Annotated in this window: 44 protein-coding genes and 1 pseudogene (1 of these 45 running past the window's edge); 31 read left to right on the forward strand and 14 right to left on the reverse strand. The window is 31.9% G+C overall.

The window, feature by feature from the left end:
* The 3 genes and pseudogenes from Q0807_RS13660 to Q0807_RS13670 all read left to right on the forward strand — a co-directional run.
* Positions 1 to 1,005: pseudogene (locus Q0807_RS13660) on the forward strand (hypothetical protein); the annotation flags it as partial.
* A 69-nt stretch (positions 1,006 to 1,074) separates the two neighbouring features.
* Positions 1,075 to 9,285, forward strand: coding sequence for a T9SS type B sorting domain-containing protein (locus tag Q0807_RS13665; RefSeq protein WP_299110639.1), 8,211 nt, complete (start codon positions 1,075 to 1,077; stop codon positions 9,283 to 9,285).
* A 27-nt stretch (positions 9,286 to 9,312) separates the two neighbouring features.
* The gene (locus tag Q0807_RS13670; RefSeq protein WP_299110641.1) at positions 9,313 to 10,296 is read left to right on the forward strand and encodes a type IX secretion system membrane protein PorP/SprF; all 984 of its coding nucleotides are present in this window, start codon (positions 9,313 to 9,315) and stop codon (positions 10,294 to 10,296) included.
* Positions 10,297 to 10,302: 6 nt separating this feature from the next.
* Here Q0807_RS13670 and Q0807_RS13675 read toward each other — a convergent pair whose 3' ends face one another.
* Entirely contained in the window at positions 10,303 to 11,175 is an 873-nt protein-coding gene (locus Q0807_RS13675; protein ID WP_299110642.1) for a winged helix-turn-helix domain-containing protein, read from the reverse strand.
* A gap of 173 nt (positions 11,176 to 11,348) precedes the next feature.
* Between Q0807_RS13675 and Q0807_RS13680 the strand changes: the two genes are divergently transcribed.
* The 3 genes from Q0807_RS13680 to Q0807_RS13690 are packed head-to-tail and all read left to right on the forward strand — an operon-like array spanning position 11,349 to position 14,880.
* Positions 11,349 to 12,158, forward strand: a complete 810-nt coding sequence (locus Q0807_RS13680) for a DUF1853 family protein (protein WP_299110644.1) — start codon at positions 11,349 to 11,351, stop codon at positions 12,156 to 12,158.
* A 49-nt stretch (positions 12,159 to 12,207) separates the two neighbouring features.
* Positions 12,208 to 14,313, forward strand: a complete 2,106-nt coding sequence (locus Q0807_RS13685) for a DUF3857 domain-containing transglutaminase family protein (RefSeq protein ID WP_299110647.1) — start codon at positions 12,208 to 12,210, stop codon at positions 14,311 to 14,313.
* A 27-nt stretch (positions 14,314 to 14,340) separates the two neighbouring features.
* The gene (locus Q0807_RS13690) at positions 14,341 to 14,880 is read left to right on the forward strand and encodes a pseudouridine synthase (protein WP_367180265.1); all 540 of its coding nucleotides are present in this window, start codon (positions 14,341 to 14,343) and stop codon (positions 14,878 to 14,880) included.
* On the opposite strand, the gene Q0807_RS13695 is transcribed toward Q0807_RS13690, so the two are convergent.
* Both Q0807_RS13695 and Q0807_RS13700 read right to left on the reverse strand, forming a co-directional pair.
* Positions 14,870 to 15,586: a hypothetical protein gene (locus Q0807_RS13695; protein ID WP_299110649.1), complete on the reverse strand. Its 717-nt coding sequence runs from the start codon at positions 15,584 to 15,586 to the stop codon at positions 14,870 to 14,872. The two genes, Q0807_RS13690 and Q0807_RS13695, sit on opposite strands and share 11 nt — an antisense overlap.
* A 134-nt stretch (positions 15,587 to 15,720) precedes the next feature.
* Entirely contained in the window at positions 15,721 to 17,235 is a 1,515-nt protein-coding gene (locus Q0807_RS13700; protein ID WP_299110652.1) for a DEAD/DEAH box helicase, read from the reverse strand.
* Between the two features lie 137 nt (positions 17,236 to 17,372).
* Here Q0807_RS13700 and Q0807_RS13705 point away from each other — a divergent pair, with 137 nt between their 5' ends.
* On the forward strand, positions 17,373 to 17,939 hold the full coding sequence (locus tag Q0807_RS13705; protein WP_299110654.1) for a biopolymer transporter ExbD: 567 nt from the start codon (positions 17,373 to 17,375) through the stop codon (positions 17,937 to 17,939).
* Here the strand turns inward: Q0807_RS13705 and Q0807_RS13710 are convergent.
* The 3 genes from Q0807_RS13710 to Q0807_RS13720 all read right to left on the reverse strand — a co-directional run bounded on the left by Q0807_RS13710 (position 17,936) and on the right by Q0807_RS13720 (position 23,327).
* On the reverse strand, positions 17,936 to 18,352 hold the full coding sequence (locus Q0807_RS13710; protein WP_299110656.1) for a 3D domain-containing protein: 417 nt from the start codon (positions 18,350 to 18,352) through the stop codon (positions 17,936 to 17,938). The genes Q0807_RS13705 and Q0807_RS13710 overlap by 4 nt on opposite strands.
* A gap of 420 nt (positions 18,353 to 18,772) precedes the next feature.
* Positions 18,773 to 21,088, reverse strand: a complete 2,316-nt coding sequence (locus Q0807_RS13715) for a T9SS type A sorting domain-containing protein (protein WP_299110658.1) — start codon at positions 21,086 to 21,088, stop codon at positions 18,773 to 18,775.
* Between the two features lie 238 nt (positions 21,089 to 21,326).
* On the reverse strand, positions 21,327 to 23,327 hold the full coding sequence (locus Q0807_RS13720; RefSeq protein ID WP_299110660.1) for a dehydrogenase E1 component subunit alpha/beta: 2,001 nt from the start codon (positions 23,325 to 23,327) through the stop codon (positions 21,327 to 21,329).
* A gap of 146 nt (positions 23,328 to 23,473) precedes the next feature.
* Here Q0807_RS13720 and Q0807_RS13725 point away from each other — a divergent pair, with 146 nt between their 5' ends.
* Genes Q0807_RS13725 through Q0807_RS13745 form a run of 5 tightly spaced genes read left to right on the forward strand, consistent with a single transcriptional unit; the run spans position 23,474 to position 27,529 of the window.
* Positions 23,474 to 24,424, forward strand: a complete 951-nt coding sequence (locus Q0807_RS13725; protein WP_299110662.1) for a 2-oxoglutarate and iron-dependent oxygenase domain-containing protein — start codon at positions 23,474 to 23,476, stop codon at positions 24,422 to 24,424.
* 39 nt (positions 24,425 to 24,463) lie between these two features.
* Positions 24,464 to 24,793, forward strand: coding sequence for a translation initiation factor (locus tag Q0807_RS13730; protein WP_299110664.1), 330 nt, complete (start codon positions 24,464 to 24,466; stop codon positions 24,791 to 24,793).
* A gap of 5 nt (positions 24,794 to 24,798) precedes the next feature.
* Positions 24,799 to 25,731, forward strand: a complete 933-nt coding sequence (locus Q0807_RS13735; RefSeq protein WP_299110666.1) for a DUF1835 domain-containing protein — start codon at positions 24,799 to 24,801, stop codon at positions 25,729 to 25,731.
* Positions 25,731 to 26,603, forward strand: coding sequence for a nucleoside phosphorylase (locus Q0807_RS13740; protein ID WP_299110668.1), 873 nt, complete (start codon positions 25,731 to 25,733; stop codon positions 26,601 to 26,603). Before Q0807_RS13735 ends, Q0807_RS13740 begins: the two co-directional genes overlap by 1 nt.
* A gap of 50 nt (positions 26,604 to 26,653) precedes the next feature.
* The gene (locus tag Q0807_RS13745; protein WP_299110670.1) at positions 26,654 to 27,529 is read left to right on the forward strand and encodes a substrate-binding domain-containing protein; all 876 of its coding nucleotides are present in this window, start codon (positions 26,654 to 26,656) and stop codon (positions 27,527 to 27,529) included.
* Between the two features lie 274 nt (positions 27,530 to 27,803).
* Here the strand turns inward: Q0807_RS13745 and Q0807_RS13750 are convergent, their stop codons facing one another.
* Positions 27,804 to 28,478, reverse strand: coding sequence for a uracil-DNA glycosylase (locus tag Q0807_RS13750; protein ID WP_299110672.1), 675 nt, complete (start codon positions 28,476 to 28,478; stop codon positions 27,804 to 27,806).
* A gap of 135 nt (positions 28,479 to 28,613) precedes the next feature.
* Here Q0807_RS13750 and Q0807_RS13755 point away from each other — a divergent pair, with 135 nt between their 5' ends.
* From Q0807_RS13755 to Q0807_RS13765, 3 genes are all read left to right on the forward strand, one after another.
* The gene (locus Q0807_RS13755) at positions 28,614 to 30,791 is read left to right on the forward strand and encodes a DNA mismatch repair protein MutS (protein ID WP_299110674.1); all 2,178 of its coding nucleotides are present in this window, start codon (positions 28,614 to 28,616) and stop codon (positions 30,789 to 30,791) included.
* A gap of 23 nt (positions 30,792 to 30,814) precedes the next feature.
* The gene (locus Q0807_RS13760) at positions 30,815 to 31,234 is read left to right on the forward strand and encodes a thiol-disulfide oxidoreductase DCC family protein (protein WP_299110676.1); all 420 of its coding nucleotides are present in this window, start codon (positions 30,815 to 30,817) and stop codon (positions 31,232 to 31,234) included.
* 399 nt (positions 31,235 to 31,633) lie between these two features.
* Entirely contained in the window at positions 31,634 to 33,568 is a 1,935-nt protein-coding gene (locus Q0807_RS13765) for a DUF4139 domain-containing protein (RefSeq protein ID WP_299110678.1), read from the forward strand.
* Between the two features lie 149 nt (positions 33,569 to 33,717).
* Here the strand turns inward: Q0807_RS13765 and Q0807_RS13770 are convergent, their stop codons facing one another.
* The 4 genes from Q0807_RS13770 to aroC form a co-directional block, all read right to left on the reverse strand.
* Positions 33,718 to 34,050 carry a hypothetical protein gene (locus tag Q0807_RS13770; protein WP_299110680.1) on the reverse strand — a complete coding sequence of 111 codons (333 nt, stop codon included), beginning with the start codon at positions 34,048 to 34,050 and terminating at the stop codon, positions 33,718 to 33,720.
* Between the two features lie 26 nt (positions 34,051 to 34,076).
* On the reverse strand, positions 34,077 to 34,892 hold the full coding sequence (locus Q0807_RS13775) for a sulfurtransferase (RefSeq protein WP_299110682.1): 816 nt from the start codon (positions 34,890 to 34,892) through the stop codon (positions 34,077 to 34,079).
* A 51-nt stretch (positions 34,893 to 34,943) separates the two neighbouring features.
* On the reverse strand, positions 34,944 to 36,389 hold the full coding sequence (locus Q0807_RS13780; RefSeq protein ID WP_299110684.1) for a dicarboxylate/amino acid:cation symporter: 1,446 nt from the start codon (positions 36,387 to 36,389) through the stop codon (positions 34,944 to 34,946).
* Positions 36,390 to 36,606: 217 nt separating this feature from the next.
* Positions 36,607 to 37,671 carry a chorismate synthase gene (gene aroC / locus Q0807_RS13785; RefSeq protein WP_299110686.1) on the reverse strand — a complete coding sequence of 355 codons (1,065 nt, stop codon included), beginning with the start codon at positions 37,669 to 37,671 and terminating at the stop codon, positions 36,607 to 36,609.
* Between the two features lie 208 nt (positions 37,672 to 37,879).
* Here aroC and Q0807_RS13790 point away from each other — a divergent pair, with 208 nt between their 5' ends.
* Positions 37,880 to 38,746 carry a UDP-2,3-diacylglucosamine diphosphatase gene (locus Q0807_RS13790; RefSeq protein WP_299110688.1) on the forward strand — a complete coding sequence of 289 codons (867 nt, stop codon included), beginning with the start codon at positions 37,880 to 37,882 and terminating at the stop codon, positions 38,744 to 38,746.
* Here Q0807_RS13790 and Q0807_RS13795 read toward each other — a convergent pair.
* Complete coding sequence (locus tag Q0807_RS13795; RefSeq protein WP_299110689.1) at positions 38,738 to 41,665, reverse strand: FAD-binding and (Fe-S)-binding domain-containing protein; 2,928 nt, start codon at positions 41,663 to 41,665, stop codon at positions 38,738 to 38,740. The two genes, Q0807_RS13790 and Q0807_RS13795, sit on opposite strands and share 9 nt — an antisense overlap.
* 140 nt (positions 41,666 to 41,805) lie before the next feature.
* On the opposite strand from Q0807_RS13795, the gene Q0807_RS13800 reads away from it, so the two are divergent.
* Entirely contained in the window at positions 41,806 to 42,261 is a 456-nt protein-coding gene (locus tag Q0807_RS13800; RefSeq protein WP_299110691.1) for a hypothetical protein, read from the forward strand.
* A 47-nt stretch (positions 42,262 to 42,308) separates the two neighbouring features.
* Here Q0807_RS13800 and Q0807_RS13805 read toward each other — a convergent pair whose 3' ends face one another.
* Both Q0807_RS13805 and Q0807_RS13810 read right to left on the reverse strand, forming a co-directional pair.
* The gene (locus Q0807_RS13805) at positions 42,309 to 43,079 is read right to left on the reverse strand and encodes a TIGR03915 family putative DNA repair protein (protein ID WP_299110692.1); all 771 of its coding nucleotides are present in this window, start codon (positions 43,077 to 43,079) and stop codon (positions 42,309 to 42,311) included.
* Complete coding sequence (locus Q0807_RS13810; RefSeq protein ID WP_299110694.1) at positions 43,080 to 44,342, reverse strand: putative DNA modification/repair radical SAM protein; 1,263 nt, start codon at positions 44,340 to 44,342, stop codon at positions 43,080 to 43,082.
* A 304-nt stretch (positions 44,343 to 44,646) separates the two neighbouring features.
* Here Q0807_RS13810 and gcvT point away from each other — a divergent pair, with 304 nt between their 5' ends.
* From gcvT to Q0807_RS13880, 14 genes are all read left to right on the forward strand, one after another.
* On the forward strand, positions 44,647 to 45,729 hold the full coding sequence (gcvT, locus tag Q0807_RS13815) for a glycine cleavage system aminomethyltransferase GcvT (RefSeq protein ID WP_299110696.1): 1,083 nt from the start codon (positions 44,647 to 44,649) through the stop codon (positions 45,727 to 45,729).
* 24 nt (positions 45,730 to 45,753) lie between these two features.
* A complete protein-coding gene (locus Q0807_RS13820) occupies positions 45,754 to 46,596 on the forward strand; it encodes a sugar nucleotide-binding protein (RefSeq protein WP_299110699.1) in 843 nt (280 codons plus the stop codon).
* Positions 46,597 to 46,648: 52 nt separating this feature from the next.
* A complete protein-coding gene (locus Q0807_RS13825; protein ID WP_299110702.1) occupies positions 46,649 to 46,936 on the forward strand; it encodes a 4a-hydroxytetrahydrobiopterin dehydratase in 288 nt (95 codons plus the stop codon).
* Positions 46,937 to 47,086: 150 nt separating this feature from the next.
* Complete coding sequence (locus tag Q0807_RS13830) at positions 47,087 to 47,833, forward strand: YebC/PmpR family DNA-binding transcriptional regulator (RefSeq protein WP_299110704.1); 747 nt, start codon at positions 47,087 to 47,089, stop codon at positions 47,831 to 47,833.
* Between the two features lie 171 nt (positions 47,834 to 48,004).
* Positions 48,005 to 48,604, forward strand: coding sequence for a GNAT family protein (locus tag Q0807_RS13835; RefSeq protein ID WP_299110707.1), 600 nt, complete (start codon positions 48,005 to 48,007; stop codon positions 48,602 to 48,604).
* Positions 48,605 to 48,967: 363 nt separating this feature from the next.
* Positions 48,968 to 49,732 (forward strand): SDR family NAD(P)-dependent oxidoreductase, encoded by a 765-nt coding sequence (locus tag Q0807_RS13840; protein ID WP_299111175.1) that lies wholly within the window; start codon positions 48,968 to 48,970, stop codon positions 49,730 to 49,732.
* A 47-nt stretch (positions 49,733 to 49,779) separates the two neighbouring features.
* The gene (locus tag Q0807_RS13845; RefSeq protein WP_299110709.1) at positions 49,780 to 52,098 is read left to right on the forward strand and encodes a chondroitinase-B domain-containing protein; all 2,319 of its coding nucleotides are present in this window, start codon (positions 49,780 to 49,782) and stop codon (positions 52,096 to 52,098) included.
* Between the two features lie 44 nt (positions 52,099 to 52,142).
* Positions 52,143 to 53,396: an Nramp family divalent metal transporter gene (locus Q0807_RS13850; protein ID WP_299110711.1), complete on the forward strand. Its 1,254-nt coding sequence runs from the start codon at positions 52,143 to 52,145 to the stop codon at positions 53,394 to 53,396.
* Between the two features lie 37 nt (positions 53,397 to 53,433).
* A complete protein-coding gene (locus tag Q0807_RS13855) occupies positions 53,434 to 54,381 on the forward strand; it encodes a TIM barrel protein (RefSeq protein WP_299110713.1) in 948 nt (315 codons plus the stop codon).
* A gap of 133 nt (positions 54,382 to 54,514) precedes the next feature.
* Positions 54,515 to 54,847: a helix-turn-helix transcriptional regulator gene (locus Q0807_RS13860; protein WP_299110715.1), complete on the forward strand. Its 333-nt coding sequence runs from the start codon at positions 54,515 to 54,517 to the stop codon at positions 54,845 to 54,847.
* Positions 54,848 to 54,880: 33 nt separating this feature from the next.
* Positions 54,881 to 55,351, forward strand: coding sequence for a DUF6428 family protein (locus Q0807_RS13865; protein ID WP_299110717.1), 471 nt, complete (start codon positions 54,881 to 54,883; stop codon positions 55,349 to 55,351).
* A gap of 16 nt (positions 55,352 to 55,367) precedes the next feature.
* Positions 55,368 to 56,000, forward strand: coding sequence for a low molecular weight phosphatase family protein (locus Q0807_RS13870; protein WP_299110719.1), 633 nt, complete (start codon positions 55,368 to 55,370; stop codon positions 55,998 to 56,000).
* A gap of 6 nt (positions 56,001 to 56,006) precedes the next feature.
* Positions 56,007 to 57,056, forward strand: a complete 1,050-nt coding sequence (gene arsB / locus Q0807_RS13875; RefSeq protein ID WP_299110722.1) for an ACR3 family arsenite efflux transporter — start codon at positions 56,007 to 56,009, stop codon at positions 57,054 to 57,056.
* Positions 57,057 to 57,671, forward strand: partial view of a metallophosphoesterase gene (locus Q0807_RS13880; protein WP_299110724.1) — the 5' portion only. The gene runs 114 nt beyond the window's last position; 615 of the gene's 729 nt are visible here — the first part of the coding sequence; it begins with the start codon at positions 57,057 to 57,059; the stop codon falls past the right edge of the window.

Below are 57,671 nucleotides of genomic sequence, written 5' to 3' on the forward strand. Positions count from 1 at the left end.
GAACAAAAAGCTAAAGAGGAAGCTGATGCACAAGCCAAACTAGTCGCAGAACAAAAAGCTAAAGAAGAAGCTGATGCAGAAAATAAATTGGCTGAGGAATTAGAGGTTAATGAAGATTTAATTGAAAACCCAAAAGACGAGCTTGCTAAGACTATGAAAGAATTAGCAGTATCAACAGATAATTCTAAAGAATCTCAAAACGAATTATTAAAGAGATTTGATGAAATCGTTAATATTAAAAATGAAGACTTAAAAAGTCTAAAAGAAGAAAATGATTTAGGTGATCAAGGAATTACAGTTGCACCAAGACCATTTAAAAGTATTACTGCAGAAAACAACGAGCTTAATGCTGTTAAAAAGGACTTAGAAAAAGTAATTCTAACAAGAAATAATAAAATTGAAGAATTAACAGAATTATATAATGAGCGTTCTGAAATTAGCGAATATGCTTTAGATGAAGTGAACTTATTTTATAAAGGTGAAATCGACAAATTAAAACTTGAACAACAAAAAGCCAACAAAGCAAGATTGCAATTAGATGAAAGGTTGGAAACTATTAGAATAGCAACTGAATTTGAAAAAAGAAGACGAATTAAGCGTGCAGCATACAATAGTGAAGACGATAGATATAACCAAGATAGAGCATTACTAAAAAACATAAAGCAAACAACAGAATTAAACAATACAGCATACACTGCAGAAGATTTTGATTTTGGTGAGGAATTAGGAAATAACATTAGTATTCTTAAAAACATTAAAAATGTTGAAAGTGGATATTATTTAATAATTGCTGTACACAGCGATGTAAAACGTAGAAATGATTTTGTTACAAAAGTAGTTTCTGCAGGAAGAACAGATATTGATTTCTTCCACGACGTAAGCACTAGCAAGTATTACATATTCTACGATAAATTTGATAATATAAGTGATGCCAACAAGGCATTAAAAACAAAAGGAAACCGACCTTACAATGGAAAAATGTCAATAGTGAAAATCGAAAATTAATATAAGTTAAGCCACTTTGTCTTTTACTAATGCCCCTTAGAAAAAGATGAAAACAAAAACCAATAAACCATGAAAAAACCTACTTTTTCAAGAGTAACCCTTATTATTCTATTGCTGATTTTGGGACAGCAAGCCTATTCTCAAAACCTTGTGCCTTTCTCACCTAGGTATGATGAAGCCATAAAAGGAGATATGCTATTAATAGGAAACAGTAATGTGGGATTACATGTTTCTAATCCGTATAACGGAACTAATACAAACGACCAAGCTAACGCTGCTGTATATGTAGACATAGATGGTGATGCAAGTACTTTTAATTCCAGTAGTGCAGATTTAGATGTACCTGGTGATGATAGTTGTTATCAAATTGTATATGCTGGTTTGTATTGGAGTGCGGTAGTTGATGGTGCTGAACCAATTTCTGATGTGAAATTTAAAGTACCTGGAGGCTCCTATGTAGATATTACAGGTACAGAAATATACTATCAAAATGCATCCAATAATAACCAATCAAACACGTATGCATACTATCAAGATGTAACGGATATGCTAACAGCATTAGCTGATCCAGAAGGGACATATTCTGTTGCAAATATTTCTACTTTAGTTGGTCCAAAACCCAACTCTGAAGGACTTTCCGCTGGTTGGTCCTTATTTGTTATTTATGAAAACCCATTATTACCTAGTAAGTATATTACTTCTTTTGACGGTTTTACAAAAATTACAAGTACAATAAATGAAACTTTTCCTGTTAACGGATTTAATACAATACCAACAGGTCCTGTAAGAGCAAAATTTGCATTTGCCACTATAGAAGGTGACAGAAGATGGACAGGTGATTATTTACAATTAAATGGAAGCACAATTAGTGTTACCGATAATTTTGGTGCCACAATTCGTCCAGGAAATAACTTTTTTAATAGTACTGTTTCGGATATAGACCCATTAACTAATACGTCACAATTATTTACAAATAGAGTACCAAACAGTTCAAACACCTTAGGTTTTGATGCCGGAATTATTAATATTCCAAATCCTGGCAACTCACTTATTGCAAACAATGCAACCTCTGCAAATATTAGCTTAGGAAGTAATTTAGATATTTATTATTACTACTTCAGTGCATTTGCCATTGAAATTATTGCACCAAATATTGTACTTACCAAAATAGTGGAAGATGAATTTGGAAACAATATAGGTGACCAACTCGTAAGTTTAGGTGCTCCTTTAAATTATGTAATTGGTTTTCAAAACACGGGTAACGATGATGCTACAAATTTTCAAATTAGAGATATTCTTCCTGTTAATATTATTTATAATCATCCAACTGATTTAGTTTTACCTGCAGGTGTAACTGTTGCCAGTTATAATGCTGTAACAAGAGAATTAGTATTTGATATTGATGATTCACTAGTAGAACAAAATGATCCAGTTTTAGAAATAAGGATTGAAGCTCAAGTAGTGGACAATTGTTCAGAGTTACTTGAAGCTTGTTCTAACCTTATACAAAATCAGGCATATGCTTCATATCAAGGAACAGTAAATCCAGATTTTACAATTACGGATGACCCAAGTTTAAGTGCTAATACAGGTTGTTTAATATCACCTCAAGCAACTAACTTTTTAGCAGATTTAGATTGTGGTTTTCAAGAAAGTGTTGTGCTTTGTGGAGACAGCGTAGAATTGACTGCAGCTAATGGTTATGATACTTATGCATGGTCTACAAGTCCTACTGGTACACCTGTAATTGGAACTGCCCAATCTATAACTGTTACAGAAACAGGCTCTTACTATTCTTATAACACAGCAATAGCACCTTGTCAATCTATAGTTCAAAAATATGATGTAGAATTGTTTGGAAGCAATACTACAAATCCTGTAATTCCTTATGCGGATGAAGTTGTTACTTGTCCTAACAATGGAAAAGATTTACCTAATATATTTTTATGTGGTGCCAACGACTCTAGAAACATACAAACAAATATCTCGGACTCTACTTCTATTATTTGGGAAAAATTAGATGAAAGTAGCTGTACAGCCGTTACAAATATAGATTGTGCTAATGAAGAACCAAGTTGTACTTGGAATTCTGTAGGAAACAGTACAAATTTTGTTGCAGATACATCTGGTCAGTATAGAATTACAATTAATTATCCTGGAGGATGTTTTGTTCAGTTTTACTTCAATGTATATGAAAACTTATTAAGTCCTACCGTAAACTCATCAGATATTATCTGTACAACAGACGGAAGTATCACAGTAAACGATGTACCATCTGGTTATGAGTATAGTTTAGATAATATCAATTTTCAAACTAGTAATATCTTTTCTGTAGATACTGCTGGTACTTATACAATTTATGTTAGACAAACTGGTGTAGATACCAACCCTTGTGTATTTACAGTACCAGATGTATTAATTAGAGATAGAGAATTTACAGCTTCTACAACAGTTACACAACCGCTTTGTCATGGAGACAAAGGCAGTATTAATTTAGCTGCAAATGATGCTGATCCACAATACTCATTTACATTGTCTCAATCAGGAACATTAGTTAATAGTGTTGGACCAATTGTAGATAATAATTATACATTTCAAAACTTAAATGCAGGAACTTATACTGCAACTATAGAATCTGAAAATGGTTGTATCGTTTCTGAAGACATAGAAATAATAGAACCTACCTTGCTTACTGCTACAGTGGCTTTAACGACACCTCTATCTTGTGAAGATGGTGTTATTACGGTTTATCCTATTGGCGGAACTTTACCTTATTATTACTTTGTAAATGGTAGTACAAATTTTCAATCAACTCCTGAAATAACTATAACTACAGCAGGCACTTATAATATTGAAGTGGTAGATGCTAACAATTGTAGCACTAATGTTTCAATAAACGTTGAAGCTATAGCTGAACCTGATTTTAATGTTACTAAAACAGATATTACATGTGCAGACGAGGTTAATTCTGGCGCAATTACAATTAATGTTACAAATGCTAATGGTAGTAGTATTCTTTATAGTATTGATGGCGGAACTACGTATGTAAACTCAAATACGTTTACTAGCCTTACAGCCGGAACTTATACTATCGTATTACAATACACTACTGGTACAGCTCAATGTACCACAGATCCACAACCAATAACTATTAGTTCTGGAGCGGAAATCGTTGGCACAGCTGAACTAACCACTCCATTAACTTGTTTGGATAATGGAACAATAACAGTATCAAATGTTACAGGAGGCGATGCACCTTTTACCTATAGTATTGACGGAGTTAATTTCCAAAACAGTAATGTATTTAGTGATTTATCTCAAGGTACTTATACTGTAATTGTAAAGGATGCAAATGGTTGTACAGCTGCAACAAATGAAATTGAAATAGCAGCTCTAAATCCTCCAACGGATTTAACTTTTGATAATACGGCTGTGACTTGTCCAACAAACACATCAACAGTTTCAATTACAAGTACTACAGGTGGTATTGGGACTTTAGAGTATCAAATTTCTGCACCAGCTTCAAACGTTACACCTTACCAAACGTCAACAAGTTTTTCTGATTTAGAACCAGGAACATATACTTTTCAAGTTAAAGATGAAAACGATTGTGTGTATTCAGAAACACTTACTATTGACCCAATTCCTGTACCAACACTTGCTATTGTTTTAACAAAAGACTTAGATTGTACTGCATCTTCAGATGCTATTATAACAGGAACAATTACTGGACCAGCACCATACACTTATGCTGTATCTTTTAATGGAGCTGCTTATTCTAGTTTAGGAGCAACAGGAACACCGTTTACATATTCAGCTTCAAATGAAGGAACATACCAATTCCAAATTACTGATGCTAATGGTTGTATTGCAGAATCATCTGTAATTACTGTTGATCCAATATCATTACCAGAATTAAGTTTAGTTGCACAAACGCAACCTATTTTATGTAATGGTGATACAAATGGAGCTATTGAAGTTACTATTGATACCACAGTTGGTACACCTCCTTATGTTATTAATATAAATAATGATACTACGGGAACTGATTATGGAACACAAACCTCTAGCTTACCAGCAGGAACATATACAGTAACAGTAACAGATGCTAAATCTTGTACAGTAACTCAAACAGTAGATATTAACGAACCAGATGCTATCGTAGTAAATTATGATGCCATTGATATTTCTTGTACGACAGGTGGTGTTTCTCAGGGTTCTGTAATTATAAATTCTGTAACAGGCGGAACTGCTCCTTATAATTATTTTGTTACAGGAACAAATGGATACTCTAATTCAGAATTAAATAATGCAGGATCAACTTCTGTTAGTTTTGATGTTGTTGATTTTGGATTATACGAAATTAATGTAGTAGACTCTAATGGTTGTTCTGTTTTAGTTCAAGATGTTTTAGTTGCCTCTCCTCCTACTGATCTTAACATTAATATTGTTTCTACTGTAGATTGTACAACAGGCGGAGAAGCCGAGGTTAGTGTAGGTTCTACGCTTAGTAGTGCTGGTCCATTTTTCTTTAGTATATATGAAGGTCCATCAACTGTTTACCCAACAGGCACATGGTTAGCGGAAGATACGACAGGTAGTCAATCTGCTACATTTACAGGTTTAATGCCAGGTGTGCTTTATACATTTATAGTATATGATCAATCTACTAATTGTAGTTATTACGAACCATCTACTGTTGCTATACCAACAAGTTCAACTTTAACAACTTCAGCGTTTAGCTCTAACAATATTACTTGTACAGGTAGTGCTGATGGAAATGTAACTTTTACTGTAAATAGTATTTACACAAGTGCTGTAAATGTTAACTATGAAATATTTGATTCATTATCATTAAATTCTACTGGAATAACGGGTTCGGGCTCTGTACCTGCAAATGGCTCTTTAACAGTAACTGATTTAGGACCATTGCCTTTTGGTAATTACTTTGTCTCTATAAGTGAGACCTCTGGATCAAATTCTGGTTGTGGAATTGTAACGATTCCTTTTAATATTACTGAATCTGCTTTTGCATTAGAGTTAGCTGTTTCAATAGATCAAAATGCTAATTGTAATCCTAATTCAGGTATTATAAGTGCTATAGCTTCAAACGGAACGTCACCTTATAGATATCAACTTACAACATCTGCTTCAGCACCATTAGCTTCAGGTACTGGTTGGAATTCGGTAAGTACTTTCAACGAAGATGCTGGTAGTTATTACGTTCATGTTATTGATGCTTATAATTGTATCGTAACAAGTCCTGTTCAAGTTTTAGATATGGATTCCACGCCTGTTATTGCAGCAGTAAACACTAATCAATGTACCGTTGCTGAAGGTGAATTTGAAATTGATGTAACTTTAGATACGGTAGGTATTCCACCTTACACAGTAAGTATTAATGGAGGTGCTTTTCAGACACAAACCTTCCCTTTTACATTATCTAATTTATATTCTGGTTCTCATTCTGTAGAAATCAGAGATGTTAATGGCTGTGGAAATATTGTAAACTTAGATATTCAATCTCCAATTTCGTTATCACCAGAAGTTACGGCTTCTCCATCTTGTAATGATGACGATGGTGAAATAACAATAACTGGTAATGGTGGTTCTGGGTCATATACTTATAGTATTGCTCCTAACCCATCTTCTATTAGTTTAGCTGGTAATGTGTTTTCTGGAGTACCATCAGGAACTTACACTATTACAATTACAGATACATTAACCTTATGTACAGAAGAAGTTTCAGTAACACTATCAGAAGCTGTGCTTCCTACATTTACATTGACACCTACAGCTGTGACATGTTTTGGAGACAACTCTGGTTCTTTTGATATTAATATTGAAAATTATACAGGAAATTACACTTATGAAGTATTTAATAATTCTGGTACTTCAGTAACAGGAGCAATTAATGCAAATACATCAACTAATCCTCTTACAGTCTCTGGTATGGAAGCTGGAACGTTTTCAGTGATTATTACTGAAACTGATTTCCCTTTCTGTTCTGCAACATCTAATGTTATTATTACATCACCTGCGGTACCATTAACATTAAATATTTCTGAAACTTCAGATGTAACTTGTAATAATAACCAAGGAACAATTACTGCAATTGCTTCTGGTGGTTGGGGAGATTTAGAATATGAATTAACAGGAGATGCGACTATTGCATATTCTACAATCAGTACATTCACAGATCTTTCTGCAGGAAATTATGTAGTGAATGTTAGAGATTCTGGTGGCTGTATTGTTTCGGAATCAATAACATTAGAAATACCTGACCCAATCACTGCAATTTTTACACCAAGTACAACAGTATTATCTTGTTTTGGTGACCAAGATGCAAGTATTACCATTACAAATGTAACAGGTGGTCAAGGTTCTAATTATTCATACACATTAAATACAGTTTTACCAACACCAAGTGTTTCTGGTCCACAAACTTCTAATGTCTTTGAAAACTTAGGTCCTGGAACATATTTTGTTAGAATTACAGACGGATATGATTGTGAATTAACATCAATTGATATTGTTATTTCAGAACCAACACCAGTTGAGGCTAACTTAGTAAGAACAACAACGCAAACATGTTTAACGGAATCAACGTTAACGTTGAGTGCAACTGGAGGAACAGGTATATATTCTTATAGCGCTAATGCATCATTTAGCCCAGTTATAGGAACGTTTACAACATCAACTACATTCTCTGTTCCAGATGGTACTTATTCGTATTACGTAAGAGATGCTAATGGTTGTGTTACTAATGTTTCAAATGAAATCACTGTTGACCCATTACCTACTTTAACAGTAACGTTAGAATCTACTAATCCTACCATTAATTGTGCTGGTGATAATAACGGAACAATCTCTGCAACTGCAATAGGTGGTTTAGGAAATTATACTTACACATTACAGGATACATCCGGAACTGCTATTCCTGCGACGCAAAATAGTCCAGGTTATTTTACAGAACTTTATGCAGGTAATTATACGGTACTAGTAGAAAGTGGTGATTGTATTGCAACTTCCGAAATGATAAATATTACAGAACCAGATGCACCATTAGATGCAACTATAGATGTAAGCAACGTTACTTGTTCTGGAAACAATAATGGTAGTGTTGAAATTACAGCAACGGGAGGAACTGGCACAATAAAATATGCTATTTCACCGCAGTTAAATCAATTTTTTGATACTAACGTAATAGATAATTTAGAGCCAGGAGATTACAACCTTATTGTTCAAGATGAATTAGGGTGTTACTTAAGCTTTAGCTTTACAATAGAAGAACCTAGTCCTGTTATATTAAGTATTGTTCCAAATTCATTATTACCAGAAATTTGTAGTGGTGACGAAGATGGCGAATTTAGTATTACAATCTCAGGAGGAACTTTACCATATAGTGTAAGTCTAGATGATTATGAAGGTGTTTATACTACTGGTAGTGCTACTCAAAACGAATTTGATTTTACTGGTTTAGCTGGTGGTGACCATACAGTTTTTGTAAGCGATGCTGAAGGATGTGAATCGCAATGGAATATTACATTCCCTGAATCTGTGACCATTTTACCAGAAATATTAATTGAAAATGTTTGTGAAGACAATACACAAGGAAACGTTGTAACTGTAATTGTAGATGAATCTATTGACCTTACTCAACTAGATTATTCTCTAGATGGTGGACCATACCAAACTAGTGAAAAATTTACAAATGTATCAGTTGGCACAGACCACTTTATTGATGTAAGACATACTAATGGCTGTGTACAAACCACAGAATTCTTTGATATTGAAGCCTCTATTCCTATTACTTTAACCTTAACAGAAGGTGAACTAAATGAGTTTATAGCTACAACAGCAGGTGGTGAAGGTGGATACCAATACACTATGAATGGTGAAGATTATGGAAGTGAAAATTCATTTATAATAACTGAATCTGGTTTATATGAAGTAATTGTTACTGATAGCACTGGATGTTTTGCTAAGGCTACAATAGAACTAGAATTTGAAGATATCTGTATCCCCAATTGGTTTACACCAGATGGTGATGGAAATTATGATACTTGGGCACCAGGTTGTACTGAGAATTACCCGAATTTAACCTTCGATATTTTTGATCGCTATGGTCGTAAAATTGCTGAATATCATGTTGGTGAAGTTTGGGACGGAAAATATAAAGGAGCAGAACTACCAACTGGAGATTATTGGTTTGTAGTTAAAACTAATGACGCCTCACATGATAAAGAATTTGTTGGACACTTTACACTATATAGATAATAGCAAAGCGCTTAAAAAGATAACATTATGAAAAAAATCACACTATATTTTCTTTTTCTGGTCTTTGCTCAAAGCTATGGCCAAGAACTAAACTTACCTGTATTTACACAGTATTTATCAGAAAACAACTTTGTAATATCACCTACTTATGCTGGTATTGGAGATAATCTAAAACTTAGAGTAAACGGACTTACACAATGGGTTGGCATAAAAAACGCACCAGATAATCAATCGCTTTATGCAGATTTTAGAATTGCAAGTAATACAGGTGTTGGTATTTCTGCTTACAATGATAAAAATGGTAACACAAGACAAAAAGGTGTAAAATTCTCTTTTGCTCACCATTTAATATTAGACTATAAATCAAAACAATATTTATCGTTTGGTTTGTCATACAATATCAATAGTTTTAGAATTGATATAGAAAATTTTAATACTACTTATGATATTCCAGTTATAGATCCTAGTATTACAGATGACCGCTCTATATCTAATAATAACTTTGATGCAGGTATTTTATATCGTTGGAAAGCGTTCTATTTAAGTCTTAATGCCAATAACTTTATGAAAAAAGATACTGATGATTACATTGGCTTAGAGCCTAGTAGATTATTAAATTATCAAATATACTCTGGTCTTGTCATAAAAAGTAAAAACAATAAAGATGTAGAATATGAACCTTCTGTGTTTTTCCAGTTATTTGATAGTGATAAAAGATCTAGTACAGACATTAATTTTAAATATAGAAAATTTAATAGGTTAGGTGATTACTATTGGCTAGGTGCATCTTATCGTTATCTAAATGACCAATTTTTTAAACCATTAAATTTAGGTCCAATGGCTGGTATAACTTATAATAATTTTTATTTCGGTTATGCTTATCAATTTACATTTAATGATTTGTCTGGCTATAATACAGGTACACATATGATCACTATTGGATTAGATTTATTTCAAGGTGTGAGTAACTGTGCATGTACAAAAGGAACAAGTAAAAGTTATTATAGATAATAGAATTTATTCTATTTCTAACTTATAACCGACACCATGTACATTTGTTATTTTAATAGAGGAATCAGCTTTAAGCTTTTTACGCAATTTAGAAATATAAGTATCTAAGCTGCGACCTACAAAAACACCGTTGTCTTCCCAAACGCGTTTGGTAAGTTCATCGCGTTTAATAATTTGATTGGGTTTAGTAACTAAAAGCGTTAGTAATTCGCACTCCTTTTTAGACAGTGCAATTTCTTCTGCTTCCTTTACTAATTTGTTTTGTTCTGGATAAAATTTAAAGCTTCCTAATTTTTCACCAACGTCATTTTTTTCATTTTGTTGGTTTTTATTTAGTGCCATTATTTTTTTAGATAAAAGGAAAACAATTAGTAAAACTGTTAAAACAATTATGGTCTTAATTATGATAGAAGTTGTTGAGGTTACTTCAACTCTATTAATAAATTTTAACTCAATTAAATAACAAAAATTGGGTAAAGTTCTTCCTGCACAAGGAATAATAGTGCGCTCAGATTCTTTACTCATTTGATAACTGTAGGCTACTTCAAAATCTTTACATTGCTTAACCTCTACTCTATATTGTTCTGGTAAATCTGCTTTTTTTAAACTCTCTTGTATTGCTGCAACTAATGCCTGCGGTTCAATGGATAAAGAGTCACTAAATGATAATCGGTAAGTGTTAGAATTAGATTTTACAACCGGTAAAATTAAAGATGTAGAATCTTTATGAGATAATAACAATGTATTACCAGCATCTCTTAAGGCTATTTTTGTTCGTTCTGAAAAATCATCAGGTTGGTTTGTTGTACAAGATAATACCAATCCAATACATAGAGATAGTAATATTTTAGAGAAGTTTCTAATTGTAATTTGCTTCATAATTATTGTAAAGAACAAACAAATCTATGACTTTAAGGAACAGTTTACATTTCTTTTACACTTTTTTGACATGTTTATATACCCAATAAGGTCTATTTATTGAGACAAAAATTCATAGAAGTATTCCTATAAGTTCAATTCTATTCTAAATTTATTTTTACTTTTAAAGTTCTATGGAAAACAGTACAATTCTACGTTATAACGGTTATTTAAATACGCCTTCTTTATTTAAAACAGATGATTTATTAAAATTTGACATACTTCAATTAAAACGAAATAGTAAAGGTTTAGCAGATACAGACGAATTTAAAAATCAAAGATTAGGTAAATTGGTTGAAGAGTTTGTTTTCCACCAATTAAAACAAGAGTCTCATATTAAATTTATTACAGAGAATTTACAAATTCAGAATGACAAACTAACTATTGGAGAAATTGATGCTTTGTATTATAACAATGAGCAACCGATTCATCTTGAAATAGTCTACAAGTTTTACCTTTATGATTCTATTAAAACCTATAATAATCCACTCTCCTATTGGATTGGTCCAAATAGAAATGACGCTTTAGATTACAAGTTAGAAAAATTAAAAACCAAACAATTCCCATTACTCTATAGAGATCAAACTAAATTGCAATTGGAAATGTTAGATATTAATATTGAAAACGTAAAACAACAATTATGTTTTAAAGCACAGTTGTTTTTGCCTTATAATAATCAAAAAAATGATGTACATCTTTTAAACGAAGATTGTGTATCTGGTTTTTATTCTTCTTTCAACGCTATTAATGATTTTGAACAGTATAGCTTTTATATTCCCGTAAAATTAGATTGGTTAATTAAACCTCATTATAATGTGGAGTGGTTAACTTTTGAAACTGCAAAATTCAAAATAGAAAAATTTATTATTCAGAAAAAATCACCTTTAGTTTGGTTAAAAAATGAAAAACAAGAATTTATAAAATGTTTTATAACGTGGTGGTAACAGAATTTATTTACTTTCTGTATATTTCAAGAGCCAAAAAAATCATTGTATGAAATTCTACCTAACATTTTTTCATAAAGCCATTATTTATATTGCGTTGTGTACCTATTTCAACACTATAAATGCACAAGTAAAAACATCAAAAGAACCTAATTGGATTCTAAATCAAGACTATAAAACAACTATAGATATTGCCTTAGATGAAGTAGATTATGGCTATGTAATGTTGCTGGCAGATGAACAAGTTCATTTACCTAAACAGGAACGCTACTACAGAAACGTAAAAAAAATTACAGATAATTTAGGCATACAACATGTTGCCGAAGTTGGAGATATATACGATCCAAAATATCAAACTATAACGTTTCATAAAATTGATATTATTAGAAATGGTGAAGTCATTAACAAACTAGATGTCAATAACTTTCAAGTGATTAGGCGCGAATCTAATTCTGAAAATTATATCTACGATGGCAGATTAACCGCAATCACTAATCTCGCTGATATTAGAAAAGATGACATTGTAGATTATAGTTATACTATTACAGGTTTTAACCCAATACACGATGGTAATTTTTCTGGTGCTTTTTCCTTAAATAATTTCATATACATTAATAAATCTAATATAAGAATACTATCTAATACAGACTTAGATTACAAACTATTTAACTCCGACTTACAACCCACGGTTACTAGTGAAAATGGATTAAAAGTTTACCGCTGGTTTGCCGAAAATATACAAAATGTTGAAATAGATTATGAGTCGCCAAGTTGGCTAATTGAATATCAAAACTTGTTTGTTTCAGATTATAAAACATGGAAAAATGTTATTGATTGGGGAACAAAATTATATCATGTTAAAGACAAAATATCACCACAATTACAAGCTAAAATTAACGCGATAAAATCTAAATCAATAGAAGAATCAGATAGAATTGTGGCTGCTTTAGAGTTTGTACAAAATGAAATAAGATATTTAGGTTTAGAAGATGGTATTGGTAGTTACAAACCCTTTTCGCCTAATAAAGTTTTTGAGCAGCGCTTTGGAGATTGCAAGGATAAAACCTTGCTTTTAGTTACTATATTAAACGCTATGGATATTGAAGCTTACCCAATGTTGGTAAATTCTGTAATTGGTAAAAGTATACCCGAAATTCTGCCAAGTCCTAAAAGTTTTGACCATGTTGTTGTAAAAGCTACCGATAAAACTGGTCGAGATTTATATTATGATCCAACTATGACCAACCAAAAGGGAAGCTATGAAAAAATTTACTTTCCCAATTATGAAACTGGATTAGTACTTAAAGACGGAAATTTTGAATTGGAAAAACTTCAAAATTTTAGCGATAATCTTGTTGAAGTGTTTGATGAATTTAAAATAGGAGAACTTGGTAAAGGAGCGACTTTAAAAGTGACCACTATTTATTATGAATATGAGGCTGATAAAATGCGTAACTATTATAAAAATAGCAGCTTAACTTCTATTAAAAACGATTTTAAAGATTATTATGCTAACTATTACGAAAATATAGAAACCACAGCAGACCCAATTATTAAAGACGACAGCCTTAAAAATGTAGTGACTATTTATGAGAATTATGAGTTGCAAGATATTTGGGATGAAGTTGTAACTGATGGTGATGACATTAGTGTAACATTTACACCTTCTGCTATATATGATATTTTAATTCTACCTACAGAAAAAGAACGAAAAAAAGAGTTTGCCTTATATTATCCGGCTACAAAGCGCCATACTATAAACATTAAATTACCTAGAGCATGGAACATTGAATCTACAGACTATAACATTTACTCTAAAGATTTTTATTACGAATTTGAAGGTAATTACAAGCGTGCTTCAAATGAATTGAATTTAATGTCTTATTATAAAAATCAGAGTAGTTATGTAAAACCTGAAAATTTTAAGCAATACTATAACGATATAAAAGATTTAGAGAACAGAATATCTTATTACATTTCCGTTCCTAAAAGTTATGCTGCATCAGATTCTAATATTCGACAAAAGAATTCCAATTCTACACAATTAGCCTCTGATGTAATTAAAAACATTTTTCTATTTTTAGTATTACCAATTATCGTCATACTAGTCATCATTTTGATAATTGTCTTAATCGTTAAAAATTCTAAAAAATAAGCCATCATCAAATCGCAGTATTATAAAATATATAAACCCTATGGCTATTTAAGTCAGTTTATAAATCATCAAAATAAAAGACGAAACAAAAAGCTTTTAAGTGAGCTCTTTGATTTATCTAAAGATGTTATGGCTGTTGGTCGTTTAGATGAAAAATCTGAAGGATTATTACTTCTAACCACAGATGGAAAATTTAGTAATCATATAACAAGTTCTAATTTTGAAAAGGAATATCATGTTATGGTTGATGGAATCATAACACCCGAAATTATAGAAGAGCTAAAAACTGGTGTAGAGATTTCTGTAGAAGGAAAACCCTACAAAACTAAAGCTTGTAAGGCTGAAATATTAGAGGATACATCACATATATCTGAGCGTTTTGTGCGCGACGAAAGACATGGAATTACAACATGGTTGTCCATTACTTTAACTGAAGGGAAATTTAGGCAAGTACGAAAAATGACTGCAAAAGTAGGATTACCAACATTAAGATTGGTTAGAGTAAGAATTGGAGATTATAAGCTAGATAGAATGAAACCTGGAGAAATATTACCTATTAGTTATTAGAAGCAGTTTCTTTCTTCTCTTTTTCTTCTGTTTCCTTTTCGGTGATAATCATTTTTTCATTATTGAAAATAATGGTCGCTTTAACACCTGTTAAAAGATTCCATTCTTTAGAAGAAATAACGTTTCCTCTATCATCGTAGACTACAAATTCAGCTGTGTTTGGACCTGAATCACCTTGATTTAATGCCACAATATCAACCGTGTTTTTACCATCGACTAAATCAACTTCAACACGTCTGTAACTGCTAGTTAGTAATAAGTTACTCTTAATTACTGCACCATTTATCAAAATCTGAACACGATCACCATCAGGATATTGGTGATCTCTACAAACTATATTTACAAATTTAGTATCTACGTTGTGTTCGCCTAAAAATTGATCAGACATTTCTCTAATAATTCCACCTTTAACAGCTTCCTTATTCCAACGCTTTTCATAAATTTCACTAGGACTTTTTAAACCGTCATTTTCTGTCATTGAAAATGGTTTTTCGGTTTCTTTTATAATAAACTTTTCTTCCTCGTCTTTAGCCTTATTGTTCGACTTTTTGTCTTCATCTTCCTTTTTAAGAATAGGAGCTACTTTAACTTTAATCAAAGTAGAATCTTTATCTTTTTTAGATTCAACAGCCGGAATATGAATAGTTTTAGTTTTCTTATCTTTAATTTGAGCAAAAACCATGCTACTGCAAAATATGCAGAACATAAATACTATAAATTTTGTGGTTTTCACTTTCAATTAATTCTTTTATTATTTGTCGTATAATTTACAAAAACCATACCTTAATACTAATAGTTTCAAAATAAACGTATAAAAATAGAAATCTTTACAAAAAAACGTTAAAACTTACCATTAAAGCTAATTCTTAAGCGTCTGTTATATTCTTCAAAAAGCCAATCTTTATAGTTTTGTGTACTATTCATTATACAATAACAGTATTGTTTTACTCTAAACGCAATTTCGTCTTGTAAATCTTTTATTAACTCTCTAGCATCGTAAACATCTTCACTATTATCAACACATATTTGAGAATGCTGAGCAATAGAACGTTCAATTACGGTAAACGATTTTTTACCAGAATTAACAACGTCTTTATATTCTTCTTTTACATCAAAATTTAAAGTAAATGATTTTTTGAATTTTACTTTTAAAGAATCTGGCATAGTGTAAACAAAATCGCGCTCTAACAATTCATCATCAACAATATTATCTAAATAAAGATCCGGATATTTAAAAATATGTTGCCAATCTACAGGTTGATTCCATGGTCCAAATCTCGCTTCATTATTACCTAAATCAATAACCTGAAAGGTCTTTCTATCTTTATAAATTCTACTACCACGACCTATCATCTGAAAATATAGAGTCAAAGAGCGAGTAGCTCTATTCAAAATTATAGTTTCTACTGTTGGTTCATCAAAACCTGTGGTTAGAATACTAACAGAAGACAACACCGCATCTGGTGTATGTTTAAACCATTTTAAAATGTCTTTTCGTTCTTGTTTACCCGCTGTATTATCTAAATGTCTTACGTTATAACCTGCTTTTTTAAAGGTGTAATAAACTTCTTTAGATGTATAAATACCGTTGTTAAATATTAAGGTTTTTTTACCCTTTGCCATTTCCTCATAAGCAGACAAAAGCTTTGTTTGCATTAGGCTATTGGTATATAAAGCTTCAGAAGATTTCACCGTATAATCACCATTAATACCAATTTTTAAGGTGGTTAAACCAACATCATAATTATAAACTTCTGCGTTTGCTAAAAAACCATTTTTTATTAAGGTTTCAATATCATCTCCAACAATTAGCTTTTTATAGTTATCCTTCATCGGAAGTTTAATATTACTACTCAAAGGTGTTGCTGTAACTCCCAGAATAAAACAGTTTTCAAAAAACTTAAATAACTTTCTGAAAGAGTTATAATGCGCTTCATCAATAATAACCAATCCAATGTTTTTCAACTCAAAATCATTATCCGATAGACGATTATTTAAGGTTTCTACCATAGCCACAAAACACTGATATTCGTCTTGATCTGGTAACGTTTTCACCTTACTATTAATCACTTTGTTTTTTACATTAAAGCCTGATAATACGTTTGATGTTTGCTTACAAAGTTCTATTCTATGCGTAAGAATTACTACTTTTTTCTGATGTTGTTCTGCATAACGCCTTACAATTTCGGAAAAAATAACAGTTTTTCCACCTCCTGTAGGTAATTGATACAATAAGTTGAAATCATCAGATTCATTCTCCATCACATCAAAAATGCGATTAAGGTCTTTACTTTGATAATCGTAAAGACTTTTCTCGGTTGCATTTTCTTGAATGATTTCAGTTTCTGATGACATAAATTGACTTTTGCAAATGGTTAATTTTGCAAAAATAACACATTGTAAAGGTTTTTAAGATGAATTGTTAACAAGATTTTACAAGATTGGTACTGTTGTTGTGAATGTTAAAGAATTAACATTTAAAACTTTATATTATGAAATCATTTAGAAGACACGCTGCATCGGTCAATGCAGGATCAATGGCAGACATTGCCTTTTTACTACTCATTTTCTTTTTAGTAACCACAACTATTTCTGCTGACAAAGGTATTTTACGACAACTTCCCAGTATTTGCGAATCTGGTGATTGTGTAGCTGATATTGCCGAGCGAAACCTATTGCGTGTAAGGGTTAATGAACAGCAACAAATAATGATTGAGGACAGAGTTGTAAAATTAACGGAAATTAAATCTATTGTAGAATCCTTTATTGATAACAATGGATTTTCTACATGTGATTATTGCGAAGGTGAACAATTTAAAAAATCTTCCGACCATCCTAAAAAGGCTGTAATTTCACTAAGCCATGAAGCATTAACCAAATATGAACGTTTTATTGCTGTCCAAGATGAAATTACAAAAGCGTATTACCAACTTCGTTTACGTTATGCAAAACAAATGTTTAACAAAACACCAGAACAATTATCTAAAGCGGAATTAAAACAAGTGCAAGATGCATTTCCTTTTAAAGTATCTGAAATAATGGTAAAACGTTCTAATTAACCTGAAATAGAATCCTTTACTGGTAAACAGTATTGGATTTTCACTTTTCTTTTGCCCCAAGTTTTAGCTTTTTTAACATCGTTGCCCATATAGATATCTATGCGTTTACGCCAGCGACGGTTCATTTTATCCTTAACAGTATATAAACTATCAAAACCTTGAATCTTAACCTGCGTGTTATGTACTAAACCCGAATCTATTAAGTCTCTCGATACTGCGATATATCTTAATCCTGGTTTTAAACTGTCTCCAAATGCAGTAATTGTAGGATTAGAATTGGTCTGGTATGCTAAAGAATTATAGGCAGTTGCAGTAACTTTAATATGTTTTTTATTGCAATCTTCTTCTACTCTAGCGTTACAACTGAATAGAATGATTAACAATGATAATATTACTATATAAGAAGGTTTCATGTTTATAAATATAATGATTATTGTTAAAAACTGTTAAATCATTACTTTGTATTGCACAGTACTGTAACAAAATTCAAAATTTGTCGTCTATCTAGTATAACCAATTAAAAACATATATTATGAGAACTTTAAACAGTAACCAAATTACAAGTAAATCTGCAGAAACTAAAAGTTATTCTTGGAACAGTAAAAGACGTTTTAGATAAAATAACTTTATTCATCAATCAATCAATCAATCAATCAATCAATCAAAAAATTATGAAAGCATTATCAAAAATTGTCAATACATCTAATAGTCTAGCTGATGACTTAAAAACCATTAGAGTTTAGTCTTAAAGCCATTAATTTTAAGAATTAGTCTAATAAAAAAAGTCAGTTTCCTTTTAAAGAAACTGACTTTTTTTATCGTTAAAATAAAGCTTACTTTTTTATTAACTTCTTAGTTATAGTATGCGTTCCTGTAGATAATTTCACAAAATATACACCACTTTGAAATGGAGACACATTTATTTGATTCACTATATTAGAATCTAAATTACCTTTTACAATTTCTTGACCTAATGTATTAAATATTGAATAATCAACTTTAGTATTTATATTAGTAAATTCTATATTTATAATATCATTTATTGGGTTAGGATATACCTTAATTGCATTATATAAATCAAAATCGTTAATACCTAATGCTTCTTCAGCTTTAAAAGTTATTGATTCTTCCGTACTAAAATCTCCACCAGAAATTAAAACAATTCCATTCTCATCAGATAAAGAATAAGACCCATTTCCTGTGAAATTACCACAACATATACCATCTCCATAAGAATCAGAAATAGTAAATGTATAACATTCATTAAATACTGGAATTGTAATTATTTCTTGATATGTTATAGCGTCTCCATAGGTTGATGCAGGAATACTGCTTATAACTGTACCACTGCTATTTGTAAATGTCCAAGAAGTTTCATAACCATAGTTATCTGTTATAAGATCCAATGTTAAGGTTGATGTAGCATAAGAAGGAGAAATATCAAAATTAAAGCCAGATGCATCATTAGTTGTATTCTCATCTGATGTTCCATTTGGATTAGAAACATTTATAGTAAAGGCATGACTACCTGAGGCTAAATCTGAATATGCAGGAGTTGCAACCACTTCGCTTGAGCCACTAGCCAAATTACCAGTCCATGAAACCACAGTTGGTGTTTCAGAGTCTAAATAATAAGATACAGTCGCAGACGTTAATGCCAAATTTCCAGGATTTGTTAATGTAACTTGTGGTGAAAAATCTTCTCCGCAAAGTTCTACGCTATTTGAGCCTGAACTTACAGTCGCATCATTATCATAAGTCTGAAGCGTTGGGTATTGACCAATTGTAGCTACACCAGAATTTGTTGGATCTAACCATTCCTTAAGTCTAGTTGCTGAAGTACTACCATAATCCCAGGCAACACCAAATCTTCCATAAAAATCATATTGTCCATTATTAGAAGTTCCGCTACAAGCCGCAACACCACCAGATAGCATTCCTATTAATTCTCCACTTTCATTAAATAAACCAGATCCAGATGACCCTTGTTCAGTAACACCTAACTCCCACTCTGTGATATACCACATCTGTGTGTTTGCGTTTCCGTTAAAATTTACAACGTTTCTTGCCGCACCATCATCATCTCTGCACGCTTTTTGTATATCTCCACTTGGGTGATGTACTCCAAAATTAACTACTGGTGTTTGCGTAGTAGAATTATTCCAACCTGCCCAAACCACGTCTGGATTATTGTTAAAAAAACTCGTATCAGTAATTTCTACTAACTCCATATCTGATTGTGAGCTATTTGCTCTTAAAGTAGCTCCACTTACAGTTTGATCATAAGAACCATTTGGGCTACTTGCCGTTGTACTGCAAGATGGTGTTGGACTTCTCCAGTTAAATCTAAATGCCCAACTACCTTCACCTCCACTACAGTGATTAGCCGTAATAAAATAAGGCGTACCATCATTATTAGTATTATTAACTAAAGTACCAGAACAAAAACCTGAACCTCCCGTTACTAGCATACCTGCCGCTTTCTTTACATTCTCTTTTATAGTATTTAAACCATAAGGATCCGTAGTTGGCGAGATATCACAATCAACATCTTGATTACAGTTACCAGAATCACCTAAAGCTTTTTGGTAAGACTTAGCAGTTCTGTAACCGTGTACAACTGAACCTACCACAATATTAGCTGTACCACTTACATTTGCTGGTTGGTAATATTCTATAATAGCTTCATTGCCTTCTACCATCCAAGTTCCTAAAACATTCTCATCGTTATTATTATAATGTGTAAATGGTCTTAATAAATCAGTTTTATCACTATTATAAACATAGAGTTTAGCGCCTTCTGGAATGTTAAAAACATCGAACATAAAGTTTAATGAATATGCGTTTTCAGAAGTGTATGCCATTCTCCAAATTCGGTCACCGTTTTCTAAGGTTGTCCACTCACCTACACTATTAAAATTATGACCAACATATAATTGATGTCCAAATCTCCAAGGAATAGATTTGTTTTTATCATTGATTTTATCTTCATTCTGAAGTTTTTTCAAATCAAAAGATTGAAGTTCAAAAGGGACCAAACTCGTTAAGTTTTTTTGATGCCAACTAGGTGGTTTAATATCTTCTGGGATTTGTTGTGCAAAAGATAAAATGGTGATAAATAATAAAGGGACTAGTAATTTTACTTTCATAAGGAATATTTTAATAAGTGCTAAAATTAATGATTTAAATACAATGTTTTCAAAATTAACACCAAATGAATAGCATATGCTGAAGATATCGTAATTAATATTAAGGATAATGAAATGGAATAGAGAGCTCTATCCATTTATCAAAGTAAACGAACCATATGCACTTTTCAAAGTAAATTATACGTAACCGTATTTTGTATCTACTAAAATCGAATTTTAATCTACAAATAAACAGAAGTTAGTACGCCAATACATCTCTCAAAGCATTTTCAAACTTTCCTTTAGCCATATACTGGTTTTCTAATTGACCAATAAACGGAATTGGAGTTTCCATACTGGCAACACGCTTAACTGGAGCGTCTAAATATTCAAAACATTCTTCCATTAATAGTGCCGATAAATCACTTGATATACCTCCAAACAGAGAGTCTTCTTGAAGAATAATAGCTCTTCCTGTCTTTTTAACAGAGTTTATAATAGCATCCTTATCTAAAGGCTGTAAAGTTCTTAAATCTATTAAATCTGCTGAAATATCAGCGTTTTTTTCTAATGTTTCTAAAGCCCAATGAACTCCTGCTCCATAAGTGATAATAGTAACATTTTCACCTACTTTTAATTGAGCAGCTTTACCAAATGGAATAGTAAAATAATCTGTTGGAACCTCTTGTCTAATGCTTCTATATAATGCTTTGTGCTCAAAGAATAATACAGGATTTGGATCATTAATTGCTGTTGCTAGTAATCCTTTTGCATCATAAGGAAACGCAGGATATACAACCTTTAGACCTGGTGTTTTAGTAAACCAAGCTTCGTTTGTTTGCGAGTGAAATGGTCCTGCTGCAACACCTCCACCACAAGGCATTCTTACCACAATATCTGCTTGTTGCTCCCATCTGTAATGAGATTTTGCTAAATAATTTACAACCGGATTAAAGCCTGATGTTACAAAATCTGCAAATTGCATTTCTACAACCGATTTAATGCCAGAAATAGATAATCCCATTGCCGTTTCAACAATTGCCGATTCACAAATAGGTGTATTTCTAACACGTTCTTTTCCAAAGTCTTCAAGAAAACCTTCGGTAATTTTAAAAACACCACCATATTCTGCAATATCCTGCCCCATAATAACAAGGTCGCTGTGTCTCTCCATAGATTGTTTTAAGCCTTCAGAAATAGCATCGATTAATCGTAAATCTTCAACTTTATTATTTGGCTTAAACTCCTTATAGTCAAATGATTTATAGACATCAGTCAACTCAGTAGTTTCATTTGGTATAATCTCTGGTTCTGCGTTTGCGGATATTAAAGCTGCATCTATTTCAGCCTTTATTTCTGAAGTATAAGTCTCATCTGTAGCAGGACTTAAAATCTTTTTACTGTATAAATAACTTCTAAAATTGTCTAAGGGGTCTTTTGCTTCCCACTCATCCATTAATTCTTTTGGAACATATTTAGTTCCACTTGCCTCTTCGTGCCCTCTTCTTCTAAACGTTTTAAATTCTATTAAAATAGGTCGTGGACGTTTTCTTATACTCTCTGCAAGTTTCTGAACCTTTGTATAGGTCTCAATAACATTATTACCGTCTAAAATAAAAGATTCAATGCCATAACCTTTACCTCTATCAGCTAAATTTTTGCAATGATATTGCTCATTGGTAGGCGTAGAAAGTCCATATCCATTATTTTCAATACAAAATATCACAGGTAATTGCCAAACAGAAGCAACATTTAACGCTTCATGAAAATCACCTTCACTCGTTCCGCCTTCTCCTGTAAAAACAGCAGTTACTTTACCATTTTTCTTTAATAAATTGGCTAAAGCAATACCATCTGCAACACCTAATTGTGGTCCTAAATGAGAAATCATTCCAACAAGATTATACTCTTGTGTGCCAAAATGGAAAGAGCGATCTCTACCTTTTGTAAATCCGCTTGCTTTTCCTTGCCATTGACAAAATAAACGATGTAACGGAATCTCTCGAGTAGTAAACACACCAAGATTTCTATGCATTGGTAAGATGTATTCGTTTGGCTCTAAAGCCATAGTTACACCAACTGATATAGCTTCTTGGCCTATGCCAGAAAACCATTTAGAGACCTTACCTTGACGCAATAGAATGAGCATTTTCTCTTCTATTAATCGAGGTTTAAGCATATTATAATAGAGTTCTAATAACGTTTTGTTATCTAGATTTCTTTTGTCGTAGGTTATGTTACTTTTTGTGATTGTTGGCATATATTGAAATTTCGCTAATGAATCAAATGTAATTAAAATTGCCACAATAAACCATAATAGGCTCCAAATTGTCAATAAATTCGACCTAATATTTATCACTATTATTGTTAACTTTGTATATTGACAAAAATTTAAACAACAATCCAATGGATAGAATACCTAGCGTAGATTTAAAGGATTTCATTTCTGAAGATCCAAAAAGAAAACAAAAGTTTATAGATGAGATAGGAAAGGCATATGAAGATATAGGTTTTGTTGCTTTAAAAGGGCATTTTTTAGATGACACTTTAGTTGACAATTTATATGGTGAAGTCAAAAATTTTTTCAACTTACCTTTAGAAGTAAAAGAAAGCTACGAAGTTCCAGGTATTGGAGGACAACGTGGTTATGTTTCTTTTGGTAAAGAAAGTGCCAAAGGAAAAAAAGAAGGTGATTTAAAGGAGTTTTGGCATTTTGGTCAGTATGTAGAAGATGATGAAGAAAGACGCAAAGAATATCCTGAAAATGTTACGGTAAATGAATTAGCCGAATTTAATAAAGTAGGAAAACAAACCTACCAAATGTTAGAGAAGACAGCAAAATATGTATTGCGAGCATTAGCACTTTATTTAAACTTGGAAGAAACTTATTTTGATAATTATATCCATAACGGAAATTCAATTCTAAGACCTATTCATTACCCACCAATTACGCAAGAACCTAAAAATGCTGTAAGAGCTGCAGCACATGGTGATATTAATTTGATTACCTTATTAATGGGTGCCCAAGGACGTGGACTACAAGTGCAACGTAATGATGGCGAATGGATTGATGCTATTGCAGAACCAGACGAACTTATGATTAATGTTGGTGATATGTTATCTAGACACTCTAACAATAAACTTAAATCAACGATTCACCGTGTAATAAATCCGCCTAGAGAACTTTGGGGAACATCGCGTTATTCTATGCCCTTTTTTATGCATCCTGTTAGTGAGATGAAATTAGATGTTTTAGAAAGCTGTATCGATGAAGATAATCCGAAGCAATATGAAGATATAACTGCTGGTGAATTCTTAAACGAGCGTTTAATCGAATTAGGACTTATAAAAAAATAGTTGACACTTTACAGTCAAAGAATACTGAAGACTTAAATAATGGATTTACAAGATCAATTAAAAAATCTATTCCCAGACCATAAAGAAGAACCTGCAGAGCAATCTGAAGACTCTAATAAAAAAATATGGCTGCAAGACGACCCTATAATTTGTAAATACGAAAAACGAAAAGGGAAACCTATTACAATTCTTGAAGGTTATACAGGTGCTACCGAAGATTTTAAAAAATTAGCGAAAGAATTAAAAACGAAACTCAGTGTTGGTGGAAGTTTTAAGGACGACAAAATAATTATTCAAGGTGATTATAGAGACAAAATAATGGCTATGCTAAAAGAAAAAGGATTTAATGTAAAACGTGTTGGAGGTTAAATTATATGATAAATAATGCTTTGCATATTACAAATGGTAGCGTACTTACCGACTACTTAAGAGAACTAGATTTTACTGAAGATATCCTCACTTGGCAAGAAATGCTTTGTGAAGGCCCAACAATTCCTAAAATAGACTCCGAAGAATTTTTTAAGCTTAGAGCCGATTTTCTCAATACCACTTATGATATTGATGTTGACCATATAGAGCTTCAAAAAGAGTTATCTATACTAGATAAGACAGACGATTATACCGAAATCAATTTATGGTTTGAATATGATTTGTTTTGCCACATAAACTTATTAGGTGTAATTAATTTACTTCATCAAAAGGAAATTGATAAACCTTTGTATCTTATTTGCAGTGGACGCATAAAAGGCGAAAAAAACCTTAAAGCATTAGGAGAACTGAGTCCTGAGCAAATAAAGTCTCATTATAACAACAAAATTCTCCTAACTAAAGAAGATATTGATTTGGCAATAGCCCTATGGCGAACTTATTGCGGTAAAGATCATAATATCTTTAAACCCTATATCGTTAAAAATTCAAGTTTTAAATATTTAAGCAGTTGTTTAAAAGCACATTTAAAGCGTTTTCCACATCATTTAAGTGGTTTAGGTACACTTGAAGCTCATATTTTAAATCTTATAAAACAAAACGATGTAAAATCTGAAAATCACCTGTTAGGTTATTGTTTAAATTATCAAGGTTATTATGGCTATGGAGACATGCAACTTAAACGTAAGATTAAAGAATTAAATTTCTTTTTCGACAAAACAGAAAATGGTTTAGAGCTTAACAGAAAAGGACATGATGCCTTGTTAAAGCAATATAATTTTGCGAAAGAAGTCAATAACAACATGACTTACGGAGGCGTTAAGCGATTAGATTTTCAATTTAACGAAGACCAGAATAAACTAATTAAAACTATTACCTAATGGCAATTAAAGATTCAGAACTTATATTAAATCCAGATGGTAGTGTTTACCATTTAAATTTAAAACCAGAAAATATTTCGGATACCATAATTTTTGTTGGTGATCAAGATAGAGTAGAAAAAATTACAAGACACTTTGACAGTGTAGATTTTAGCACTCAAAAGCGAGAATTTAAAACGCAAACAGGTTATTATCAAGATAAACGATTAACTGTAATCTCTACCGGAATTGGTCCAGATAATATTGATATTGTATTGAATGAATTAGATGCATTAGTTAACATCGATTTAGAAACACGTCAGCCTAAAAAAGAATTATCCAGTCTAAATATTATTAGAATTGGAACTTCTGGTTCATTACAGGCAGACATTCCAGTTGATGCATTTTTAATAAGCACACATGGATTAGATATCAACGGTATGTTGCATTTTTATCAAATTGACGGTATTAGTAATCCAGAAGTTGAAGATGAATTTATTAAACACACCAATTGGGATAAAAATAAAGCAAGACCAATCATTATTAAAAACAGCAAGTATTTAGAAAAGTATTTTGAAGGTGATAAAATCTTTAAAGGTATGACAGGTACAGCTGGTGGATTCTATGGTCCTCAAGGTCGTGTTTTACGTTTACCATTACAAGATTCCAATTTAAATGCAAAGTTAGATAACTTTAGCTATAAAGATTTTAGGATTACAAATTTTGAAATGGAAACTTCTGTAATTTACGGACTTTCAAAATTACTAGGGCATGAAGCTTTATCTCTTAATGCAATTATTGCAAATAGAGCTAATGGCGATTTTAGTAAAGACCCTAAAAAAACAATAGAAAAATTGATAGAATATGCTTTAGAGCGTATTGTAAATATATAAATGAAGCCTGCTTTGGCTCAAAATAGATACTGAAACAAGTTCAGCATAAAATGAAAAAAGTAAACATTGGTGGAGTACCAGAACACTTTAATTTAGCTTGGTATTTAACTCTAAAAGATGGCGAATATAAAGCCGAAGATATTAATCTAAGATGGCACGATTATTACGGTGGAACTGGTGCAATGTGTAAAGCATTACGTTCTGGTGAAATTGACATGGCTGTTATCTTAACAGAAGGCGTAATAAAAGATATTATAGATGGTAACCCATCTAAAATTGTGCAAACGTTTGTAGAAACACCTCTAAACTGGGGAATTCACGTTGCTGCTGATTCTCCGTTTAAAACCATAGATGATATAAAAGGTACTAGAGCCGCAATCAGTAGATACGGTTCTGGCTCACATTTAATGGCTTATATTAATGCTAAAAATAATGGTTGGGATTTAGAAAAAGACCTCAATTTTGAAGTTATAAAAAACCTAGATGGAGCAATTGAAGGACTTACCGAAGGTAAAGCTGATTATTTTATGTGGGAGAAATTCACAACAAAACCTATTGTAGATGATGGTGTTTTTAGACGAATAGGTAATTGTCCATCACCTTGGCCATGCTTTGTTATTGCTGTTAGAGAGGACTTTATTGAAAATAATGCCACAGAATTAAAGACCATCTTAAACATTATTAACCAAACTACAGCTGAATTTAAATCTATCCCAAGCATAGATAAAACTATCGCAAATAGATACGAACAAGAATTAGAAGATGTACAAGAATGGTTGTCGTTAACTGAATGGTCGCAAAGCGTAATAGACAAAAAAACCATTCAAAACGTACAGAACCAGTTGTTTGATTTAAATATTATACCTAGAACAGTTGATTATAAAGAGTTAATTTACGAAATCGAACAACTAAACACAAATAACTAGTAATCAAATAGATAAGTTAAAAGGGTAAATAATTTAACAATGTCTTTTCAGATAGTTTAGCCTGATAATTTTTTTGATTTCAAAAAATTTTCTATATTTGAAATAAGCCTATTCTTACAACCAATCAATAATTAACCTAATATGATATTAACAATAGCGATAGTTCTAGCATCATTAGTTGCCTTGAATTTTTTGTTATTAATATTTAGTTGTAACAAAACGCCTAAAAAAGTAGATAAAAGAGTTCCACCTTATTTAAAGGTAAAAAAGACAACTACTTTAAAGCCCAATCGATTGGATTCTGGCCAACTAGCTCCAACTGGAAGTTAGTTTTACTAAAATGCTTATTTCCAAACCAATATCCTCTATTTGCACTTAACGGAGAAGGGTGTCCACTTTCTAAAACGATATGTTTATTAGTATCAATTAACTTTATTTTCTTTTTAGCAAATCCACCCCAAAGTAAAAACACAACATCTTGTTTTTCTTTACTAATAGTTTTAATTATCGCATCTGTAAATGTTTCCCAACCTTGTTTTTGGTGACTACCTGCTTGGTGAGCTCTCACTGTTAGTGTTGCATTTAATAGTAAAACACCTTGTTTTGTCCATGGCATTAAATTACCGCTTTTAGGATAAGGTATTCCCAAGTCAGTTTCGAGTTCCTTAAATATATTAACTAAAGAAGGCGGATGTTTTACGCCATCATTTACAGAAAAACACAATCCATTGGCTTGACCAACATCATGATATGGATCTTGACCAATAATTACAACCTTAACATCGTTAAAATCACAATAATTAAACGCATTAAAAATCTCTAATTCTGGCGGAAAACACTCATGATTTTTATATTCATGCTTAACAAACGTCATAAAATCCTTAAAATAGGGTTTTTCAAATTCTGTTTCAAGACAATTTTCCCAGCTTTTATCAATCTTTAAGTTCATTTATCAAAGTTATTAAAATTCAAAAATAATCAAACATCTTTAATAATTGCAAGTCACATAAAAGCATTCAGTAGCATTAGGCATATAACGACATTTAGCCTAAATTTGTAATGCTTAAAAAAAGAAAACTATTACATGATAAACATTCATGAAAAAACCTTAAACGACCTAGAGTTTTTTACGGTTTTAGACCAAATATCCGAACATGCAATAACTGCTTTAGGCAAAGAAGCTGTATTAGCAATTCTTCCATTTAACAATGAAGAACAACTAGTGCAAGAACTTGCTTATGTCAATGAATACTTATCATCTTATGATAATGAAAACAGAATACCTAACCATGGATTTGAAACCATTGCAAAAGAATTAAAATTACTTAAAATAGAAAACACCTATCTCGAAATTTCTAGCTTACAGAAATTAGTAAGCATGTCCTTAACGGTAAATACTATTTTAAAGTTTTTAAAGAAATTTGAAGAATATTACCCAAAACTTCATCAATTTAGTCAACCTATAGAAATCAACACCACAATTATAGAACAAATTGATGCTGTAGTAGACCGTTTTGGAGATATTAAAGATAACGCTTCTCCTCTACTTTCTAATTTACGAAAATCTATAAACCTGCTTAAAGGAAAAATAAATGGTAGTTTTTCTTCAGCATTAAATAAATATCACAGCTTAGATTATTTAGATGACATTAGAGAGTCGGTTGTAGAAAATAAACGTGTACTTGCTGTAAAAGCCATGTATCGTAGAAAAGTAAAAGGTGCGATAATGGGTGGAAGCAAAACCGGAAGCATTGTTTACATTGAGCCAGAAACCACGTTACAATACACAAGAGAGCTTAACAATTTAGAATACGAAGAGAAAGAAGAAGTTATTAAAATCCTAAAAGAGCTCACGGATTATATTCGTATGTTTTTACCACTTCTTAGAGATTATCAAACATTTTTAACTCAAATAGACCTTGTTTCTGCAAAAGCTAAATATGCACAAAGCATGGATGCTATTTTGCCAGAATTCTCTAAAGAACGTAGCATGTATTTGCGAGATGCTTACCATCCACTACTCTATTTAAACAATAAGGAGAAAGGCGAAACTACATTTCCGCAAAGTATTGGCTTAAAAAAAGACAGTAGAATCATTGTTATTTCTGGACCAAATGCTGGTGGAAAAAGTATTACGCTTAAAACGGTGGGTTTACTGCAAGTAATGTTGCAAAGCGGAATGCTAGTTCCTGTACATGAACGTAGTTTTGTCTGTTTATTCGATAGAATATTAAGTGATATTGGAGATAACCAATCTATAGAAAATCATCTAAGTACATATAGTTACCGACTAAAACAGATGAATTATTTTCTTAAAAAGTGTAATAATAAAACCCTGTTTTTAATTGATGAATTTGGTACAGGAAGTGACCCAGAATTAGGAGGTGCTTTAGCCGAAACATTCTTAGAAGTATTTTATGAGCGTGAAGCCTTTGGTATTATAACCACACACTATTCTAACTTAAAACTACTAGCTAACGAATTACCGCATATTGAAAATGCAAATATGCTTTTTAATGAAAGAACTCTAGAACCAATGTATAAGTTGGTTGTTGGACAAGCAGGAAGCTCTTTTACGTTTGAAGTCGCACAAAAAAATGGTATTCCGTACAGCTTAATTAATAGATCTAAAAAGAAGATTGAACGTGGTAAAGTGAGATTTGATGCGACCATTGCTAAACTTCAAAAAGAACGAAGTAAACTAGAACGCACTGAACGATCGCTTAAAGAAAATGAAAAAAAGAAAATATCTGAAGCAGATAAGCTTGAAGAAGTAAATGCTAAGGTTCAAAAGAAATTAGAGAATTTTCAAGAATTGTATGATTCTAACCAACGTTTAATTTACTTAGGACAAAAAGTCAACGATATTTCTGAAAAGTATTTTGAAGATAAGAAGAAGCGTGAGTTAATGGCAGAATTATTTCGCCTAGTACAAATTGAGAATTCTAAACGAAAAAAGGTTTCAGCAAAACAGAAACGTGCTGAGAAACACAAAGAAAAACAAGTAAAAGAAGAAGCCGAAAAGAAAGTTGAAGTTATCCGTAAAAAGAAAAAAGAAGCTAAGAAAAAAGAAACTACAACCGAAAAACCTAAACCAATTTTAAGAGTTGGCGATAGAGTGAGGATGCAAGATGGACGTGCAATTGGTAGCATAGATTCTATAGAAAAAGGAAAAGCCAATGTTAATTATGGCATGTTTACTACAAACGTTAGCTTAGATATGCTAGATTTAGTTGAAGCTGTTAAGAAGAAAAAGAAGTAATACGTCAACTTTGAAACTTATAAATGATAGAAATTCCAAATAACAAACAACTCATTCTTTTTGATGGTGTTTGCAATCTATGCAACAGTAGTGTTTTGTATGTTATTAAACGAGATTCTAAAAATAAATTCTTGTTTGCGCCTTTAGAGAGTAATATTGGTAAAGACATTATTAAAAAATTTAAAATAGATACAGAGAAAACAGATTCAATCTTATTGTATAATCCTGTAACAGATAAATTAACTAATAAATCTACAGCAGCATTATTAATCGCTAGTCGTTTAGGTTTTGCGACTAACCTACTGTCTGTTTTTATTATTGTGCCAGCTTTTATTAGAAATTGGGTTTATAATTACATTGCTAAAAACCGTTATAAATGGTATGGCAAAAAAGAATCTTGTATGATACCGACTCCACAATTAAAATCTAAATTTTTAGATTAATCAATTTTCTTATTATTTCAAAAAAAAAAGCCCTTTCACAACCAAATGAAGGGCTTAATTTAAATTAACAACTTACTTAAAACTAAATTAATTTTACAAAAAATGTAATCTCAATTCTGAATATTATGAGGGAAAATATGGAATTGTATCATAGCACAAATTTTGATACTGTAAAGGTAATTGTGTATTAAGGGTTTCCGTAAAAAACTCGTTGTAAGCCTTCTTATAATTGATTAATCATTTAAATATGTCAATTATCTCTACCAACAACGCTTAAGTAGTATTTGCCTTACTAGACGGAATAGCCAGTTCACCCTACAAAAGTTTCAGTTTACTCATTTGTACTTTATTACGCTTGCTTGGTATTATAATTTTGAATTCAACTCAATACTCAAGATTATGAAACTCCAACTACCCCCTTTAAAATTACTTCTACTATTTTTGGTCGTATTTAGTATTCAAATTAGTAATGCTTTTCAACAACCTTCAGAAATTAAAACAGTAACGGTTTATTTAGATGGTGCAGAGATAAACCGAGAAACCACAGTGAAATTAAATTCTGGCAACTCCGAAATTACACTCAATAACCTCTCACCTTATATTGAAGAAAGTAGCATTCAGATTTCAGGATTAAACAAAGCGTCCATCCTATCCATTAATTATGGCATCAATTATTTATCTAAGCAAAAACAAAGTGATTCTATTGTTGCCTTACAAGATGAATTGAAAACTCTCGATGAGAAAATTCAATTTCAAAATAATTTAATTTCTGGTTATAATGAAGAATTAAGCTTAATTCAGACTAACAAAAACCTTGGTAATGCAACAGAAGTAGTAAGTTTAGAAAAGCTAAAAACTTTTGCCACTTACTATAGAACAAGAATTACCGAGTTAAAAAACGACATGAATACGTCTTATTCTAAAATTAGAAATCATCAAAAAACACAAACCGAAATTCAACAACAATTAGCCGAATTTAATGTTGAAGAAAAAACACAAACTGGCGAAATAAAATTGAAACTAAACAGTGAAGTCGCAACAGCTTTAAACTTAAAAATAAAGTATAATATAAAGAATGCTGGCTGGTTTCCTATTTATGATTTAAAAGCAGAAAAAATTAACAGTCCTATAAATCTTGAATATAAAGCACATGTGTTTCAAAATTCTGGCTGTGATTGGACAGATGTTAATCTTGTACTCTCTACAAGCGACCCAAATACCAATAACGAAAAGCCAACGGTAAATCCAAAATATTTAAACTTTATAAGTCCATATAGTAATTACAATACTAATCGTGCGACCAAGAGTTATAATTACAAGTACAATCCCTTAGTTAAAACGGTTTCAGGTGTGGTGACTTCCGCTTCAGATGGTTTGCCAATGCCTGGAGCAACTGTTATAGAAAAAGGAACCTCTAATGGCGTACAAACTGATTTTGATGGCAAATACACTTTAAAAACAACATCTGGTAATGCAATTATATATTCTTATGTTGGTATGGATTCTGAAGAGTTACCTATTCATTCTAGTATAATAAATGTAGCACTAGATGACAATAATAACTTAGATGAAGTTGTTGTTATTGGTTATAGCACTACAAAAAAAGAAGCCTATGGAGCTTCAGAGCATATAAACAAAGTACAACAAATGATTGATGAAGATTTTGATGACCAACCTTACGCAGAACCTATAAGTTACACTGCAACTGGTAATATTATCGAAGAAGGCATCACCAATACAAGTTTCAAAATAGATAAAAAATATACCATTCCTTCAGATGGTGATATCGCTGTGATCGAAATAGACGAGTTTAGTGTTCCTGCAACTTACAATTACTTTGCAGCACCTATTTTAAATGAAAATGTGTTTTTAACTGCAAAAATTGGTAATTGGGAACAATACAACTTATTACCTGCAGAAGCTAATGTTTATTTTGAAGGGAGTTATTCTGGTAAAACAAATATTAATCCGGCAGCAACAACAGATAGTTTAACAATTTCACTTGGTGTAGACCCAAATATAATTATTAAACGAACACAGCTTAACGACTTTAAAAAGTCTACATTTATAGGCAGCAATAAGATTATACAAAAAGCTTATGAAATTGAAATTAAAAACAATAAAAAATCTAATATTCAGTTAACGCTTTTAGACCGAATTCCGAAAAGTCAAAATAAATCTATAAAGATTGATGATGTAGAAACTGGTAGTTCTAATTATAATGAAGACAAAGGTATTTTAAAATGGAAAATTAATCTGAAACCTGGAGCTACTGAAAAATTAAAACATTCCTATTCTGTAAAGTTTCCAAAAGGAAAACGTCTGAATCTATAATATAAAATAAGTCTCAAAACAAAATAGTTTCAATTAGACCCTAACTTCTGTTAGTTGGGAACGAGTCTAATTCTTATAAGAAAAATTGTCTAGCTTCTTATGAGTTTCATTAAAATGATAGAAATGCTATTTTCGTTTTGAGGCTTTTTTTAAGCTTTAAACAACCGTGTTAATGCTTTTAGCATGTTTTGCTCAGTGATATCAAAATCATCATCGGCAAAAAACAGAACCTTAATATCTTCTAGTAATAAATCAATATCATCCTTATCATAAAGATGTTGCTCTAAACTTGTTGTAATTTTTTTAAGACCTTGGTAGTCGTTGTCTCTATCAAATTCTTCGTGAATTTCTTGAAACGTTTCTTTATCTACTTTAGAGATTATTAATTCGCGCTCTTTTTCAGACTCCTTAAAATCAGCATTCGCAGCAAATAATAAAACGTAAGCGACAAGTTCATCTTTAGTCCAATCTATTGTTTTCATGTTTTCTATCCACTAAAGTGGTTTTTTTAATCGGTTAAGCTTCCATATTCTGTCCATGATCCATCATAGACAATTAAATCTTTATAATCACACAATGTAGCAGCCAAAGCCACAACACAAGCTGTAATACCAGAGCCACAACTAAATAGTAACGTTCTGTTTTCTATCTCTAAATTACTAAAGATTTCTGATAATTGTGTAATAGGCTTAAAAATATTCCCATTAAACAAATCTGTAAAAGGTAAATTTTTAGAATTAGGAATTGTACCTCGTCGCAGCCCTTCTCTAGGTTCGTCGACCAAACATTTAAAACGTGCTTCTGAACGTGCATCTACAATTAAAACATTTGGGTCTTTAATAAATTGATTTAAGCCCTCAAAGTTGGTCATTAATTCTGGATTAAATTCAACAGTAATGTTACCTCTTTGATAAGTTTCGTTTACATAACTATTAACAGGGAAGTTTTGTAATGTCCATTCTAGTAAACCACCATCTAAAACAGCAACTTTATTAAATCCAAAAACTTTAAATAGCCACCATACTCTAGCACTAGAGTAAACACCTTTATCATCATAAACAACAATACAAGAATCCTTGTTTACTCCTAAATGTTGTGCTTCAGTTTGAAACTGTTCTTTGGAAGGCAACGTACTAGGAAAAGGTGCAGAAACATCACTAAATTTTTTCTTAATATCAAAAAATCGAGCATTTAGTATCCTTTCTGAATTTGAATCTATTATTTTATTAATTGTAGCATCTAATACAATTAAATTTGAAGCATCCTTATTGGCATTCAACCAATCTACTGAAACTATAGGTGTATTGAGTTGAATTGCTTTCATATCATTATAATATTCAAAATTTCTCGTTTAAAAATGAAATATAGATTTTTATTACGAATCTAAATCAAAAGTTTCTGAAGGATTTTCGTGCTCTACATAATCCAATAAATTTTCGCCATCTGCAATGATAGAACAAACTGTAGCATCACCTGTAACGTTAACAACGGTTCTAAACATATCTAAAATTCTATCTACAGGAAAAATAATGGCAATCCAAGCAGGATTCAATCCTACTGAGCTCAATACAATTATCAACATTACTAAACCTGCACTTGGCACAGCTGCCGAACCAATAGAAGCTAATGTTGCTGTTAAAACAACCGTTATTTGCTGCCCAATTGTTAAATCTATCATATGCATCTGTGCCAAAAACACTACCGCAATAGCTTGATACATACTTGTACCATCCATATTTACAGTTGCACCTATTGGTAAAACAAAACTGCTTACTTTTTTATCTACTCCTAAATTTTGCTCTACACACTCCATAGTTACAGGTAATGTTGCCGCACTACTCGATGTAGAAAATGCCAATGTCTGCGCTGGACCCATCGCTTTAAAAAAACCTTTGTAAGGTATTTTTTTAACAAACAGTTTTAAAACCATTGGATATACAACAAAAATCATAAGCAATAATCCAATAAGAACAGTCAGCGAATACCAGCTTAAACCTTTAAAAATTTCAACTACCTTACCAATATCGTCACCAGCCATTCTACTGACAACACCTGCTAATAAAGCAAATACAAAAAACGGAGCTGCTTGCATTACAATATCTACCATTTTTAAAAATACTTCATTAATACCATCAACCAATTTTAAGACAGGTTGCGCCTTATCTGAAGGAATAAATAATAAACAAACACCAAAGAAAACAGCAAAGAAGATAATTTTAAGCATAGAGCCATTATCTGTTAATGCATGGAAAAAATTACTTGGTATAATATCTACTAAAGGCTTTAAAGGAGAGACGTCTTCTTTATTCTTTATAGCAGCCATTTTATCTTGAACAGAAGCATTTTGAAGTTCACTTTTAGTTAATTCTGAAATCTCTTGTGCTCGTTTAAAAAAAGCTGGGTCTTGGAGGTAATTAATACCATCTTTAATTTCATGTCCTTCTTCATTAGCCCATATTTCATAACTAATACGATTGTCTATTCTGCTACTTTCATCAATTAATTCTCCTGGCTTAACCAAGTTTACCAATACTAAACCTAATGAAATTGCTAAAATTGTGGTGATTAAATAAATACCTAAGGTCTTTCCTCCCATTCTTCCTAAACTAGCAGGATCACCAATATTTGCAACACCACCAATAATAGAAAACAATACTAAAGGAACGGCAATAAGCTTCAGTAAATTAATAAACATTGTACCAAAAGGATCTATCCAATCGATGGTAAACTCACTCCAACCCATTGTGCTTGATACTAAAGCCCAAATGATTCCGAGAACCATACCAATAATAATCTTCCAGTGTAATGCTAATTTTTTCATTCTTTCCTTAACCCTTTCCAAGGGAAAAGGACTTTTTTAATTTAAATTCTTATCTCATATCTATTACCAATTCATGATTATTAATATGATCATAATCACTATTGCATAATTTAAAACGCCTAAAGTTCTTACTTGAGAAGCTTCTTCAATTTTTCTATCAAAACCAAACTTTTCTAATCTCTTTATTTTTTTCTTCTAAATTCAACTAAGAAGCTATTTAAAGTCTGCTTACTCTATCTAACAATAAATAATCTGCAATTACCAATGCTGCCATTGCTTCTACTATAGGCACAGCTCTTGGCACTACACAAGGGTCGTGTCTTCCTTTTCCTTGCATTTCTACAATCTCACCAGCACTATTTAAAGCGTCTTGCTTTTGAATTACGGTTGCAACTGGTTTAAAGGCCACTCTAAAATAAATGTCCATTCCGTTAGAAATTCCACCCTGTATACCTCCAGACAAGTTAGTTTTTGTTGTTCCATCTTCATTAAACAAGTCGTTATGCTCGCTTCCTTTCATTTTAGCGCCACAAAATCCACTCCCATATTCAAAGCCTTTTACAGCATTTATGGATAGCATGGCTTTACCTAATTCTGCATGTAATTTGTCAAAAACAGGTTCTCCAAGTCCAACTGGTACATTTTTAATGACACAAGTTATTGTGCCACCAATAGTATCTCCTTGTTTTTTGATTTCTTCTACTTTAGATATCATTTTTTCTGCTGTAGCTTCATCAGGGCAGCGAATAATATTAGATTCTGTTTTACTAAAATCTAAATCTTGATAAGGTTTATCTATAAAAATATCACCTACTGAAGAGGTAAATGCATTAATTTCAATTTTAGACAGAAATTGTTTCGCTATTGCTCCTGCCACAACACGAGAGGCTGTTTCACGAGCAGAACTGCGTCCTCCTCCTCTATAATCCCTTACACCATATTTTTTTTCGTAGGTGTAATCTGCATGACTAGGACGATAAACATCTTTAATATGTGAGTAGTCTTTTGATTTCTGATTGGTGTTATGTATCACAAACCCAATTGGTGTTCCGGTAGTTACACCTTCAAAAATACCTGAATAATACTCTACAGTATCTGGTTCTTTACGTTGAGTTACAATTTTAGATTGACCTGGTTTTCTTCGGTTCAATTCATTTTGAATAGCTTCAAAATCGAGTGTTATTCCTGCAGGACAGCCATCAATTATACCTCCTATCGCTTTTCCATGCGATTCACCATATGTAGTAAGTTTAAATAATTTCCCAATCGTATTTCCTGCCATTACAATTTATTTTACGCTAATGTAATTGTATTATTATAAAAATGGAAATACCACACAGTATTTCCTCTGTTATCAACTAAATATTTATGCTTTTATGTTATTAATCTTTAGGTAATATAATAATAACAATTAACTCATAATTAGTTAATTATAGGTTAACCCTAATCTTAAAAAGATTAAAGTTCTTTGTCATACTAATTTTAATATCGTGAAAATAAAACGAAAGGTTGAAATTGCGGTTATATCTGATGTGCATCTTGGCACATATGGCTGTCACGCTAAGCAACTATTAACATATCTAAATAGTATTGAGCCTAAAAAACTGATTTTAAATGGTGACATTGTAGATATTTGGCAATTCAAAAAGCGATACTTTCCTAAATCTCATCTCTCTGTTATAAAAAAGATAATGGATTTTGCAGCTAATGGTACTGAAGTCATTTATATTACTGGCAACCATGACGAAATGTTACGAAAATTTGCAGATACCGAAATTGGAAACATTTCTATAGTTAATAAACTAGTTTTAGAGTTAGACGGAAAACGTGCTTGGTTTTTCCATGGTGACGTTTTTGATATTTCTATACAAAATGCCAAATGGCTTGCTAAACTTGGTGGTTGGGGTTATGATTTTCTTATCCTTATTAATCAAGTTGTTAATTGGTGTTCCGATAAATTAGGAAAAGAGCGTTATTCCTTATCTCAAAAGATAAAAAAGAGTGTAAAAGGTGCCGTAAAATATATCAATGATTTTGAAAAAGTAGCGACAGATTTGGCCATTGAAAATGGATATGATTATGTGATTTGTGGTCATATTCACCAACCAAAAATGTTACAAGTAGGAAACAAACGCGGTAAAACAATGTATTTGAATTCTGGTGATTGGGTTGAAAACTTCACCGCTTTAGAATACCAATTTAAACGTTGGAAAATCTACAACTACAATAAAGATAAATTATCTGCCTTTTATGCTGATGAAGATATAAAAGACATGAACATGAACGATTTAATTGCTGCAATTACTATAGTTGAGCAACCTAAATCTAAAAAAAAGAAAAAAGACAAATTAAAGTAAAGCCTCCTTTAAAATAGAGATAGGATGCTGAGCCACTCTGCCTGTTCCGTCCTTTATCTGATGTCTACAACTTGTTCCATTAGCAGAAATACAAGTCGCTTTTGAAGCTTTTCTTACCGCAGGAAATAATGTTTGCTCACCTATTTGCATACTGACTTCATAATGTTCTTTTTCGTAACCAAAACTTCCTGCCATTCCGCAACAACCACTTGGGATGATAGTTACTTTATAGTTTTCTGGTAAGTTCAATACGTCAAAACTCGACTTTTGATTTGCTAATGCCTTTTGATGACAATGACCATGAAATTTAATGGTCTTTTCTTCTTTGGTGAATTGTTCTGATATTATGTTTCCTAAATCAATTTCTTGTTGAATAAATTCCTCAATTAAAAAGGTGTGTTTCGCAATAGATTTTGCTGATTCTTTATCATCAGCTAGCTTAATATATTCATCTTTAAAAGTTAAAATAGCCGAAGGTTCAATACCAATTAATGGCGTGTTTTCTGATACTAAGTTTTTAAATTTTAAAACATTTTTATTCGCCATTTTTTTCGCCTCTGCTACTAACCCTTTTGAGAGCATTGCTCTACCTGATTCTGCATGAGAAATGATAGAAACTTTATAATTTAAACGACTTAAAAGTTCAATAGCATCAATACCAATTTCTGTATCTAAATGATTTGTGAATTCGTCGTTAAACAGATACACTTCTTTTATCTGATTCTCTTTAACTAACTTATTTTCAAATGATTTAATCTCTTTATCTAAACTTTTAATCGAAATTACAGGAATACTTCTTTCTTTAGCAATGCCTCCAATAGATTTTATAATTGAACTTGTAAAACCATTAGAAAACATAAAATTTGTAAGCCTTGGCTCACGACTCGCAAAGCCATTAATTTTATTGTTATAAGCAAATAATTTTGTTCTAAAAGGCACACCATTTGCCTTGTGATATTGGTACTGAAATTCGGCTTTTAAACTCGCTACATTTACACTGCTCGGACATTCGCTTGCGCAAGCTTTACAACTTAAACATAAATCGAAAACTTGCTTTAATTCTTCGTGGTTAAACTTGTTTGCTTTTTCAGAATGCGTTAAGAATTCTCTTAGTGTATTTGCTCTCGCTCTAGTGGTATCTTTTTCGTTTCTGGTGGCTCTAAAACTAGGACACATGGTACCACCAAATTCGGGTAATTTTCTGCAATCACCAGAACCATTACATTTTTCTGCTTCACGTAAAATACCTTGCGAACTCGAAAAATCTAATAATGTTTCAATTTCTGGTTCTTTTCTATCCACGTCATAGCGTAGATTTTTATCCATAGGATAAGCATCCACTATTTTATGAGGATTAAAAATGTTTTCAGAATCAAAAGCCGATTTAATTCGTTTTAAAATTTGATAATTAGCTTCACCAATCATTAACGGAATAAACTCTGCCCTCACTATACCATCACCATGTTCTCCAGACATGGAACCGTTATACTTCTTTACTAATTTTGCAACATCAGTCGTTATCTTTCTAAATAAAACAACATCTTCAGTTTGCTTTAAATCTAGGATTGGTCGTAAATGCAACTCTCCTGCACCAGCATGTGCATAGTAAACCGCATTTTGATGATATGAAGCCATTAATGCGGTGAATTCAGATATATAATTCTCTAAATCTTCAATTGCAACAGCTGTGTCTTCAATACAAGCGACTGCTTTTTTATCTCCAATAATGTTTCCTAAAAGTCCTAATCCTGCTTTTCTTAACTCTACAGCTTTATTGATATCATCACCTTTTAAAACAGGGCTAGCAAAACTTAAATTCAGGCTTTTTACAGTGTCTAAAAATGCATCTATTTGTGTTTGAAGCTCATTATCTGAATTTGCTTTGAGCTCACACATTAAAATTGCAGTCGGATTTCCTTCTATAAACGCTCTGTTTTCTTGCTGTGTTTTATTGTGTTTTGTGAGATTCAGAATGGTATCATCCATCATTTCACAGGTATGCAAATTGTGTTGCATCACTTGCGACACGGATTTCAAACAGGTTTCAATACTTTCAAAATGAAGCGCAACCATTGCACTTTCACTTGGTGGCAAATCATCTAATTGTAATGTTATTTCGGTTGTAAACGCCAAAGTACCTTCACTTCCTGCTAACAATTGACACATATTAAAATCAGAATCAGAATCTGTAAAAACAGAAGATTTAATCAGCTCATCAATAGCATAACCTGTGTTTCTTCGGTGAATGCTAGGTTTAGGGAAATTTGTTTTTATTTGTTGCTGAACAGTTTTTGGTTCTAATTCTTTAAAAATCGTGTTATAAATATCACCTTCAAGCGTTTTTAGTTTTGTTTTTTCTTGAAATTCATCAGAGGTTAAACTTGAAAATTCAATTTCACTTCCATCGCTTAAAATAGTTTTCAGGTTTAAAACCTTATCACGAGTAACACCATATTGAATAGAAGTGGTTCCAGATGAATTATTGCCAACCATTCCGCCAATCATACAGCGATTAGACGTTGATGTATTTGGGCCAAAAAATAAGCCAAAAGGCTTGAGATAATTATTCAATTCATCACGTACAACTCCTGGCTGAACGGTTACCGTTTTCTTAGATTCATTAATCTCTAAAATTCTTGTAAAGTGTTTTGAGACATCAACTACAATACCTTCCCCAACACATTGTCCGGCTAAAGATGTACCAGCAGTTCTTGGTATTAAAGACGTCTTATGGTTTTTAGCAAAATCTATTAATAGTTTAATATCTGCTTTGCTTTTTGGTAAAGCAACAGCCAAGGGTAATTTTCTATAGACAGACGCATCTGTAGCATATAGTTTGCGCATTAAATCATTAAAATGTAACTCGCCATCTAGTTTAGATTTTAGGCTTTCAAGTTCTTTAAAGTTCAGATTTAGCATACGCGTTAATAATCGATTGATTTAAGTTATAAAATTGTCCTAAAAATTAAGCTTTGCATTCAATTTTGGTATAATTTTGGCATTATGAAAGAAAGCGATTTTACGATTGCTAAAACTAACAATTTTAAAGTAAAATTATTATGAAGAAATTATTTTTATTAAGTGCATTACTTATAGGGTTTACAACCATAGCTTCGGCTCAAGACATTGCAGACAATGCCATTGGGTTAAGAATTGGTGATAGCGATGGCTTCGGAACTGAAATAACATATCAACGCGCTTTAGGCGGAAACAATAGATTAGAGGTTGATTTAGGATGGAGAAACTATTATAAAGAAGATGGTTTTAAATTAGCCGGAATTTACCAATGGGTTTGGCCTTTAGAAGATAGAATTAACTGGTATGCTGGTGCTGGTGGTGGATTAGGTTCTGCTGGTGAAACATTTTTATTTGCTGCAGGAGATATAGGTATAGAGTACGATTTTGACATACCATTACTAATTTCATTAGATTTTAGACCAGAAATTAACTTTGGAGATGCGTTAAATGATAATTTAGGGTTTGATATTGCTTTAAGTTTAAGATATCAGTTTTAAAAAATAACGACATAACTTTATTAAGCCACCTATTCAAGGTGGTTTTTTTATGGCTGTTTTTCACTCAAATATTTCCAATACCGTTTTGGAACGTGTCTAATATGAAGCTTCAAGTTTTTTCTAGATTCAATATTTGTCGCTTTAAAATAATCTTGCCATAGTTTTTGAAATTCGAATTCTTGTTCTGCAAAAAATGAATCATCGGTTTTAGTGAAATTGAAATTCTCAGGAAAATCCATATTTATGAGTTCTACTTTTTCTAAATCATAGAATAAACCATAACCACGCTTTATATCATAGATTACCCATTTTTGGTCAGCGTAGCGTCTTTTAAAGTGTTTTTCAATTAAAGGCAGCACATTAAAATCTGGTTCTATGTTCGTAAAGTAAATATCATCTTTGGTTAATCTAAAGCGCACAAAAGCTTCCATTCTATGTTTTTCTCGTCCTACAGATTTAGCAATTTGGGCAATCTTTAAAATAGAAGGATGCGAGTAATCCTTATCTACATTATGAGCTTTAGAAAATGCATATTGAATGTAATCTAATAAAAGTGTCTCTACTGCTATTTGCTCACTTAAAAAAGCATAATATAATTGATAACTGCCTTTTGCTGATAGTTTTGATTTTATCCCTTTCCAAACACGATTTGCCTTTACCTCTTCTGTAGTAATTTTTTCTACATCAGAAAACAGACCTTGCTGCATCGCAAATTCATTCTGAATAGTCACATTAGTAAGTTTATGCTCAAAAACATAGAATACAGCTGACAGAAATCCATCAAAAGTTCCATCATATATAAGATTTTTTGCTTGCATCTACCCGAATAAGCTTAATTGATTACTCAACATTTTCTGATACTTACTCGTTGAATTTTGAAGGATTAAGCCTTTAATCTTTTCTGAAGTTAAATCTCTTTTTTCAAACTGATTGCTATCGCACACCATAAAGTATTGTGCTCTATTTAAAGCGACTCCTATTTTTTTGAGATGTTCCCAATTCAGTTTTCTAAAACGTCTGGCATTTAAAATTTTATGAACCGACCGCATTCCTAAACCCGGAACTCTGGCCAACATACGTTTATCTGCTGTGTTTACATCAATAGGAAACTCATGAAGATTTCGAAGTGCCCAACTCAATTTTGGGTCTACATCTAAATCTAAGTTTTGATGTTGCTTATTTAAAATTTCACTGACATCAAAACCATAAAAACGCATCAACCAATCGGTTTGATACAATCTATTTTCTCTAAGCATTGGCACAGCACTCCCTATTTTCGGTAAACGATTGTCATAGCTTATTGGCACATAACCAGAATAGTAAACTCGTTTTAAATTATAGTTTTTGTAGAAATGATTTGAGGTTTGCATAATCTGAAAATCATTTTCGCCACTCGCTCCAATAATCATTTGGGTACTTTGACCAGCTGGTGCAAATTTAGGTGTGCTTTTTATAATTTTCTTTTCCGTTTGATACTGAATAATTTCATTTTTAACCTTTATCATTGGCTTAATAAAATCTTCACGCTTTTTGTCTGGCGCTAATTTTTTTAGTCCAGCTTCTGTGGGAATTTCAATATTAACACTTAATCGGTCAGCGTATAATCCTGCTTCTCGCATTAATTCATCTGAAGCACCAGGAATAGACTTTAAATGTATATAACCGTTAAAATTTTCTTCGGTTCTTAATTTCTTTGCTACAGCCACTAAACGTTCCATGGTATAATCCGCACTTTTAAAAATACCTGAGCTTAAAAAAAGACCTTCAATATAATTTCTGCGATAAAAGTTTATCGTCAAGTCAACCACTTCTTGCACTTTAAAAGCAGCACGTTTTAAATCATTACTTTTTCGGGTGACGCAATACGCACAATCAAAGATGCAATGATTAGTTAATAGAATTTTCAGTAAAGACACACAGCGACCATCTTCTGTATAAGAATGACAAATTCCCATGCCAGTGGCATCTCCTAATCCTTTGTTGGTGTTAGCACGTTTACTTCCGCTCGAAGAACACGAAACATCATACTTTGCAGCATCTGCAAGTATTTTTAATTTTTCTTGGGTACGTTGAAATGACAAATAATTTTCCTCCTAATTTTTAAATATTCATAAGAACACAAAATTACTACACAAAATAGCTAATTAATGCTATCGTATGTAGTAATTACAATTTAAGTTGCTAGGATTTATTTTACACATCTTAAAATAAAAATACAAAATATAGAATGTGTTAAAAATGTTTGTTTTAAAATGTAATTAAGACATTTTAGTCATAGAAGATAAAAGTGATTAAACTAAGGGAAAATGGATGATACATTTTTAGAATAATGCTTAAAAATTTGTTTAATTTTGTTCGACATTAATTGAAAAATTCGACTTAAAAATGAAAGACACTGCATTATCTTCAACACACGAAGCACTTGGTGCTAAAATGGTTCCTTTTGCTGGTTACAACATGCCTGTTCAATATGAAGGCGTTAACGCTGAACACGAAACGGTTAGAAAAGCTGTTGGTGTTTTTGATGTCTCGCATATGGGCGAATTTTTAATTGAAGGACCTAATTCTTTAGCCCTAATCCAAAAAGTATCTAGTAACGATGCTTCTAAATTAGAAGTTGGTAAGGCACAATACAGCTGTTTACCAAATGATGATGGTGGTGTTGTTGATGATTTAATTATCTACAAGATTAAGGACGAAACATATTTACTAGTAGTTAATGCTAGTAATATTGAAAAAGACTGGAACTGGATTGCATCTAAAAACGATGTTGGTGCAGAAATGAAAGATTTAAGTGAAGACTACTCTTTACTTGCCATACAAGGCCCAAAAGCTATTGAAGCGATGCAATCATTATCTAGTCATGATTTATCTGAAATTAAGTTCTACAATTTTATAGTTGGTGATTTTGCAGGTATTGACAATGTCATTATTTCAGCAACTGGCTATACTGGTAGTGGTGGATTTGAAATCTATTGTAAAAACTCAGAAGTAAAGCAAGTTTGGGATAAGGTTTTTGAAGCTGGTGCAGATTTCGGAATTAAGCCAATAGGTTTAGCTGCAAGAGATACTTTGCGCTTAGAAATGGGTTACTGTCTTTATGGTAATGATATAGATGATACAACTTCACCTATTGAAGCTGGTTTAGGTTGGGTTTGCAAATTCAACAAAGAATTTACAAATAGTGAAGCGCTTAAATCAGAAAAAGAACATACACCAGAACGCAAGTTAGTTGCATTTAAATTAGATGAACGTGGTATTCCTCGTCATGGTTATGACATCGTAGATGGCGAAGGAAAAACCATTGGTGTTGTTACTTCTGGTACAATGAGTCCGAGTTTGGGGTACGGAATTGGTATGGGTTATGTGCCAAAGGTATTTGCAAAAGCAGATAGTAAAATCCATATTCAAGTGCGTAAAAAAGCAATTCCTGCAACGGTTGTAAAAGCACCTTTTTATAAAGGGTAATTTTTTTGAATGTAGTTTGATTTAATGACGAAGAAGAAAACCGAAACTCAAAAACATCGCATACTAATTCTCGGCGCAAGTGGTTATATTGGTAATGCTATTTATAAAGAATTAGGACCTTATTTTAGAACTTTCGGAACGTATAGAATTCCTAAAAAGGAATACGAAAATAACAAACAATTTTTTCAATACAATGTTGAAGAAGACGATGTTTACGAAATTCTAGAAGCCACAAAACCTTCTATAATTATCTCTGCGCTTCGCGGAAATTTTAATGCGCAAGTTATTTCTCATCAACATATTGCGGAATACGTTTTAAACAACAAATGTAAATTCATATTTTTATCTTCTGCTAATGTTTTTGATGCTTATAGTCAATATCCTAGTTACGAATTAGACAAAACATTAAGTCATAGTGTCTATGGACATTTTAAAATAAAAATTGAAAATTTACTGTTGCGCATGCCCAAAAAGCAAGTCGCTATTATAAGACTTCCTATGGTTTTTGGAGCTGCTTCCCCGAGAGTAGATGAATTAAAACTAGCTATTAAGGAAAAGGAAGCTGTAGAAGTATTTCCTAATTTAATAATGAATGTTATGCTCGATAAGAAAATGACACAGCAAATTCATTATATTATAAATAGAAACAAGTGTGGTGTTTTTCATCTTGGAAGTACAGATTTAGTACATCATGATGAATTTATCAAAGAAATATTAAACACAATTACAGATAAAAAAGTAGTAATTAAACAAGTGTACACAACTAATGAAGACCGTTATTTAGCTGTACTTCCTAAATTTAATAAACTACCTAAACATCTTCAAATTACAAGTGAAGATGTTCTGGAGGAACTCAACAAAAAATAGTTTTTAACTTTCAAATGATTATAACTGAATTAATTCTAATTAAACCAATACTATGAAATTAGACGACGATACAATAGAAAGAAAATTATTACAACTTCCGGAATGGGATTATTATGAAAATGCTATCCACACGGAATACGAATTCGATAATTTCAAGGATTGCTTTAGTGCTATGAGCCGTATCGCTTTTGAGTGCGAAGCCTTAAATCATCATCCTAACTGGAGTAATACTTACAATATTTTAAAAATAACATTGTCTACACATGATGAAGATGGCGTTACGATTAAAGATTTTAAACTAGCCGAAGCTATCGAAGCTATTGTTGAAGAGGAAGATTAGTTTTTTACCATAATCCAACTATCAATATATTATTGATAATTACCGTTAATCTTACTTCAAGATTTTCAATATTTTCTTAAATTTGCTTTGCCTTGTTGTATTTAAACATTTGGCAGAATAATGACTTAATAATATTTAACTTTTTTTACTATGGGAAGAGCTTTCGAATTTAGAAAAGCAAGAAAAATGAAACGTTGGTCTGCCATGAGCAAAGCCTTTACACGTATAGGTAAAGACATTGTAATGGCTGTAAAAGAAGGTGGTCCCGATCCTGGTAGTAATGCACGTTTAAGAGCTGTAATGCAAAATGCTAAGGCTGTAAATATGCCAAAAGTAAATGTAGAACGTGCTATTAAAAAGGCAAGTGAAAAAGGTCAAGGTGATTATAAAGAGGTGCTTTTTGAAGGCTACGCGCAACACGGAATTGCTGTTTTAGTAGAAACAGCAACGGATAACAACACACGTACAGTTGCTAATGTAAGGTCGTATTTTAATAAAACAGATGGTAGTTTAGGAACTTCTGGTTCTGTAGTCTTTATGTTTGACCATACTTGTAATTTTAAAATTGAAGATAAAGATTTTGACTTAGAAGAGCTCGAACTTGAATTAATAGACTTTGGTGTTGAAGAAATTTTTGAAGATACTGATGAAGACGAAGATGGTAATGAGAAAAAAAGCATTATGATTTATGCGCCTTTTGAAAGCTTTGGGAATATTCAATCGTATTTAGAAGACAATGATATTGAAATCATTTCTTCAGGATTTGAACGTATACCACAAGTCACAAAAAAGATATCGGCTGAACAAGCAGAAGATGTTGAAAAGCTTCTAGAAAAGTTAGAAGAAGATGATGATGTACAAAATGTATATCATACCATGGAAGAAAGTGCAGAATAAAACATTCGCATTTATAAAACTTAAAAGAGGGCTTTAGCTCTCTTTTTTTTTGTTTTTACAGAAAACCCTACACGTTTTTTTGAATTAGATTAAACAAAACCTAACAGTCATTTTTGTTACCTTCGTACGCGAGCAAATAATCTCACACAAATACAGTAACAAACTTCTATAATGAAAATTAAACTTCTAAAATCGAATATTGAGCTTGAAAATGACAGAGTATTACTTATACCTTTTGATAATAAAAGAAATGAGGAACTCAAAGATATAATCTTCGATAAAGAAATTTGGGAGTTTATGGGAATGAGTATAAACAATGAACAAGGACTTAAAAACTATATTTCAAAAACCATTAAGGATAAAAATAACCGTCTTTGCTATCCTTTTTTAATTATAGATAAGGAAACTAATAAAGTCGCTGGTTGCACGAGATATGGCAACGTGAATTCCGCGAGTAAAAAATGCGAAATCGGCTGGACTTGGTATGGAACAGAATTTCAAGGTACCGGTTTAAACAAAGCTTGTAAATTTGAATTATTGAAGTTTGGTTTTGAAACTATTGGATTTAAAAGAATACAATTTAGTACCGATCAGGATAACTTAAGATCTCAAAAAGCAATAGAAAATTTAGGTGCTCAAAAAGAAGGCGTTTTTAGAAATAACTACGTTGCTTCAAATGGAAAAAGTAGAAATGATGTTTATTATAGCATCATCAAAGAGGAATGGCAATCACTCAAGGATGAAAATTTTTCAGAATTCATAGAATACTAAACATCCAACAAATTCAGAATCGATTAAATAAATTACGGAAGATTTAATAATGACTCTTTTCTAAGCGTTTAAACATTGATATTCACAAAAACTAATAAGAGGGCTACTGCCCTCTTTTTCTTGCTTCAAATAGTAGAAAATGAATTAAAAATCGCGACTTCAATATCCGTAAATGGAATTTACCTTGTATTTTTAGAATCTAAATAGATTTAAGAATAAATAATACAATTTAACTCACAACAAACCAATTATTTGTGCATTTCGCATTAAAATGACGTATGTCATAAAGTAATATTAAAACATTAATTCTAGCTATTCTTCTTATCTATTATTTCATTAAAATAACGATTCGGTATAATGAGTATATTAGATAAATTCCATTTAAAAGGAAAAACAGCATTAGTAACAGGCTGCAAAAGAGGTATAGGAAAAGCAATGGCAATTGCACTAGCAGAAGCAGGCGCTGACATTATTGGTGTAAGTGCTTCATTAGAAAAAACAGATAGCGGTATTGAAAAAGAAATCACTAAACTCGAAAAAAAATTCACAGCTTATACTTGTGATTTTAGCAACCGTAAATCATTATATGCCTTTATTAAAACAGTAAAAAACGATTTTCCGGTTATAGATATTCTAGTCAACAATGCTGGCACTATAAAGCGTGCACCTGCTGCAGAACATAGTGATGAGCTTTGGGACCATGTTATTGAAGTTAACCAAACCGCACAATTTATTCTTACTAGAGAAATAGGAAAAGACATGATTGAAAGAAAAGCAGGTAAAATAGTATTTACGGCTTCATTGTTGACTTTTCAAGGCGGAATTACAGTTCCTGGATATGCGGCAAGTAAAGGTGCTATTGGACAAATGACTATGGCATTCTCTAACGAATGGGCTTCAAAAGGTGTTAATATAAATGCCATTGCACCAGGCTACATAAGTACGGATAACACAAAAGATTTAAGAAATGATTTAGATCGTTCAGAAGCCATACTTTCTAGAATTCCGGCAGCACGTTGGGGAAATCCTGAAGACTTTGCAGGACCAATTGTCTTTTTATGTTCAGAAGCCTCAAGCTATATGAACGGAAGTATTCTGCTTGTTGATGGTGGTTGGATGGGACGCTAACAACCAAAAAAAAATAAATCTCTACATTAAATCTAATAAACTAAATAATGAAATATAATATATTGATTGCAATAACTGCCTTGGTTATGTTTTCGTGTAATCAAAAAACGAAACAACAAAAAGATATTTTTGTTAAAGATATTGACGCATTAAACAATGCTATTAAGCAAGTAACTCCTGGGAGTAATATTGTTTTAGCAAATGGTATTTGGAACGATTTAGAAATTAAATTTTATGGCTTAGGCACAGAAGATTCACCTATAACTCTTAAAGCGGAAACTCCAGGTAAAGTGTTTATTGAAGGGCAATCATTTTTACAATTAGGTGGCGATTACCTTAATGTTGAAGGCCTATATTTTAGAAATGGTTATTCGCCTAATAATTCTATCATTAAATACATGATTAATAATGATAGTATTGCTAACCACAGCAGAGTTACCAATACTGTAATTGAAGATTTCACAAAACCAAATAGAGCTACTAACGACCGTTGGATTGAGTTTTACGGTAAGCACAACCAGCTAGATCATTGTTATATATCAGGAAAATCTAATGATGGTGAAACCATAAGAATATTTTTTACAGGAAATGAACATGTAAATAACCACCATCAAATAGTTCATAATTACTTTGGCCCAAGACCAAGAAAAGGTGGACCAAGAGCAGAGACCATAAGAGTTGGCGATAGCAAAACAAGATTAACTCCTGGTTATGTTAATGTTTCTAATAACTATTTTGATGCTTGTAATGGTGAGGTTGAAATTATTTCAGATAAAACTAATTACAATTCATTTACCAATAATATTTTCTATAAATGTGAAGGCTCTTTAGTACTTAGACATAGTAATTACGCTAACGTGGATTCTAATATTTTTATTGGTGGTGACGATTCTAATTTTTATGGTGGCATCAGAGCTGTGAACACAGGTCATTGGATTACCAATAACTATTTCTATAAAATTAGAGGCGAACAATTTAGAAGTCCACTTGCCATAATGAATGGTATTCCCATGACGCCTTTAAACCGGTACAAACAAGTTACAGATGTTGTTGTTGCATACAATACTTGGGTAGATTGTAAATCACCTTTTCAAATAGGTGTTGGTCAAAATTTGGCGAGCGCAGATGTACTTCCTAAAAGTGAAATTCGCTCTGCGCCTCCTATCAGAACTACTATTGCTAATAATCTTATATACAATACAAAAGCAGATAAAACACCTTTCGTAAATCATGATGACATGAGTGGAATCCTTTTTAAAAACAACCTTTTAGATAATAATGGAAGTGTATTTTCTGACTATGGAGTGTTTCAAAATGAAAGCATAAAAATGAAGCAAATCAACACTTGGTTGTATGCTCCAGAAAATTCAGATAGTAAAACTTTTAAAACTGTATTTAATGGTTATGATTTTAAACGAATTAAGAATGACTTATTTGGAGCACCAAGAGTAGACAAAAATCAAATTGGCGCGATTACCAAATTATCTGGTGCCAAAAACTTTAAAATTGATAAAAAACAATATGGACCAGATTGGTTTTCGAACGAAAAAGTTTCAATCCAACCCAACATATTAAAAGCATCATCGCAACCAGGTGAACTTTCAAAAATGATTACAGATGCTAAATCTGGTGACATAATTCAATTGCAAGAACCTGTTTATATTATTGAAAATTCGATAAAAATTGATAAAGAAATTACACTTCGTGGTAGAGGAAAAACAAAAGTTCAGTTGGTTTATACTGGGAAAGAAAACACACCCGCTTTTGAGATGAATCCAAAAGGAAACCTTAAACTAAAAAACCTAATAATTAAAGGACAAGGCGACCAGTTAGCCTTTGCTCCTTTAGACAAAAACATGTCTTCTGCTTATAATTTATTTATAGACGATTGTGTTATTGACAATTTTAATTACATCTTAAATGCTTCAAAAGGCTCTTTTGCTGATAGATTAAATTTTAATAAAACTATAATTCAAAATAGTACAAACGGATTTGTTTTAGCGGCTGATAAAAAAGGAGATTACAATGCTGAAATGGTAACTTTCAATGCCTGCGAATTTATTAATATACAGCAAAATCTAATTCACTTTTACAGAGGAGGCTATGACGAATCTACTATTGGTGGTTTTTTAACACTTAAAAATAATAGCTTTTCAAATTGTGGCAAAACAGAAAAAAGTGGCTTATTAATTAAAACGCCTGGTATTATCAATGTTAATATATCAGGTAATACATTTCAAAATAACCAAGTAAAACTTGTAGCCTTACTTTGGGGTGAAAAGAATAATCATCATAGTAATAATACGGTTATAAACTCTGGAGAAATAAAGGTTAAAGACCAACAAAAACTTGAGATTTTATACTAAAAACCTTCATAGAAAAACTTGACTCAACTAACTGACCATTAACCATGAATAAATTTAAAAAGCTACTAAAAAATCTTGGTCCTGGACTTTTGTTTGCGAGCATGGCGATTGGCACATCGCATTTAGTACTCTCTACAAAAGCTGGTGCTCAATACGGTTGGCTAATGGTAATTCCTATTATTTTAGCTAACGTTTTAAAATATCCATTTTTTGAATTTGCTATTAGATATACCAATGCTACAGGTAAGAGTATCATTGAAGGCTATAACAACAGAGGAAAAGGCTATCTATGGCTATATGCTTTTATCACTTTAGCAACAAGTTTGGCAACTCCTGCTGCACTTTGTTCTATTGCTGCTGGACTCTTAATAAACATTTTGGGTATTCATGATGTTTCTATAACATCAGTTGCACTTGGCCTATTTGTTTTTAATAGTACCATCTTAATTGTTGGAAAATATAAACTATTAGAAACCACATTAAAATTCTTAATTCCCATACTTTTTGCTGCTTTACTAGCAACAACTGTACTAGTGATTAATAAAGGACAAATTGCAACAACAGCTAATTTTGAAGCACCTCATTTTTTTGACGAGATAGGTATATTATTTCTCATCACTCTTATTGGCTGGATGCCTACTGCGGTTGAAGGCAGTAGCTGGATTAGTCTTTGGAGCGTTGAAAAATATAAAGTTGATAAGAAAAAACCACCACTTACGGAAGCGCTTCAAGAATTTAACCTAGGCTATTTAATGACCGGAATACTCGCCATTTTCTTTTTAGTTATTGGCTGCATGACGTTATATGGTTCTGGAACAGTGCTAAGTGGAAATGCCATCACTTTTTCTGACCAAGTTATAAATTTGTTTACAATTCATATTGGTAGTTGGGCCTATACATTTATAGCAATATCTGCTTTTGCTACCATGTATAGTACGTGTTTAACACAACATGATGCGGTTGCGAGAGTAAGTGTGGATATTATTGGATTGTTGGTTGGAGCACATAAAAAATATACAGCAAGAAAATATTACGCAATAGCAATCATTAGTATCTCTATTGTTAGTGTCATTGTGCTTTATGCTATTAGCGCTAATATGGGACTAATACTTGCCATTGCAACGGCTATTTCATTTATTTTAGCGCCTATTGTTGGGTACATGAATTTAAAAAATGTAACGAGTACAGATTTACCAGAAAAATATCATCCAAAAAGAAGCCTACAAATACTAACTTACGCAGGCATTTTATTCCTTTCACTAATATCTATTTACTATGGATGGATAGTAATTTTTTAATTATACAAAATACATTAGCTATTAAACATTATGAGTTATGAGTACATCTAGAAGGAAATTTATAAAGAATATAGGAACTGCAGCCATAGGAGTGCCATTTGCACCATTATTAATGGACATGGCAAATGTTATGCCACAAGAAAAACCATTAGACGTCCACTTATTCTCTAAGCATTTACAATTTCTAAATGTAAAAGAAGCTGCCCAAATGGCTAGCGAGTTAGGATTTAATGGATTAGACTTAACTGTAAGACCCAAAGGCCATGTGTTACCAGAAAATGCAATAACGGACTTACCGAAAGCTATAAAAGACATTAAATCTGCTGGCTCTAAATGCAAAATGATAACTACCGCAATTAGAGATATAAACAATACCTACGATTTAGAAGTAATTAAAACTGCCGCTGAACAAGGTGTTAGGTTTTATAGAATGGATTGGTATAAATATCATGAAGATTTATCAATGGAAGAATCACTACTCATATACCAAAACCAAATTAAAGATTTGGGTGAAATCAATAAGCAACATAATATTATTGGATGCTACCAAAATCATGCAGGCACTAAAGTTGGTGCATCATATTGGGAAATAAACCAATTATTAAATACTGTAGATCTTGATTATTTTGGAGTTCAATATGATATTAGACATGCTACGGTAGATGGTGGTTTATCATGGATAAATGGACTTAGACTTCTAAACTATCAAATACAAACTATAGTTCTAAAAGATTATAAATGGGCTAAAGTTAATGGTAAATACAAAGTAATAAATGTACCTATAGGAGAAGGTATGGTTGATTTTAATAAATATTTTAAACTATTGAAATCTTATGGATTAAATCCTCCTGTATCTCTACATCTCGAATATCCATTAGGTGGTGCAGAAAAAGGCAGAAGAACAATTGAAGTTGATAAAAAGGTAGTTTTCGATGCTATGCAAAAAGACCTAAATGCTGTTCAAAAACTTTGGAAAGAAGCTTAAAACTGAAAATATGAGCCAATTTTAGAAGATTTTACTACTTCCCTATTCTCATAATTTATTCCCAAAACAGTCAAATTATTTTGTCTGACAAAGTATTAATCGTAATATTGCAATAAACAAATTAATTAGAGTAATGGGATTAGCAAAATCAGAAATGTTTACAGATGCACAAAACGAAATTGCATTGTTCGCTAAAGTATTCGGACATCCTGCAAGAGTAGCCATTTTGCAACAATTATTTAAAATAGATGGTTGTTATTGTGGTGATTTAGTAAACGAAATAGGATTAGCACAACCAACCATATCTCAACATTTAAAAGAATTAAAACATTTAGGACTGATTAAAGGAAATGTTGAAGGAACAAGTGTTTGTTACTGTATCAATACCGAAAATTGGTCTAAAATGAAAGCAACTATGCTTCAATTTCTTAATCAGGATATTTCTGAAAAAAGAGATTGCTGTTAAACACTATTATAAACACATTAAATACATAGAAAAATGAAACTATCAGAAATTAAATCCAAACTTAACACCTTAGAAACTATCGCTTTTCAATTACCAAATGGCGATTTAGTACCTAATCACTTTCATGTTACAGAAGTTGGAAAAATCACAAAAAACTTTATAGATTGTGGTGGAACGGTAAGAAATGAAGAAGTTGTAAACTTTCAACTTTGGAATGCAGATGATTACGATCACAGATTACATCCTGAGAAATTATTAAACATCATTGAGCTTTCAGAAAAAGTATTAGGCATTGGAGATTTAGAAATTGAAGTAGAATACCAAGCCGATACTATTGGGAAATTCGGATTAGATTTTGATGGCACAAATTTCTTGCTGACTAATAAACAAACAGATTGTTTAGCTAAGGATAATTGCGGAATTCCTGAAGAAAAACCAAAATTACAATTTAGAGAGCTTGATGCTTCTGAGCCATGTTGTACACCTGATGGTAACTGTTGCTAACCTTAAATATTAAAAAATGATTTCAACTAAATCAACCTTGTTTTCAGAAATAGAAACCACAATTAAGGATTTAAATCCTGAAACTATTTCAGAGGAACGTAAAACCGTTTTAAATTCATTAACCGAGTTTATTCAAGCAAAAGTTTCTAATCAGCAAGAAGTCCGTATTAACTTTATTTGCACGCACAATTCGCGCAGAAGTCATTTGTCGCAAGTTTGGGCTCAAACTATGGCAAACTACTTTAATGTTAAAAACGTGTTTTGTTATTCTGGCGGAACGGAAGCGACAGCACTTTTTCCAATGGCTGCAGAAACGTTGCAAAATTCTGGATTTCAAATTAAAACACTGTCTGAAGGTAAAAATCCAGTTTATAGTATAAAATATGCGAAAAATGAACATCCAATTATTGGGTTTTCTAAAAAACTTGATGATGATTTTAATCCTAAATCTGAATTTGCTGCTATTATGACTTGTGATTCTGCAAATGAAGCTTGTCCTTTAGTACTTGGCGCAGAACAACGCATTCCAATGACGTTTGAAGACCCAAAAGCTTTTGATAATACACCACAACAGGCTGAGAAATACAAGGAAAGAAGCCTTCAAATTGCAACGGAATTATTTTATGTTTTCTCACAAATCAATTCATAAATAGTAATGAATAAAAAATTAAGTTTTCTAGATAGTTACCTAACTCTATGGATTTTTATTGCCATGGCATTTGGCGTTGGTTTGGGATATTTTATTCCAACGTTTCCAGATATTATTAATTCATTTAGCAGCGGAACTACAAATATTCCTATTGCTATTGGTTTAATTCTAATGATGTATCCTCCTTTGGCAAAAGTGAATTATGCACTACTTCCAAAAGTTTTTAGAAACACAAAAATCCTTTCAATTTCATTAATTCTAAATTGGATTGTTGGCCCTGTATTAATGTTCGTTTTAGCCATAACATTTCTACGCGATTACCCTGAATATATGGTTGGACTAATTTTAATTGGGTTAGCACGATGCATTGCAATGGTTTTAGTTTGGAACGATTTAGCTGAAGGCAGTAGCGAATATGGCGCAGGTTTAGTTGCTTTAAACAGTGTTTTTCAAGTATTTGCTTATAGTTTCTATGCTTGGATTTTTATAACCGTACTTCCTCCCTATTTTGGGTTTGAAGGCGCTATCGTAGACATTTCAATTGCAACCATAGCTGAAAGTGTTGCCATTTATTTAGGAATTCCGTTTGTTTTAGGGATTTTAAGTCGACTCATTTTAGTAAAGCTAAAAGGCGAAGAATGGTACACTAAAAAGTTTATTCCTGCAATTTCACCTATGACACTAATTGCATTACTGTTTACCATAGTCATTATGTTTTCATTAAAAGGTGAATTGATTGTTGAAATTCCAATGGACGTCTTAATCATTGCTGTACCCTTACTAATTTATTTTAGTTTAATGTTTATCATTGGCTTTTTTACAACAAAAGCTATGGGAGCCGATTACGATAAAACAGCTGCTGTAGCATTTACAGCTGCAGGTAATAACTTTGAATTAGCAATCGCAGTTGCCATAGCTGTTTTTGGACTTAATTCCGGACAAGCATTCGCCGGTGTTATTGGACCTTTAGTTGAAGTACCTGCTCTTATTTTATTAGTCAAAGTTTCATTTTGGTTAAAAAAGAAATATTTTGACACGCCTAAAACTACAGTATAAATGAGAATAGCTTTCTTTTCAGACATACATGCCAATTTACCAGCACTTGAAGCTTTTTTTAAAGATGTAGCATCCGAAAATGTTGATGCCATTTATTGCTTAGGCGATTTGGTTGGCTACAATGTTTGGCCAAATGAAGTGGTTAACGCTATTAGAAAAAGAAATATTCCTACTATTATGGGAAATCATGATGAAGCGTTATTACTTCCTATTTTACAAGAATCAAAACCATCTAATAAAGGCTTAACGCGTGCATTAGTTACTAATGAAAATAGAGACTACCTTATTAATCTACCAAGACAATTATCACTCAACTTTGTAACTGATAATGAACCTTTTAATTTATTGATGGTTCACGGTAGTGTAAAAGCTATTAATGATTATATGGTGATTGATTATCCTGAAGCTGAAGTTTTACAAATGATGAATTCCCAAAAAGCAGATGTATTGTTATGTGGACATACACACAAACCATTTCATCGTGTTATTAAAAGCGATAACGTCTTTAAACATGTTATAAATATTGGCTCAGTAGGAAAACCTAAAGATGGAGATTCTAGACTTTGTTATGCCATTTTAGAGCTTAATAAAAATACAACACCTTCTAATCCTGAA

Source organism: uncultured Winogradskyella sp. (assembly GCF_947495255.1).
Taxonomy (GTDB): Bacteria; Bacteroidota; Bacteroidia; order Flavobacteriales; family Flavobacteriaceae; genus Winogradskyella.

Coding starts and splice junctions, on each gene's coding strand:
- Q0807_RS13820 (WP_299110699.1), top strand. CDS start 45,754: ATGACGAAGAAGAAAACCGAAACTCAAAAACATCGCATACTAATTCTC.
- Q0807_RS13740 (WP_299110668.1), top strand. CDS start 25,731: ATGGCAATTAAAGATTCAGAACTTATATTAAATCCAGATGGTAGTGTT.
- Q0807_RS13870 (WP_299110719.1), top strand. CDS start 55,368: ATGATTTCAACTAAATCAACCTTGTTTTCAGAAATAGAAACCACAATT.
- Q0807_RS13845 (WP_299110709.1), top strand. CDS start 49,780: ATGAAATATAATATATTGATTGCAATAACTGCCTTGGTTATGTTTTCG.
- Q0807_RS13860 (WP_299110715.1), top strand. CDS start 54,515: ATGGGATTAGCAAAATCAGAAATGTTTACAGATGCACAAAACGAAATT.
- Q0807_RS13730 (WP_299110664.1), top strand. CDS start 24,464: ATGGATTTACAAGATCAATTAAAAAATCTATTCCCAGACCATAAAGAA.
- Q0807_RS13805 (WP_299110692.1), bottom strand. CDS start 43,079: ATGCAAGCAAAAAATCTTATATATGATGGAACTTTTGATGGATTTCTG.
- Q0807_RS13675 (WP_299110642.1), bottom strand. CDS start 11,175: ATGAAGCAAATTACAATTAGAAACTTCTCTAAAATATTACTATCTCTA.
- Q0807_RS13685 (WP_299110647.1), top strand. CDS start 12,208: ATGAAATTCTACCTAACATTTTTTCATAAAGCCATTATTTATATTGCG.
- Q0807_RS13700 (WP_299110652.1), bottom strand. CDS start 17,235: ATGTCATCAGAAACTGAAATCATTCAAGAAAATGCAACCGAGAAAAGT.
- Q0807_RS13755 (WP_299110674.1), top strand. CDS start 28,614: ATGATAAACATTCATGAAAAAACCTTAAACGACCTAGAGTTTTTTACG.
- Q0807_RS13715 (WP_299110658.1), bottom strand. CDS start 21,088: ATGAAAGTAAAATTACTAGTCCCTTTATTATTTATCACCATTTTATCT.
- Q0807_RS13765 (WP_299110678.1), top strand. CDS start 31,634: ATGAAACTCCAACTACCCCCTTTAAAATTACTTCTACTATTTTTGGTC.
- Q0807_RS13680 (WP_299110644.1), top strand. CDS start 11,349: ATGGAAAACAGTACAATTCTACGTTATAACGGTTATTTAAATACGCCT.
- arsB (WP_299110722.1), top strand. CDS start 56,007: ATGAATAAAAAATTAAGTTTTCTAGATAGTTACCTAACTCTATGGATT.
- Q0807_RS13830 (WP_299110704.1), top strand. CDS start 47,087: ATGGGAAGAGCTTTCGAATTTAGAAAAGCAAGAAAAATGAAACGTTGG.
- Q0807_RS13695 (WP_299110649.1), bottom strand. CDS start 15,586: ATGTTCTGCATATTTTGCAGTAGCATGGTTTTTGCTCAAATTAAAGAT.
- Q0807_RS13745 (WP_299110670.1), top strand. CDS start 26,654: ATGAAAAAAGTAAACATTGGTGGAGTACCAGAACACTTTAATTTAGCT.
- Q0807_RS13760 (WP_299110676.1), top strand. CDS start 30,815: ATGATAGAAATTCCAAATAACAAACAACTCATTCTTTTTGATGGTGTT.
- Q0807_RS13665 (WP_299110639.1), top strand. CDS start 1,075: ATGAAAAAACCTACTTTTTCAAGAGTAACCCTTATTATTCTATTGCTG.
- Q0807_RS13750 (WP_299110672.1), bottom strand. CDS start 28,478: ATGAACTTAAAGATTGATAAAAGCTGGGAAAATTGTCTTGAAACAGAA.
- Q0807_RS13725 (WP_299110662.1), top strand. CDS start 23,474: ATGGATAGAATACCTAGCGTAGATTTAAAGGATTTCATTTCTGAAGAT.
- Q0807_RS13705 (WP_299110654.1), top strand. CDS start 17,373: ATGAAATCATTTAGAAGACACGCTGCATCGGTCAATGCAGGATCAATG.
- Q0807_RS13775 (WP_299110682.1), bottom strand. CDS start 34,892: ATGAAAGCAATTCAACTCAATACACCTATAGTTTCAGTAGATTGGTTG.
- Q0807_RS13770 (WP_299110680.1), bottom strand. CDS start 34,050: ATGAAAACAATAGATTGGACTAAAGATGAACTTGTCGCTTACGTTTTA.
- Q0807_RS13670 (WP_299110641.1), top strand. CDS start 9,313: ATGAAAAAAATCACACTATATTTTCTTTTTCTGGTCTTTGCTCAAAGC.
- Q0807_RS13825 (WP_299110702.1), top strand. CDS start 46,649: ATGAAATTAGACGACGATACAATAGAAAGAAAATTATTACAACTTCCG.
- Q0807_RS13780 (WP_299110684.1), bottom strand. CDS start 36,389: ATGAAAAAATTAGCATTACACTGGAAGATTATTATTGGTATGGTTCTC.
- Q0807_RS13835 (WP_299110707.1), top strand. CDS start 48,005: ATGAAAATTAAACTTCTAAAATCGAATATTGAGCTTGAAAATGACAGA.
- aroC (WP_299110686.1), bottom strand. CDS start 37,671: ATGGCAGGAAATACGATTGGGAAATTATTTAAACTTACTACATATGGT.
- Q0807_RS13720 (WP_299110660.1), bottom strand. CDS start 23,327: ATGCCAACAATCACAAAAAGTAACATAACCTACGACAAAAGAAATCTA.
- Q0807_RS13710 (WP_299110656.1), bottom strand. CDS start 18,352: ATGAAACCTTCTTATATAGTAATATTATCATTGTTAATCATTCTATTC.
- Q0807_RS13850 (WP_299110711.1), top strand. CDS start 52,143: ATGAATAAATTTAAAAAGCTACTAAAAAATCTTGGTCCTGGACTTTTG.
- Q0807_RS13795 (WP_299110689.1), bottom strand. CDS start 41,665: ATGCTAAATCTGAACTTTAAAGAACTTGAAAGCCTAAAATCTAAACTA.
- Q0807_RS13800 (WP_299110691.1), top strand. CDS start 41,806: ATGAAGAAATTATTTTTATTAAGTGCATTACTTATAGGGTTTACAACC.
- Q0807_RS13735 (WP_299110666.1), top strand. CDS start 24,799: ATGATAAATAATGCTTTGCATATTACAAATGGTAGCGTACTTACCGAC.
- Q0807_RS13865 (WP_299110717.1), top strand. CDS start 54,881: ATGAAACTATCAGAAATTAAATCCAAACTTAACACCTTAGAAACTATC.
- gcvT (WP_299110696.1), top strand. CDS start 44,647: ATGAAAGACACTGCATTATCTTCAACACACGAAGCACTTGGTGCTAAA.
- Q0807_RS13855 (WP_299110713.1), top strand. CDS start 53,434: ATGAGTACATCTAGAAGGAAATTTATAAAGAATATAGGAACTGCAGCC.